General features: G+C 69.1%; 50 protein-coding genes, 1 tRNA gene and 1 pseudogene. 40 read left to right on the top strand and 12 right to left on the bottom strand.

Annotation, left to right across the window (positions count from 1 at the left end):
* The first annotated feature begins 499 nt into the window (after nt 1-499).
* From QQ657_RS50475 to QQ657_RS50455, 5 genes and pseudogenes are all read left to right on the top strand, one after another.
* On the top strand, nt 500-805 hold the full coding sequence (locus QQ657_RS50475; RefSeq protein WP_284749592.1) for a CU044_2847 family protein: 306 nt from the start codon (nt 500-502) through the stop codon (nt 803-805).
* Nucleotides 802-1,662 (top strand): trypsin-like serine peptidase, encoded by an 861-nt coding sequence (locus tag QQ657_RS50470; RefSeq protein ID WP_284749591.1) that lies wholly within the window; start codon nt 802-804, stop codon nt 1,660-1,662. The genes QQ657_RS50475 and QQ657_RS50470 overlap by 4 nt, the downstream gene beginning before the upstream one ends.
* Nucleotides 1,659-3,359, top strand: a pseudogene (locus tag QQ657_RS56865) (effector-associated domain 2-containing protein); the annotation flags it as partial. The gene QQ657_RS50470 and the pseudogene QQ657_RS56865, both read left to right, overlap by 4 nt.
* Nucleotides 3,351-3,980 carry a TetR/AcrR family transcriptional regulator gene (locus QQ657_RS50460; protein ID WP_284749594.1) on the top strand — a complete coding sequence of 210 codons (630 nt, stop codon included), beginning with the start codon at nt 3,351-3,353 and terminating at the stop codon, nt 3,978-3,980. The pseudogene QQ657_RS56865 and the gene QQ657_RS50460, both read left to right, overlap by 9 nt.
* 1,302 nt (nt 3,981-5,282) lie before the next feature.
* Entirely contained in the window at nt 5,283-5,999 is a 717-nt protein-coding gene (locus QQ657_RS50455) for an ImmA/IrrE family metallo-endopeptidase (protein WP_284749590.1), read from the top strand.
* An 11-nt stretch (nt 6,000-6,010) separates the two neighbouring features.
* On the opposite strand, the gene QQ657_RS50450 is transcribed toward QQ657_RS50455, so the two are convergent.
* The 3 genes from QQ657_RS50450 to QQ657_RS50440 all read right to left on the bottom strand — a co-directional run bounded on the left by QQ657_RS50450 (nt 6,011) and on the right by QQ657_RS50440 (nt 10,295).
* Complete coding sequence (locus QQ657_RS50450) at nt 6,011-6,655, bottom strand: PIN domain-containing protein (protein ID WP_284749589.1); 645 nt, start codon at nt 6,653-6,655, stop codon at nt 6,011-6,013.
* Nucleotides 6,656-6,816: 161 nt separating this feature from the next.
* Nucleotides 6,817-8,382: a PD-(D/E)XK nuclease family protein gene (locus QQ657_RS50445; RefSeq protein ID WP_284749588.1), complete on the bottom strand. Its 1,566-nt coding sequence runs from the start codon at nt 8,380-8,382 to the stop codon at nt 6,817-6,819.
* Between the two features lie 716 nt (nt 8,383-9,098).
* Nucleotides 9,099-10,295: a tyrosine-type recombinase/integrase gene (locus QQ657_RS50440; protein WP_284749587.1), complete on the bottom strand. Its 1,197-nt coding sequence runs from the start codon at nt 10,293-10,295 to the stop codon at nt 9,099-9,101.
* Between the two features lie 32 nt (nt 10,296-10,327).
* Between QQ657_RS50440 and QQ657_RS50435 the strand changes: the two genes are divergently transcribed.
* Complete coding sequence (locus QQ657_RS50435) at nt 10,328-10,948, top strand: hypothetical protein (RefSeq protein ID WP_284749586.1); 621 nt, start codon at nt 10,328-10,330, stop codon at nt 10,946-10,948.
* Nucleotides 10,949-11,099: 151 nt separating this feature from the next.
* Here the strand turns inward: QQ657_RS50435 and QQ657_RS50430 are convergent.
* Nucleotides 11,100-11,172, bottom strand: a tRNA-Ala gene (locus QQ657_RS50430).
* A 288-nt stretch (nt 11,173-11,460) separates the two neighbouring features.
* Here QQ657_RS50430 and QQ657_RS50425 point away from each other — a divergent pair.
* The 10 genes from QQ657_RS50425 to QQ657_RS50380 all read left to right on the top strand — a co-directional run bounded on the left by QQ657_RS50425 (nt 11,461) and on the right by QQ657_RS50380 (nt 24,317).
* Nucleotides 11,461-13,656, top strand: a complete 2,196-nt coding sequence (locus QQ657_RS50425) for an RICIN domain-containing protein (RefSeq protein ID WP_284749585.1) — start codon at nt 11,461-11,463, stop codon at nt 13,654-13,656.
* A gap of 150 nt (nt 13,657-13,806) precedes the next feature.
* Entirely contained in the window at nt 13,807-14,376 is a 570-nt protein-coding gene (locus QQ657_RS50420) for an HdeD family acid-resistance protein (protein ID WP_284749584.1), read from the top strand.
* Between the two features lie 13 nt (nt 14,377-14,389).
* On the top strand, nt 14,390-15,316 hold the full coding sequence (locus QQ657_RS50415; RefSeq protein ID WP_284749583.1) for a ribonuclease Z: 927 nt from the start codon (nt 14,390-14,392) through the stop codon (nt 15,314-15,316).
* A gap of 10 nt (nt 15,317-15,326) precedes the next feature.
* Nucleotides 15,327-16,979: a response regulator gene (locus tag QQ657_RS50410; protein WP_284749582.1), complete on the top strand. Its 1,653-nt coding sequence runs from the start codon at nt 15,327-15,329 to the stop codon at nt 16,977-16,979.
* Entirely contained in the window at nt 16,976-18,397 is a 1,422-nt protein-coding gene (locus QQ657_RS50405; RefSeq protein WP_284749581.1) for an ATP-binding protein, read from the top strand. Before QQ657_RS50410 ends, QQ657_RS50405 begins: the two co-directional genes overlap by 4 nt.
* Nucleotides 18,397-19,890 carry a carboxylesterase/lipase family protein gene (locus QQ657_RS50400; protein ID WP_284749580.1) on the top strand — a complete coding sequence of 498 codons (1,494 nt, stop codon included), beginning with the start codon at nt 18,397-18,399 and terminating at the stop codon, nt 19,888-19,890. Before QQ657_RS50405 ends, QQ657_RS50400 begins: the two co-directional genes overlap by 1 nt.
* An 81-nt stretch (nt 19,891-19,971) precedes the next feature.
* Nucleotides 19,972-21,039: a hypothetical protein gene (locus QQ657_RS50395; protein WP_284749579.1), complete on the top strand. Its 1,068-nt coding sequence runs from the start codon at nt 19,972-19,974 to the stop codon at nt 21,037-21,039.
* Between the two features lies 1 nt (nt 21,040).
* On the top strand, nt 21,041-22,156 hold the full coding sequence (locus QQ657_RS50390; RefSeq protein ID WP_284749578.1) for a toxic anion resistance protein: 1,116 nt from the start codon (nt 21,041-21,043) through the stop codon (nt 22,154-22,156).
* Nucleotides 22,153-23,754, top strand: a complete 1,602-nt coding sequence (locus QQ657_RS50385) for a substrate-binding domain-containing protein (RefSeq protein ID WP_284749577.1) — start codon at nt 22,153-22,155, stop codon at nt 23,752-23,754. Before QQ657_RS50390 ends, QQ657_RS50385 begins: the two co-directional genes overlap by 4 nt.
* Nucleotides 23,751-24,317, top strand: a complete 567-nt coding sequence (locus tag QQ657_RS50380; RefSeq protein ID WP_284749576.1) for a hypothetical protein — start codon at nt 23,751-23,753, stop codon at nt 24,315-24,317. Before QQ657_RS50385 ends, QQ657_RS50380 begins: the two co-directional genes overlap by 4 nt.
* Nucleotides 24,318-24,377: 60 nt before the next feature.
* Here the strand turns inward: QQ657_RS50380 and QQ657_RS50375 are convergent, their stop codons facing one another.
* From QQ657_RS50375 to QQ657_RS50365, 3 genes are all read right to left on the bottom strand, one after another.
* Entirely contained in the window at nt 24,378-25,190 is an 813-nt protein-coding gene (locus QQ657_RS50375; RefSeq protein ID WP_284749575.1) for an LmeA family phospholipid-binding protein, read from the bottom strand.
* 180 nt (nt 25,191-25,370) lie between these two features.
* On the bottom strand, nt 25,371-25,625 hold the full coding sequence (locus QQ657_RS50370) for a hypothetical protein (RefSeq protein WP_284749574.1): 255 nt from the start codon (nt 25,623-25,625) through the stop codon (nt 25,371-25,373).
* Between the two features lie 352 nt (nt 25,626-25,977).
* Nucleotides 25,978-26,880: an ornithine cyclodeaminase family protein gene (locus QQ657_RS50365; protein ID WP_284749573.1), complete on the bottom strand. Its 903-nt coding sequence runs from the start codon at nt 26,878-26,880 to the stop codon at nt 25,978-25,980.
* Nucleotides 26,881-26,924: 44 nt separating this feature from the next.
* Here QQ657_RS50365 and QQ657_RS50360 point away from each other — a divergent pair, with 44 nt between their 5' ends.
* The 4 genes from QQ657_RS50360 to QQ657_RS50345 all read left to right on the top strand — a co-directional run bounded on the left by QQ657_RS50360 (nt 26,925) and on the right by QQ657_RS50345 (nt 31,628).
* A complete protein-coding gene (locus QQ657_RS50360; RefSeq protein WP_284749572.1) occupies nt 26,925-27,536 on the top strand; it encodes a pentapeptide repeat-containing protein in 612 nt (203 codons plus the stop codon).
* Nucleotides 27,537-27,566: 30 nt separating this feature from the next.
* Nucleotides 27,567-28,166 (top strand): sulfite oxidase-like oxidoreductase, encoded by a 600-nt coding sequence (locus QQ657_RS50355; RefSeq protein ID WP_284749571.1) that lies wholly within the window; start codon nt 27,567-27,569, stop codon nt 28,164-28,166.
* Nucleotides 28,136-28,879 carry a ferredoxin reductase gene (locus tag QQ657_RS50350; RefSeq protein WP_284749570.1) on the top strand — a complete coding sequence of 248 codons (744 nt, stop codon included), beginning with the start codon at nt 28,136-28,138 and terminating at the stop codon, nt 28,877-28,879. The genes QQ657_RS50355 and QQ657_RS50350 overlap by 31 nt, the downstream gene beginning before the upstream one ends.
* A gap of 115 nt (nt 28,880-28,994) precedes the next feature.
* Nucleotides 28,995-31,628 (top strand): fibronectin type III domain-containing protein, encoded by a 2,634-nt coding sequence (locus tag QQ657_RS50345; protein WP_284749569.1) that lies wholly within the window; start codon nt 28,995-28,997, stop codon nt 31,626-31,628.
* A gap of 12 nt (nt 31,629-31,640) precedes the next feature.
* On the opposite strand, the gene QQ657_RS50340 is transcribed toward QQ657_RS50345, so the two are convergent.
* On the bottom strand, nt 31,641-34,109 hold the full coding sequence (locus tag QQ657_RS50340; protein ID WP_284749568.1) for a helix-turn-helix transcriptional regulator: 2,469 nt from the start codon (nt 34,107-34,109) through the stop codon (nt 31,641-31,643).
* Nucleotides 34,106-35,236, bottom strand: a complete 1,131-nt coding sequence (locus QQ657_RS50335; protein WP_284749567.1) for an Hsp70 family protein — start codon at nt 35,234-35,236, stop codon at nt 34,106-34,108. The genes QQ657_RS50340 and QQ657_RS50335 overlap by 4 nt, the downstream gene beginning before the upstream one ends.
* 302 nt (nt 35,237-35,538) lie before the next feature.
* Between QQ657_RS50335 and QQ657_RS50330 the strand changes: the two genes are divergently transcribed.
* From QQ657_RS50330 to QQ657_RS50320, 3 genes are all read left to right on the top strand, one after another.
* Nucleotides 35,539-36,543, top strand: a complete 1,005-nt coding sequence (locus tag QQ657_RS50330; RefSeq protein ID WP_284749566.1) for an IniB N-terminal domain-containing protein — start codon at nt 35,539-35,541, stop codon at nt 36,541-36,543.
* 101 nt (nt 36,544-36,644) lie between these two features.
* Nucleotides 36,645-38,429 carry a P-loop NTPase family protein gene (locus QQ657_RS50325; protein ID WP_284749565.1) on the top strand — a complete coding sequence of 595 codons (1,785 nt, stop codon included), beginning with the start codon at nt 36,645-36,647 and terminating at the stop codon, nt 38,427-38,429.
* A complete protein-coding gene (locus QQ657_RS50320; RefSeq protein ID WP_284749564.1) occupies nt 38,426-39,628 on the top strand; it encodes a P-loop NTPase family protein in 1,203 nt (400 codons plus the stop codon). Before QQ657_RS50325 ends, QQ657_RS50320 begins: the two co-directional genes overlap by 4 nt.
* Here the strand turns inward: QQ657_RS50320 and QQ657_RS50315 are convergent.
* Nucleotides 39,625-40,011: a RidA family protein gene (locus QQ657_RS50315; protein WP_284749563.1), complete on the bottom strand. Its 387-nt coding sequence runs from the start codon at nt 40,009-40,011 to the stop codon at nt 39,625-39,627. The genes QQ657_RS50320 and QQ657_RS50315 overlap by 4 nt on opposite strands.
* Before the next feature lie 92 nt (nt 40,012-40,103).
* Between QQ657_RS50315 and QQ657_RS50310 the strand changes: the two genes are divergently transcribed.
* From QQ657_RS50310 to QQ657_RS50300, 3 genes are all read left to right on the top strand, one after another.
* Nucleotides 40,104-40,466: a winged helix-turn-helix transcriptional regulator gene (locus QQ657_RS50310; protein WP_284749562.1), complete on the top strand. Its 363-nt coding sequence runs from the start codon at nt 40,104-40,106 to the stop codon at nt 40,464-40,466.
* 122 nt (nt 40,467-40,588) lie between these two features.
* Nucleotides 40,589-42,133 carry an acyl-CoA synthetase gene (locus QQ657_RS50305; RefSeq protein WP_284749561.1) on the top strand — a complete coding sequence of 515 codons (1,545 nt, stop codon included), beginning with the start codon at nt 40,589-40,591 and terminating at the stop codon, nt 42,131-42,133.
* Nucleotides 42,133-42,675 carry a TetR/AcrR family transcriptional regulator gene (locus QQ657_RS50300; protein ID WP_284749560.1) on the top strand — a complete coding sequence of 181 codons (543 nt, stop codon included), beginning with the start codon at nt 42,133-42,135 and terminating at the stop codon, nt 42,673-42,675. The genes QQ657_RS50305 and QQ657_RS50300 overlap by 1 nt, the downstream gene beginning before the upstream one ends.
* A 43-nt stretch (nt 42,676-42,718) precedes the next feature.
* Here the strand turns inward: QQ657_RS50300 and QQ657_RS50295 are convergent, their stop codons facing one another.
* Nucleotides 42,719-43,111: a TIGR03618 family F420-dependent PPOX class oxidoreductase gene (locus QQ657_RS50295; RefSeq protein WP_284749559.1), complete on the bottom strand. Its 393-nt coding sequence runs from the start codon at nt 43,109-43,111 to the stop codon at nt 42,719-42,721.
* 156 nt (nt 43,112-43,267) lie between these two features.
* Between QQ657_RS50295 and QQ657_RS50290 the strand changes: the two genes are divergently transcribed.
* Both QQ657_RS50290 and ybiA read left to right on the top strand, forming a co-directional pair.
* Nucleotides 43,268-44,473 (top strand): family 8 glycosyl hydrolase, encoded by a 1,206-nt coding sequence (locus tag QQ657_RS50290; protein WP_284749558.1) that lies wholly within the window; start codon nt 43,268-43,270, stop codon nt 44,471-44,473.
* The gene (ybiA, locus tag QQ657_RS50285) at nt 44,386-45,021 is read left to right on the top strand and encodes a riboflavin biosynthesis intermediates N-glycosidase (RefSeq protein ID WP_434056862.1); all 636 of its coding nucleotides are present in this window, start codon (nt 44,386-44,388) and stop codon (nt 45,019-45,021) included. The genes QQ657_RS50290 and ybiA overlap by 88 nt, the downstream gene beginning before the upstream one ends.
* Here the strand turns inward: ybiA and QQ657_RS50280 are convergent.
* Nucleotides 44,982-45,968 carry a Gfo/Idh/MocA family protein gene (locus QQ657_RS50280; protein ID WP_284749557.1) on the bottom strand — a complete coding sequence of 329 codons (987 nt, stop codon included), beginning with the start codon at nt 45,966-45,968 and terminating at the stop codon, nt 44,982-44,984. The two genes, ybiA and QQ657_RS50280, sit on opposite strands and share 40 nt — an antisense overlap.
* 96 nt (nt 45,969-46,064) lie before the next feature.
* On the opposite strand from QQ657_RS50280, the gene QQ657_RS50275 reads away from it, so the two are divergent.
* From QQ657_RS50275 to QQ657_RS50220, 12 genes are all read left to right on the top strand, one after another.
* Nucleotides 46,065-47,012, top strand: a complete 948-nt coding sequence (locus QQ657_RS50275) for an ABC transporter substrate-binding protein (protein ID WP_284749556.1) — start codon at nt 46,065-46,067, stop codon at nt 47,010-47,012.
* Nucleotides 46,999-47,877, top strand: a complete 879-nt coding sequence (locus QQ657_RS50270) for an amino acid ABC transporter permease (protein ID WP_284749555.1) — start codon at nt 46,999-47,001, stop codon at nt 47,875-47,877. Before QQ657_RS50275 ends, QQ657_RS50270 begins: the two co-directional genes overlap by 14 nt.
* Nucleotides 47,870-48,637: an amino acid ABC transporter ATP-binding protein gene (locus QQ657_RS50265; RefSeq protein ID WP_284749554.1), complete on the top strand. Its 768-nt coding sequence runs from the start codon at nt 47,870-47,872 to the stop codon at nt 48,635-48,637. Before QQ657_RS50270 ends, QQ657_RS50265 begins: the two co-directional genes overlap by 8 nt.
* Nucleotides 48,634-50,352, top strand: a complete 1,719-nt coding sequence (locus tag QQ657_RS50260; RefSeq protein WP_284749553.1) for an aminotransferase class V-fold PLP-dependent enzyme — start codon at nt 48,634-48,636, stop codon at nt 50,350-50,352. The genes QQ657_RS50265 and QQ657_RS50260 overlap by 4 nt, the downstream gene beginning before the upstream one ends.
* 44 nt (nt 50,353-50,396) lie before the next feature.
* Nucleotides 50,397-50,777: an effector-associated constant component EACC1 gene (locus tag QQ657_RS50255; RefSeq protein WP_284749552.1), complete on the top strand. Its 381-nt coding sequence runs from the start codon at nt 50,397-50,399 to the stop codon at nt 50,775-50,777.
* Between the two features lie 82 nt (nt 50,778-50,859).
* A complete protein-coding gene (locus QQ657_RS50250; RefSeq protein ID WP_284749551.1) occupies nt 50,860-51,465 on the top strand; it encodes a dihydrofolate reductase family protein in 606 nt (201 codons plus the stop codon).
* 233 nt (nt 51,466-51,698) lie between these two features.
* On the top strand, nt 51,699-53,249 hold the full coding sequence (locus QQ657_RS50245; RefSeq protein WP_284749593.1) for an alpha/beta hydrolase: 1,551 nt from the start codon (nt 51,699-51,701) through the stop codon (nt 53,247-53,249).
* A gap of 156 nt (nt 53,250-53,405) precedes the next feature.
* Nucleotides 53,406-54,314, top strand: coding sequence for an ABC transporter ATP-binding protein (locus tag QQ657_RS50240; RefSeq protein ID WP_284749550.1), 909 nt, complete (start codon nt 53,406-53,408; stop codon nt 54,312-54,314).
* Entirely contained in the window at nt 54,311-55,042 is a 732-nt protein-coding gene (locus tag QQ657_RS50235) for an ABC transporter permease (RefSeq protein WP_284749549.1), read from the top strand. The genes QQ657_RS50240 and QQ657_RS50235 overlap by 4 nt, the downstream gene beginning before the upstream one ends.
* 57 nt (nt 55,043-55,099) lie before the next feature.
* Complete coding sequence (locus tag QQ657_RS50230) at nt 55,100-55,723, top strand: hypothetical protein (RefSeq protein ID WP_284749548.1); 624 nt, start codon at nt 55,100-55,102, stop codon at nt 55,721-55,723.
* Entirely contained in the window at nt 55,720-56,031 is a 312-nt protein-coding gene (locus tag QQ657_RS50225; protein ID WP_013223409.1) for a winged helix-turn-helix domain-containing protein, read from the top strand. Before QQ657_RS50230 ends, QQ657_RS50225 begins: the two co-directional genes overlap by 4 nt.
* A gap of 1 nt (nt 56,032) precedes the next feature.
* Nucleotides 56,033-57,343 (top strand): DNA polymerase IV, encoded by a 1,311-nt coding sequence (locus tag QQ657_RS50220; RefSeq protein WP_284749547.1) that lies wholly within the window; start codon nt 56,033-56,035, stop codon nt 57,341-57,343.
* Nucleotides 57,344-57,389: the final 46 nt, after the last annotated feature.

The raw sequence follows: 57,389 nt of genomic DNA, 5'->3' as shown, positions 1-57,389 counted from the left end.
ATCTTCCCGACACCGTCTGGATCAACCGACCCACCGACGACACCAACCAGGAGCCCGAAACGGAAGCCGCCTAACACCCACTGGTCTCACTCACCTTGACAAATTCCGGGTGGGCCATCCGGGCCACCGCAGGGGAGGTCTCAGCGGACCTGGCTCACAGGGCGCTCATTTTGGCGGGCGTCGTGGCGCGAACGTGGCAGATCGCGGGAAACACGTGGACGGCGCAAACAGCGTGGACGGTGCCAGGTCACTTAAGCCACTTCTCGTGCAGACACGCGCAGTCCGATATCATGATGATCAGGGCACGCAGCTTGCGGACATCGGACTGATTCACTCGCTCGGATGGTTAACCGCTCCTGTTGCTGCATCGTACTTGTCATTCAAGTCTGACCGCTGAGGCTCCCGGTCAACCTGAGGAGGCGATCAGTCCGGCGCTGTAACTGTTTCATCTCGAATCGCGACCATACTTGCAACGGTGACAACTTCAGGAGGGACTGCAGTGACGGATTCGTCGATACTGGTGGAGACTGTCGAGGTAGGCGCAGACGGGAACCGCCAGATCTCGGCTCGCCCGAAGACGTCCGAGCTGTTGTCCGAGCGCCGTGAGGACATCGAGGCGGCGGTTGCCGAGGCGGTCGACGTGATGCAGAAGTCGATGGATGACACGGCGACCCGGTCTGGTTGGAAGGTCGCGAAACTGGAAGCGAGCTTCGGCATCAAGCTCAAGGCGGACGCGGGCGTGATCTTGACCCGCGTGGGCGGTGAGGCTTCGTTCGACTTCAAGATCACGGTCGAGCGAACGTGACCGATCTGGCGTGGGCGCGCGTAGCCCGGGATGGCGTGGACCGTGGCGGCGGGGTCTTGCTTGCCCCGAGATTGCTGCTGACCGCTCTGCATTGCGTCGCGGGCGTCGAAATCGGAGACAGCGAGAGCCGTCTACAGGTGTCCGTGGCCGACCGCGTGCCGGTACAGGCCGTGCTGGAGGCAAGAGCTGAGACCGCGGACTTAGCGTTGCTCAAGTTGAGCCACTCGCTCGGCTCGGCGGTCCAGCTTCCGGTGGCAAGCCGGTGTCGTCGAGGTGACAAGTGGTTCGCGCCATCGCGACCAAGTCCGACCGACCCGGAGTTGGCCGGCGACGTTGTCGGGCCTGTCGTCTACGACTGTCAAGCTGGCGGTCGAATTGATGCAGTACAGCTGACGAGCCAGGCCGTGCTCGGCAACTACCAGGGATATTCGGGCGGTCCCGTCTTCACGGCGCCGGAGGACCAGCACAACGTCATCGGCGTACTCATTGAGCAATACCCGGATCGTGTCGACCACGCTCGCGCCACCAACACGTTGTTCGCCGCAGCGATCGAGGGCGCGATGGACCAGTTCGCGTCGTTACAAACTGCGTACCTGCTCCGGCGGCTTTACGACTACGAGGACGCTCGCAACGAAGCAGCGGCGAAGGGCGATGAGAAGCACCGAGTCACGCTCGATCGGGTCAACGCCGCGGAAGATGTCGACGACGTCGATCAGAAGCACATCGCCACGGTACTCGGCTGGCTCGGCACTGCAGGCGCTATCGATCCCGAGGTCAGAGGCCTGCACCAGGCTCTGGTCAACAAGTGGGTTCTGGAGCACGGCGAGGGGTACGACCGGGAGGAACACGCAAAATGAGCGGCGAGCGTGACCTCGACCCGGTTGTATCTGACCTGATCAAGTGCGCCGGAGCGGTCTTGTCGGCGTCGAAGACAGGGTGGACGCCTGCCGCAGCCGAAGCCGAGAAGGCGGTCGGCGTAGTAATCGGTCGACTCTCGAGCGGACGGCTGGAGACCTCACGCGAAGCCGTCGACTCAGTCGTTGCTGCGGCGGTCCTGCTCGATTACGTGCAGATGTCGTCTCTCTCTGATTCGCTGCTGATGTCGTGCAGACCTGCGACGAACGGCGAACCAGCTCACAAGGTCGTGGCGACGGCGCAGGCCGCGATCCACGCTCGCCGTGGCAGCTGGGAGTTCGTGGAAGGTGTGCTTGACCTCGAGGATGTACCCGGACTGGATGACCGCAGCCTGCGAATCGCAGTCGACCTCGCCCTGAGCGCGGTCTACGGGCGCGGTGACGCCAGTAGCAACGACTTGGCGCGCGGCGTTGGTATCGACGCTTTCCGCGATCGGCCGATCCTGTGGTTCACACTCGCGTCAGCGGCGTTCGAGAACGCGATGTTGCACGCCGAAGCAAGACTTGCGGGTCAGCTGCTGCGTCAGATGGAGATCAGCAGTGCCGCAGTCGTCAACGAGATCGGTGCGGATCATCCGTATCTGGGTCTCGTCCTGCTCACCCTTGCTTCCGCAAAGTGCTCGCGTGCGGCGACCGAAGGCAACGTGACCGAGCTGCGGCGCTGCGCTGACATCCTGGCCGTCGCTGTCCAGCGCGCAGCGTCGCAGCTGGGCGACCAGCACCCACACACAGTCGGTGGTCTCGCGAACCTAGCGCACGCGGAGTTCGAGATCGCGCTCGCTTCGAGGGCTGTGGACGACCTGACCCGAAGTGTCGAAGATCTGCGGTTGCTCCGTCAACGAGTCTTCGTGGCACTGGGGCAACGCCATCCGATCGCCGTGGCCGTCGAGATGAACGCTGCGGTCGCGGGTCTGGAAATCGCCCGTATGAGCCGGTCTTCCGCCACCCTCGACGCTGCCGCACGCGAGTTGCGCGCCACAGTGGATCTGGCGACGGAGGTGTTCGGTGCCTTCCACCCTCGCGCCGCAGTCGCAGCCACGAACGCTGCATTGGCGGAGTTCGATCTCGCCAGGAGCCGTCACTCCACGTTCGAGCTCGAGCGTGCGTTGGCGATGTTCGAACGCACTCGGTTGCAGACCGAGAACTCGTTGGGCGCGAATCATGCTGTTGCGGTGGTGATCAAGCGGCAGATTCAGGCGTGTCAGGCGCTCTTGTCGACAGGCCCGCCAGCCGACGACAGGGCCGCGGGAGGTGCGGCGACGATTGTGGAGACTCGTACAGACGAACTGTGGGATGCCGCCGGCGACTACGTCTCTATCCACCAAGCCACTCTGCCGCCGTCGGATTGGACAAGGCGGAGAAAGGCCGACACCGGCTCCGAAGAAAACTTCTTAGCGGCGATCGAGAATACGCTCGCCGCCATTGGGCTCGCTGATGAGAGTGCCTCACGAGACCTGCTGCTCGCTTTAGTCCACGACAACCTTGGCGTGCCGCTTCCACTTCCGGTTTCGAAAGGCGCCACTGGGCGGGAACAGCTGGTCGCTATCGTCGTGGCCTGCTCAAAAGTACCTGGCGGCATGGACGCTCTCGTTCAAGCGGTTAGGATGCTGCGGCCTTCCTCGCCCGAAGAGATGCACCTACGGACCCTGGTAAGTAATCATCAGCTACGGGCCGATGAATACCAGGCCGCCGTTCCCCAGCGGCTGTTGGAGCGCGCGACGAATCTGTTCGCGAAGAAGGGCTTCGACCGCACGTCAGTCCAAGAGATCGCCGAGGCGGCGGGCGTCACCAAGGGTGAGATGTACCACTACTTCGCCTCGAAGGACGACCTGCTCTGCGAGATTTATACGCGGGTGCTGCGGGAGCAGACCCGCCAGCTGGAGAGCGTGGCGTCATCGAGCGCGCCGTTGCGGGAGCGGCTCGCGGCGGCGGCGTCCGACGTGGTGGTGTCGAGCATCGACAACCTGGACGACAACACGATCTTCCTGCGGTCGATGCACCAGTTGTCTCCAGACAAGCAGAAAGCGGTTTGGGCTGAGCGGCGGAAGTACCAAGAGCGCTTCCGGGGGCTGATCGAGGAGGGGCAGCGGTCGGGAGAGTTCCGCACGGACAAGCCAGCCGATGTGGTGGTGGACTTCTTCTTCGGGTCAGTGCAACACCTGGGGTCGTGGTACCGCCACAGCGGCTCGTTGACGGCGCGCCAGATCGGTGATCACTACGCGGACCTGCTGCTCGACGCCCTGCGGCCACCGGCGGGTTAGTGTCAAACCGCGCTACAAACAGTGGACCGACGCATCATCGACGTAGCTAATTCTTACTCTTTGTAATCAAATCGCTTCCGCCGGCCGGGGACGTGTCGGGCGCGATAGTGAGAGCCTGACGTCGGTGTTAGCTCGCCTGCACCGAGTACTCGGCCCCGACCATAGGTGTGCATCCAGGCGATATTTCGGGGAAGCCATTCTCGGTTCCTTGAGTGACACAAGCCTTGCTCATCTAGGAGCAATAGTGCAGGTGCTCGGGGTCGTTCGCCGTCGCCTTCGAGCTCAGATGAGTCGCACCAACACCGGTCTGCGTCCGAGGCCGTTCATGTTCTTCTCGGACGAGGTCGCCACCGGGGCTGTTTTGGACCAGCAAGGAGGTGTGTAGCTGCGAGGCTAGGCGAACTGGCCACCGAGGTGTCTCGCTGAATCGCTCGCAGCATGTTCGCGCCGACTGCCGCAGAAGGGTGGAGGCGCCGGGATTGACGGCTCGCGTCCCGCTGGTGACACGCAGTGCCTGTCGGAACTTGCTGGGTAAACTGCTCTCGGAGCTACCGCAGGCCGCCCGATGGGAGACAGAGGACAGCACACTGGTCGAACGTGTGTTCGACCGGACAGGCTGGTTGTGCTAACCTGGTATAAGCAGGTCAAGAGTGGCGTGTCGAACGGCGGGTCATGCTGAGATGGGAGACATATGGATCAGGGGCGCGCCCAGGTGGCAGCTCGTGATCGAGACGTTCCTTGCGGTGAGCTTGCATCGATCTTGTCGGGCTTGTGGGACAACGGCCTTGACTGCATGCGTGCGCGACACTGTTGCGCCAGCCGATAGCCCGGGAGAATGCCGTGTCACCGACAGGACAGGCCCCGTCGCAGCTGCGCGGTAGCCAGCTGCATGCTGTACTTGACAACGGCGCAGTGCCACTCGGAGAGCTTTATAGCCGTCTCGGACTCGAGTTCGGCGGCGGATGGCTAGCTGATGTTCTGGCTGGCCGACGGGATGCGACTACGGCTGAGTTGGCCCGCCTTTCGGCCCATGCGCAGGTGCCAATGACTGTGCTCGCGGGGGCTGTCCGGCCGGAGCAGAGTGTTGCTGTGGCTCTGCGGGCAGGCTTGCTCGAGTCGCCGACGGCGCTCGAACCAGTACTTCATCGGGCACGCAAATTACTTGAACATTTTCGCCTGTTGGGTTCCTGGTATCCTGCTGTCGTAAACAAGAGGCTCGAGTTCGGTGCGCAAATGTGCAGGTCGCGTTCAGATGATCCTTATGTCAAACGATCTGCTCAGAGGACCGCTCAGTACCTTAGAGTGGTTTCCGAAATAGGTGGCATTCAGCCGGTAGGCGACCTTAGGGAACTTATTGAATCGTTTGGCGTTCCTGTAATTTTTGCGGAAATGCCTGACAGAATTCATGGAATTACTGTACATGAAGACTTTGATGGTATTTGGCGTGGCGTGGTTGTTGTAAACTGCAGAGATAGTTGGACTAGGCAGCGATTTACCCTCGCCCACGAACTCGCTCATATCATCTACCGAGATAGTCAGCCTATTATCATCGATGACGACCAAGAGGTTGATGAGAGCAATCGTGTAGAATTTCGCGCAGAGTGCTTCGCGAGATATTTTCTAGTTCCTGCCGAAGGTCTAAGCAAGTCCTTATTGAACGTCGACGGCGTTGAGTCGGCCGCAATGGTCGCAAATACTATGCTGCACTTTGGTGTAAGCAGACCTGCTGCAATGCGTGCGTTGGCCGAATCGACCCAGATGTCATACGAGTACTTAAATGGTATGGCTGGGGCGGGTTCGGTGCGGGATTTAATGGCGAGGTCTCGGCTCGACGTGGAGTGGTCTACACTCTCTCGGGATCAGCATGACGAGAGTGCTTCACCCTGGCTCCTGGAGTTGGCTCTGGATGCCTATCGAGAGAAGTATGTGCCTGCGCAGCTCGTTGCGGATGTGCTTGGGCGAGGCGATGAGACTGATAGTGTTGAGGCTGATCTAGTCGCACAAGGTTGGGCGCACTGACGCCTTTGGAGCTAGACTTTCCTAAGTGTGGCGCATGCGGCGCATTCATTGGGTGTGGTCGGACACGTTAGTTCAGTTGCGGAAGTAAATGCGGCGGCGTTTGGAATTCCGGACATTCCGGTGGCTCGTTGATATAGATTCCAGGCTGCGTCTGCGGAAATGTGTGATGCGCACACAAGCTCGTGCAATGCGTGGCCGAAGTGGCGTACTTCAATGCCGTGCGCAGATGCCACCGTGCTGGCATCGCCGTCGTTTGTTACGAGCACCACCTGGGTGCCGGATCCAACTTTTTTCTTAGACCATGCGATCGCGGATGCTTCGCCACCGTGTCGATCTGCTGTCCTGGCGGCGTGCGCATTTGCCGTTCGTCCATCGGCAAGGTTGCGAAGTTGATGCATGGCCGTGTCGTAATGAGCCCACATGCTGTCATCGAGTGATGCGATTTCAATCTTGCTGGGAGTGATTAGTCGACGAAGTGCATCGTTGGCCGCCAGCTTCATTAGCTGCTCTTCGGGGGAGGCGGGTCGCCTGGCTCTGTTCTTGATTTCCTCTACGATTACATCAGTGGTATAAAGGCGCCCTTTGAAGTGTTCCGCAAACCAGTGGCAGCCAACCTCGTCCCTTGCTGCCGAGCAGAGCGCACCAGTGTCAAGCATGTAGGCAGCCTCGGGGCGCCCGCGATGTGGCATGGATCGGCTGAACTGAAGTCCACGCGGTGGTCGTACCGTCGCTGGAGGGACGGATCGCCGTCGGGGCATGCTTAAGGGCGACGGACGCGGCCGCTCTCCCCCGGGTTGCATGTAGACGGTACTCCGTTCTAGAACGGCGGAGGGGTTGCGTCCTCCTGGATCAGACCTAGGTTACCGCTTGTCGCCGCCGTATGGGTGTCTCGCTCGGGGCACCATCGTCGAACTGGGCACCAAGCGCAGTGTGGGCCTGGCGAAGTCTTCCAGGTCACGTCATTCGCCCATCTGGTCGTCGCTGCCCGGACTCTCTCTCGCGCTATCATCCCCAAGATTTTGTCCGAAAGTTCATACCGATAGGTGCGCGACTCAGCGGGTGTGATGATTTCAAGGTGTACTTCGCCACGTTCGGCGCTGAACCGTTCAACGAGCCCAGATTCCATGACTGTCAAATTCAATGCGACGGCTAAGTAGCGGTCGCGCGCCGAATCGGCATCTGGGGGTAGTTGATCATTTTGAGTGGTCTTCACCTCGTGAAGGACCAGTGTTGAGTCTTGCAGCAAAATCAGGTCGGGCTTTATGGCGACAATGATGTCGCTGCTTTTGTCGAGGCAGTATTGAGTTTCTTCTACGGAAATCACTTTTGTGTCAGGGTCTGCCAACGGGCAGCTTTCTACATGATTCCTCAGGTATCTATACGCCGCTCGGTAGTCGGCGCGTTCAATAAGGCCTTCCGCGAGGCCCAGGTCTCGATCATCGGGATCCCTTAGATCTGATGGCCGACAAGGGGTATTGCGTTTATGTGCTTCTTTAAGCCAGGTATGTACTGCGATGCCTCTAGTTCTTGCATCGCTGCCTTCGGCATCGGACGGGAGGTGTTCGTCGAGCATGTGCCACTGTGCCGGGCAGTTCTCGTATCTGTCGAGATCGCTTGCTGAAACGGATCGAGTCCAGGCGGCTTGCTGATCTTGTTGGAGAGCTCCTGGAGTTGGAATCAGCGCGTCGCAAGTTGCATAGATCTTACAGTTCGCGCAATCTCGGCCAGGTGTGCGTGTTTTCCCTGTGGCTGCTGAATTGGCGGCATTTCGGCCACGTCCGGCGAAGCGACTATCTATTGCTGCCGCATCTTCGTCGGATACTACTTCGCGCTCCAGGCCGTCTAGCAGTCCGATCTCAACGACATGGACGCGGCTGGCCAAACGGTTTCCTGGAACTTCCCTTGCTACCACGGCGGCAATATCCGCCCACTCAGTATCTTTCGTCTTCGCGCGGCCGAGGCGGAAGCGTCGCACCTCCCGGGTGCCTTCGCTCGTCTCGTAAACAGGACCCCAGACTCCTAGTTCGGCCCGCCCCTGGGGAACTAGGTGCCAGTTGCCAAGATGGACCATGGGTCCGATTTCCGCTTCGCGGGCCTCGTGAAACTCGACGTACTGATCCAGTGCGTGCTCTGCATAAGTATGGTCACCGGGATGGGAGCCATTGAACTTGCGCTTCGCTCGATCGAGGGCGGCAGTGTGAGCTACGCCGGCGGCCTCAAGCCGGTGAATGGCTTCTATGGCATCGGCGACCCGAAATAGTGGTCCTCGGTACGGCGCATGGCGCGGTGCTGGTTCGTACGGCCAGATCCTAGGGTGCGTCTTGAGGGCCAGATGCATCTGACAGTGGCCGAGCGCCGAGTTTTCGGCATCAGATGCCGTCACGCGTACAGCTCTGACGTCACCTTGACAGTCGTTCGGAGGGGTCCAGTTCACCTTTCCCTCACTCGTGCACTGCGTGGCCTGCCGGGTCGCAGCCTGTCACTTTACGCCACGATTATCTCTTTCGGATGTACACGTTCGGGTTGCCACGAGGCGTGATGAGGCGGTGGCATGGAGTTGATTCCAGCGTGGACCTAATTGAATTGATGCCAACAACGCGGCGTCGCTAGCCTCAGCGTCGCTGGTGGCAAGTAGGAGGGCGGTCGTGCACGAGAGACGGGCGACACGGTCGACGGGGCGACTGGTGGGTACGGCCCGTGGATGGTGATCGAGCCGGAGACTCTGCTCCGAACCGGCGCACCGCATCCAACATGCCGGTGTGAGGGCATCTGGATACGTCACGGTGCCAGGGCGTGACGGATGAGCAGATGCGCGCGCAGCTTCGCCGCGCGATGCTGCTGGCAGCGACTCGAAGGCCGCCGCCAGCAGGCCGCCTCCCACGCGTCGGTGTGCGGAGGGAACCTCCTGATCGCCGCCCACGGCGACCTGGGTGTGGCGTCGACAGCCGGACGAGCGAATACCCCGTACGCGGTGTCCGGAAGATGCCGAGTGAACGGTGAACCGATCGATCAGTTCGAGAGAGTTGCGACACGCCACCTGACCATGCCGTTCCATCGAAGATAGGGAGCAGCCCGGCACGTGGAGGTGCACCCGCCTACTTATACGCAGGCGCGCCAGAGCGCGTCTTCGGTGGTGGTCTTGGAGTCGGCGATTGCCTTGTCCCATCGTGCTTGCAGGCTGTCGAGGAGGCGTTGTTCGACTGCGGCGGCGACGTGGGAGTAGGTTTCTTGGACTTTGTCTTGGAGGACGTGGCCGAGGCGGAGGGCTTGGGCGATTTCGGGGATGCCGTCGTCGATCATCCAGGTTTTGTGGCTGTGGCGGAGGCCGTGGAAGGTGAGGCCTGGCTTTGCTGGCTGGAGGCGGATGGCCGGGTTGGCGATGTGGAGGTTGCCGTCGGCGGCGGGGCGGAAGGCTCGGCGGGAGAAGTTGCTGCGTCGGTGCCATTCGAGGTTCGGCGTGACGAAGACTTGGCGGTGGTTGTGGGTGGCTAGGTGCCGGCGCAGGAGTCGGACGAGGAATGGGGGCAGGCTGATGGTGCGTTCGGATTCGTCGGTTTTGAGGTGGCCGAGGTAGAGCGGGCCAGCGCACGGTTCGTGGAGGGCACCCACATCAGGGTCGAGGTCGATGAAGCCGGTGTCGTCGTCGTAGAGCTGGACGCTGCTGCGGTCGAGGCCAGTGAGTTCGCCCCAGCGAGCTCCGGTCCACCCGCCGGTGACGACGAGGACCGCTCCGCCCGGTCCGTACTTGAGGGCGACCTGGTCGGCGACGTGGAGGACCTCGGCTGGCTCGCCCCAGATCTTGCGCGGGGTGCGCTGGGCGCGGCGCCGGCGTCCGCGGCGGCGGGCGACGATGGGGTTGGCGGCGATTAGCTTCTCCGGCACAGCGTCGGAGAGCAAGAGCGAGAAGCATTTGATGATGCTGTCGACCGTGGTCTTCGCGAGCCCGGAGGCGCGCAGTTTCTTCTCCCAGGTGCGGATGCCGAGGTTGGTGAGTTCGGCGAAGGCGGTGTTGCCCCAGCGGGGGAGGATGTGGACTTTGAGGAAGCTGCGGTAGTTCTCTTCGGTGCGTTGGTCGATGTCGAGGGAATCGAGCCAGGCGGGTGCGAATTCGGCGATGGTGGTGCGGCTGTCTTCGGGGTCGATCCAGGTTCCGGTGCGTTGTTCGTGGAGCATCGTGCTGATGTGGTTCTCGGCGGTGTTGGCGTCGGGGAATCCGGAGATGGCGCCTTTGGTGCCGTCGGTGCGGCGGTAGCGGACTCGCCAGGTGTCGTCTCCGGCGGGTTCGGTCCAGGGCACGGTGAACTCCTGCGCTGTGGTGAGGGGGTCGCGTGGTGGTGCGTGTCCAGGACCGCTCCATAGGCGACAGAGAGGAAGCTGATTCGGCGAAGAACCTCGGTATGCGACCGGATCGGGTGCTAGCGCCGAGTTCGACGGCGTCGGCCGGGCCGGCTCAGAGCCTGGTTTCGGTGGCTCGGTCCGCGGCGGCCGGCGGCGACGATGGCGCGGAGGTCCTCGTCGGTGAAGCGCAGGTGTTTGCCGACGAAGGTGCAGGGGATGAGGCGCTGGCCGGCTTTGCGGCGGAGCCACGACTCGCCGATGGTCAGCCGTTCGGCGGCGGCGGCCGGCGTGTAGAGAAGTCGGCCCGTGTCGCCGATGGGGGAGTCGGCGGGCTCGGAGTGTTTCGGTGGCTGGTGCGCTACGGCGTGGGGGTGGCGAAGGAGATCATCGTCGTTCTGCATGGTGGCCTCGAAGTGCGCGACGGGTCTTGGTCGCTGCTAACTCCGCACAGGCGCATCGGAGGAGACAGAAAGATGATGATCTGCGGCCAACCGCATCGAGGCTGGTTCGGGTCGGTGGCAGCGCCTGCGGCCGATGCCGCGGAGGTGGCGGGTCAGAGAACCTTTGGTGATCCACCTGTTCGGGGGACGCTGCTGGGGCCCTTTTGGTGACCCCATTTCGCCGCCCTCCGGCAGGTGCCCCAGTTTTGCCCCAGCTACTCGCCGGTAGCTGAACTTCTTCTGGACGAAACTCAAAGTTCGCCGGTACGAAAAAACCGCCCAACCTGGAACTTCTGTCCCGGTGAGCGGTGTTTCGTCACTGTGGAGCTAAGGGGACTCGAACCCCTGACCCCCTCACTGCCAGTGAGGTGCGCTACCAGCTGCGCCATAGCCCCGAAGCGAAGGTGTACTCCGCATCTCGTGTGTCCATACGTTACACGACCCCCAGGCGACCCCCGCAGAGGGGTGGCTCTACGGAGTCGTCCCGCTCAGTGGGGCGTTGACCTGCACTTTTACACCTTATTTTTAGTCGTGTATTGACTCCCGGTGTGGCCGCCGTTACATTTTCGGCGGTTGTGACGCCGAGGTCCCCGCCCGTTACGCCGCGTCTACCTCCTAGACCGGGCATGCCTCTGCCGTTTCCTGCTCTACGGACGCCGCGAAGTGCGGCAGAGGAGGTTTCGATGAAGACGAGACGGCGGGTGATGGTGCTGTTCTCCGCGGCATCCGCCCTGGTCGCGGGCATGCTGACCACCAGTCAGGCGCAAGCCGCGGTCACTCCGGACGGCTGGTACACCGTGGCCGCCGTCAACAGCGGCAAGTGTGTCGATGCCCGCGCCGCCGGGACCGCCAACGGCACCGCTGTGCAGCAGTACTCCTGCAACCAGACCGCTTCGCAGGAGTGGCAGTTCCAGCCCACGAGCGACGGCTACTTCCGGGTGAACGCGCGCAGCAATCCGGCCGCCGCCTGGGATGTCAGCAATGTCTCCACCGCCGATGGTGGCCTCGTGCAGCTCTGGACCTACTCGAACGGCGCCAACCAGCAGTGGCAGGCCGTCGACGAGGGCAACGGCCGCTACCACTTCGTCAGCCGCAACAGCGGGAAGTGCCTCGACGTCCCCAGCGCCTCCACCGCCGACTCCGTGCAGCTCCAGCAGTACTCCTGCAACGGCACCACCGCCCAGTCGTTCACACTGAACCCCGTGGGTGGCACGACTCCTCCGACTCAAGGCCAGCCGGACCTCGGACCGAACGTGGTGATCTTCGACCCGTCGATGTCGAGCTCCAGCATCCAGAGCCGGCTCAACAGCATCTTCAGCCAGCAGGAACGCAACCAGTTCGGCAGCCAGCGCTACGCCGTCATGTTCAAGCCCGGCACGTACTCCAACGACGTCAACGTCGGCTTCTACACGCAGGTGCTGGGCCTCGGCCTGAGCCCCGACGCCGTGACGATCAACGGCGCCGTGCACGTCGAGGCCGACTGGTTCCCGCCGCAGAACGCGACGCAGAACTTCTGGCGCGGCGCCGAGAACCTGTCCGTCAACCCGACCGGCGGCGCCGACCGCTGGGCCGTCAGCCAGGCCGCGCCCTACCGCCGCATGCACGTCCGCGGCGACCTGCAGCTCGACGACGGCGGCTGGGCCAGCGGCGGCTGGATCTCCGACTCCAAGATCGACGGCCAGGTCCGCTCCGGGTCGCAGCAGCAGTGGATCTCGCGCAACTCGCAGTTCGGCAGCTGGAACGGCTCGAACTGGAACATGGTCTTCGCGGGCGTCCAGGGCGCTCCCTCGAACACGTTCCCGAGCCCGCCCTACACCACGGTCGGCCAGACGCCGGTCGTGCGTGAGAAGCCGTTCCTCTACATCGACAACGCCGGCAACTACCAGGTCTTCGTCCCCGGCGTGAAGACCAACGCGTCCGGCACGAGCTGGGCGAACGGCACCGCGCCCGGTAGCTCGCTCCCGATCGACCAGTTCTACATCGCCAAGCCCGGCGCCACCGCCGCGGACATGAACGCCGCGCTCGCCGCGGGCAAGAACCTGCTGGTCACGCCGGGTGTCTACCACCTCAACCAGGCGCTGCACGTCACCCGGCCGGACACCGTCGTGCTCGGGCTCGGCATCGCCACACTGGTGCCGGACGGCGGCGTCACCGCGATGAACGTCGACGACGTCGACGGCGTCAAGGTCGCCGGCCTGCTCATCGACGCCGGCACGACCAACTCGAACACCCTCATGCAGGTCGGGCCGGCCGGTTCGAGCGCGAACCACGAAGCGGACCCGACGTCGCTGCACGACGTGTTCTTCCGGATCGGCGGCCCGGCCGTCGGCAAGGCGACGAACAGCCTGGTGGTGAACAGCAGCAACGTGATCGGCGACCACATGTGGATCTGGCGCGCCGACCACGCCGACAACGGCAACAACGTCGGCTGGGGCACCAACACCGCCGACACCGGGCTCACCGTCAACGGCAACAACGTGACGATGTACGGCCTGTTCGTCGAGCACTACCAGAAGACGCAGGTCGTCTGGAACGGCAACGGCGGCCGGACGTACTTCTTCCAGAACGAGATGCCCTACGACGTGCCGAACCAGGCGGGCTGGATGAACGGGTCGGCCAAGGGCTACTCCGCCTACAAGGTGGGCCCGAACGTCACCAGCCACGAGGCGTGGGGGCTGGGCAGCTACTGCTACTTCAGCACCAACCCCTCGGTCGCCAGCGCCCACGCCTTCGAGGCGCCGAACACCCCGGGCGTGAAGTTCCACGACATGGTGACCGTGTCGCTCAACTACCAGGGCACCATCACGCACGTCATCAACACCACGGGTGACACGACCCCGACCGGCACCAAGCCGGTCAACCTGGTCAGCTACCCCTGAGCAACCGGCGTGCGCCGTGGTGGCGGCCGCGGCGCACGCCGGTCCTATGTGTCCGGCCACAAAGGACGATGTGGCCCGAACGGGTGGTGAATCGCGCCAACCAGGCGTTTTGCCGCGATACTGGGTGTCCCGACACCCGAGGAGCGGCTCATGACCTCCTTCGCAGCGTTCTCCGTCGTCGAACCCCGCAAGGCGTGGCCGATCGCCGCCGTCCGCGGCGTGTTCGCCGTGCTCTTCGGGCTCTTCGCGCTGATCTGGCCGAGCGCCACGGTGCTCGTGCTGGCGATCCTCTACGGCGTGTACGCGATCGTCGACGGCATCGGCGGCCTGATGCAGGCCTTCCGCCCGGGCGACCCCGGCCACCGCGCCGCCTACGGGATCCTCGGCGCGCTCGGCATCATCGCCGGAATCCTGGTCCTGGTCTGGCCCGGCATCACGGTCCTGCTCCTGGCCCTGCTGGTCGGCCTGTGGGCGATCGTCACCGGCGTCGCGGAGATCGCCGCCGCGATCCGGCTCCGGAAGCAGATCCAGGGCGAGGCGTTCCTCATCGCCGCGGGCGCGCTCTCGGTGATCGCGGGCGTCCTCATCGTGATCAACCCGATCGCCGGCGCGTTCGGCATCGCGCTGCTCGTCGGCATCTACGCGCTGCTGTACGGGATCATGCTGCTGGTGCTGGCCTTCCGGCTGCGCAAACTGGGGGACACCGCCCCCGCCGCGTGAGTAGCGTGCGGGGGTGTCGACCCGCGAACTGGTGGTGCTGGGCACCGCGTCCCAGGTGCCCACGCGCCATCGAAACCAGAACGGCTACTTGCTGAGGTGGGACGGCGAGGGCATCCTCTTCGACCCCGGCGAAGGCACTCAGCGCCAGATGCTGCGGGCGGGCGTCGCCGCCACGGACGTCACGCGGATCTGCGTCACGCACTTCCACGGCGACCACAGCCTCGGCCTGTCCGGGGTGATCCAGCGGCTGTCGCTGGACAAGGTCAAGCACCCCGTCCACGCCCACTTCCCGGCGTCCGGCGCGCACTACTTCGAACGGCTGCGGCACGCGACGGCGTTCTACGAGACCGCTGACCTGCGCGAACACCCGATCACCGAGGACGGGCAGATCGCCACCGGGAAGATCACCCTCGAGGCCCGGCGGCTGAGCCACCCGGTCGAGGCGTTCGGCTACCGGCTGGTCGAGCCGGACGGCCGCACCATGCTCCCCGAGTGGCTGCGCGAACACGGCATCACCGGCCCGGACGTCGGCAAGCTCCAGCGTGACGGCCGGCTCGGGAACGTCAGCCTCGAAGACGTCAGCACCCACCGTCCCGGCCAGCGGTTCGCGTTCGTCATGGACACCCGTCTGTGCGACGGCGTGTACGCCCTGGCCGAACACGCCGACATGCTCGTGATCGAGTCGACCTTCCTCGCCGAGGACACCCACCTCGCCCGCGACTTCGGGCACCTGACCGCCCAGCAGGCGGCGCGCGTCGCCGCCGAGTCCGGCGTCCGGCAGCTCGTGCTGACCCACTTCTCCCAGCGCTACCCCGACTCCACGCGCTTCCTGGACGAAGCGAAAGCCGAGTTCGACGGCGAGATCGTGGTGGCCGAGGACCTGGAGCGGGTCCAGGTCCCGAAACGCCGGTCCTCCCCAGCGGACCACCCGGCGCCGTAGGCTGCATCTCGTGAGCCAGCCGATCCTGATGACCGTCGACGACGATCCCGCCGTGTCCCGCTCGGTCGCCCGTGACCTGCGGCGCCGCTACGGGAAGGACTACCGCGTCATCCGCGCCGACTCCGGCGCGGACGCCCTCGACGCCCTGCGCGAGATCAAGCTGCGCGGCGACGCCGTCGCGGCGATCCTCGCCGACTACCGGATGCCGCAGATGGACGGGATCGCCTTCCTCGAGAAGGCGATGGACCTGTTCCCGCACGCCCGCCGCGCCCTGCTGACCGCCTACGCCGACACCGACGCCGCGATCCAGGCGATCAACGTCGTCGACGTCGACCACTACCTGCTCAAGCCGTGGGACCCGCCGGAGGAGAAGCTCTACCCGGTGATCGACGCGCTGGTCGAGACCTGGAAGGCGGTCGGCGACAAGCCGGTCGAAGAGGTCAAGCTCATCGGCCACCGCTACAACTCGCCGTCGTTCCAGATGCGCGACTTCCTGGCCCGCAACGCCGTGCCGTACCGCTGGTACTCGGTCGACGACGACGAAGGCCGCCGGATCCTGCAGGCCGCGGAGGCCACGGACGCCGACATCCCGGTCGTCGTCACCCCCGACGGCACCGTGCTCAAGAACCCCAGCGGCAGCGAGATCGCCGACGCCGTCGGTTTGTCGACCCGCCCGGCGCAGGAGTTCTACGACCTCGTCGTGATCGGCGGCGGCCCCGCGGGCCTCGGCGCCGCGGTGTACGGCGCGTCCGAGGGCCTGCGCACGGTCCTCGTCGAGAAGAAGGCCACCGGCGGCCAGGCCGGCACGAGTTCGCGCATCGAGAACTACCTCGGCTTCCCCGACGGCGTCTCCGGCGCGCAGCTGACCGACCGGGCGCGGCGCCAGGCGCAGAAGTTCGGCGCCGAGGTGCTGACCGCGCGCGACGTCGTCGGCCTCGAAGCCCGCGGCTCGTCGCGGGTCGTCACCTTCGGCGACGGCAGCGAGATCGCCGCGCACTCGGTGATCCTCGCCAGCGGCGTCACCTACCGGGCCCTGCAGGCCGACGGCATCGAGGAGCTGACCGGCCGCGGCGTCTACTACGGCTCGGCCGCGACCGAGGCGCCCGAGTGCAAGGGTGAGCACGTCTACATCGTCGGCGGCGCGAACTCCGCCGGGCAGGCCGCGGTGTTCTTCTCCCGGCACGCCAGCGACGTCACGATCCTGGTGCGCGGCGAGTCCCTCGAGGCGTCGATGTCGCACTACCTGATCGAGCAGATCGCCGGCATCGAGAACATCCACGTCCGGACGCACACCACGGTCAAGCAGGCCCACGGCGACGAGCACCTCGAGCGGCTCACGCTGTGCGAGAACGGCGTCACCGAGACGGTCGAGAGCGGCCACCTGTTCATCTTCATCGGCGCGGCCCCGCGCACCGACTGGCTCGGCGAGGGCATCCACCGCGACGAGCACGGCTTCGTCTGCACCGGTCCGGACCTGACGGCGAACGGGCAGCGGCCGGCCGGCTGGTCGCTCGACCGTGATCCGCACTACCTCGAGTCGTCCATCCCCGGCGTGTTCGTGGCCGGTGACGTGCGGGCCCAGTCGGTCAAGCGGGTGGCGTCCGCGGTCGGCGAAGGCGCGATGGCCGTGACGCTGGTACACCGGTACCTGGAGGAACAATGAGCGCACTGCCGCGGGAAGAGCTTCGCGGGCTCTTCCTTTTCGAACACCTTTCCGAAGACCAGCTCGACTGGATCGCCGCCAACGCCGTGATCGAGGAGTACGAAGCCGGCTCGACCGTCATCAGCGAGGGCGCCGAGGCGACGTGCTTCTACGTCCTGCTGAACGGCGCGATCCGGATGACGCGGCTGGTCAGCGGCACGGAGGTGGAGACCAACCGGTCCGACCAGCGTGGCGCCTACTTCGGCGCGACGCAGTTCTTCGTGCACCAGGAGAACGAGCACACCTACAACGCCACGGTGCGCGTGCTGTCCGACGTCACGTTCCTGGCGCTGCCGTCGAAGGAGTTCTCCTTCGAGTTCCGCCGGTGGTTCCCGATGGCGACGCACCTCCTGGAAGGCATGTACCTCGGCTGGCGCAACAGCGACACCGTGATCGGCTCGCGCCGCCGGCTCCTGGCGCTGGGCGAACTGTCGGCCGGCCTCACGCACGAGCTGAACAACCCGGCCGCGGCCGCCGTCCGGGCGACGTCCGCCCTGCGCGAACGCGTCGCCGGGATGCGGCACAAGCTCGCGTTCCTCGCCAAGAAGGACATCGACCCGGAGCTGCTCTACCAGCTCATCGACGTCCAGGAACGCCTGGTCAAGCAGGTCGCGCAGGCCGAGAAGCTGTCCGCGATGCAGCAGGCCGACCGCGAGGACGAGATCACCGACTGGTTCGAAGACCGCGGCATCGACCAGGGCTGGGACCTCGCCGACATCTACGTCCGCGCCGGCCTGACCACGGTGGACCTGGACAACGTCCTCGAGCAGGTCGGCGACACGTTCATCGACGGCGCCGTCCGCTGGCTCGCCTACGCCCTCGAGACCGAGATGCTGATGGGCGAGATCGAGGACTCCACCACGCGGATCTCCGCGCTGGTCGGCAAGGCCAAGCAGTACTCCCAGATGGACCGGGCGCCGCACCAGTGGGTCGACGTCCACGACGGCCTCGACTCCACGCTCGTCATGCTCGCGGGCAAGATCGGCCCCGGCGTCCGCGTCGTCAAGGAGTACGACCGCAGCCTGCCGAAGATCCCGGCGTACCCGGCCGAGCTGAACCAGGTCTGGACGAACGTCATCGACAACGCCCTCGGCGCGATGAAGGGCGAGGGCACGCTGACGCTGCGCACGTGGGGCCAGAACGACCAGGTCCGCGTCGAGATCGGCGACACCGGCCCGGGCATCCCGGCGGACATCAAGCAGCGGATCTTCGAGCCGTTCTTCACGACGAAGCCGGTCGGCGAGGGTACCGGGCTCGGCCTGGACATCTCGTGGAAGATCGTCGTCGAGCGGCACCAGGGCGACCTGCGCGTCGAGTCCGAGCCCGGGAACACCCGGTTCGAGATCTGCCTGCCGACGGTCGAGCAGGCCTCGCTCTGATGGCTTCCGTCCCGACGGTCACGACCGAGCTCGGGGCGCTGGTGGGGCTGGCGGGCGACGGCGTCCGCCGGTGGCGCGGGATCCCGTACGCCCGCCCGCCGGTCGGCGAGCTGCGGTGGCGGGCGCCGCGGCCGCCGTCGCTCTCGGGTGGCGTGCACGTCGCGACGGAGTACGGGCCGCACGCGATGCAGTCGCCCGACCCGATGAACCCGGCTGCCGTCTGCGACGAGGACTGCCTGTACCTCAACGTCTGCACGCCGGAAGGGCCCGCTCCCGACGGCGGCCGGCCGGTGCTGTTCTGGCTGCACGGCGGCGGGTACCGCGTCGGGTACGGCGAGCAGCTCGGTGACGGCGAGGAGTTCGCGCGCGCCGGGATCGTCGTCGTCACGATCAACTACCGCCTCGGCTCGCTCGGCTTCCTGCATCTCGCCGGGATCTTCGGGGAGTCCGAAGCGGACGCCGGGGTGTGCGGCCTGCTCGACCAGATCGAGGCCCTGAAGTGGGTGCGCCGCAACATTTCCGCGTTCGGTGGCGATCCGGCGCGGATCACCGTCTACGGCGTCTCGGCGGGCGCGAAGAGCGTCGGGAACCTGATGGGCAGCCCGCTGGGCGCGGGCCTGTTCGCCCAGGCGATCAGCAGCAGCGGCGGGGCGGACCACGTCGCGACGCCGGCGGCAGGCACCGCACTGGCCCGGCGGCTGCTCGACGAGGTCGGCTGCCACGACGTCGAAGCGCTGCGCGCACTGCCGGCCAAGGAGTTCGTCGAGGCGCAGGAACGGATCCTGAGCGGGCTGCAGGCGTTGTGGCTCTGGCGCCCGACACTGCATCCCCGCGCGCTGCCGGAGGTGCCGATCGGGCCGATCCGCCGGGGGAGCGCGGCCGGGATCCCGCTCCTGGTCGGCTGCAACAGCAACGAAGGCAGCACGTACGCGCTGATGCTCGGCGACGACGTCGCCACCGCCCCCGCGAGCGGTGTCCTTTCGGGAATCCTCGGTGGCGAAGGCGCTTCGCAGCTTCTCGAGACGTACCTTCGCCGCGTTCCCGACCTGAAGTCCGCGAAGATCGCCGCGATGGGCGACGAGCGTTACGGCATCCCGACGCAGCGCCTCGCCGACGCGCAGTCCGCGCACGCGCCCGTTTACCGCTACCGCATCGACATCGCCGCGCCCGGCGTGCCCGAGCAGCTCGACGGCGGGCACGGCACCGAGACGACGATGGCGTGGAAGACCCCGCTGCCGCTGTTCGCGCAGGCGTCCGACGTGAACCCGGCCCGCGAGCGCGCGGCGTTGCTGATCCACCGCTGCTGGGTGCGGTTCGTGCACGACGGCGTCGCCGACGCGGACGGCCCGGAATGGCCGCCGTACGGCCCTGAACTGCGCCCGGTGCTGGTTTTCCGGGAAGACACCGATCTGGTGCTCGACCCACGGCCGGACGAGCGAAAGGCCTGGGGCGACACGGAATGGGCGTCCGGGACCTGGTTCCCGGTGACCTGAGACCGTTCCTTCACCCGCTGTTCACTTCGAACCGGCCGCCTCCCGCGTCAAATGAGCGAAGGCGGCTGAGGGGAGTGGCTCGTGAAACGTCGGGTGTCGATCGGACTGGCCGTGGTGCTGCTGCTGGCCGTCGTGGCGGTGATCGTCTGGGGCAACGACTCAGGGCCGGATCTCAAGACCGTGCGTGGCGTCATCGGCTCGGAGAAGCAGGCGTTCTTCACCGACCAGCGCGTCGTCGACGCCTTCGCGCGGCACGGCTTGAAGGTCGAAGTCGACACCGCGGGCTCGCGGCAGATCGCGACGACCGTCGACCTCGGGAAGTACGCGTTCGCGTTCCCGTCGTCCTCGCCCGCGGCGCAGAAGATCCAGCGCGACCGCAAGGTGACGACGGTGTACACGCCGTTCCAGTCGCCGATGGCGATCGCGTCCTTCGAGCCGATCATCGCGCTGCTGAAGGCGAACGGCGTGGTGCACAAGGGCGCCGGCGACTACGACGTCCTCGACATCGCGAAGTACCTCGACCTGGCGAAGACCGGGACGCGCTGGGACCAGCTGCCCGGCAACACCGCCTACCCGGCGCGCAAGAACGTCCTGGTCACGACGACCGACCCGCGTGAGTCGAACTCCGCGGCGATGTACCTGTCGATCGTTTCCTTCGTGGCCAACGGGAACACCGTCGTCAGCACGCCCGACCAGGAGGCGAAGGTGCTGCCGGCGGTGGCGAAGCTGTTCCTCGACCAGGGGTACACGCAGAACAGCACCGAAGGGCCGTTCGAGGACTACCTGTCGGCGGGCATGGGGAAGACGCCGCTGGCCCTGATCTACGAGTCGCAGTTCGTCGACCGGGTGGTGCGCGGCGATGGCTCGATCCGGCCCGACATGCGCATGATCTACACCGCGCCGACGGTCTACTCGAAGCACACGCTCGTCCCGCTCTCGGGTGACGGCGACCAGGTGGGCCGGCTCCTCGCGACCGATCCCGAGCTGGGCAAGCTCGCCGCGACCTTCGGGTTCCGCACCACCAGCCCGCAGCTGTTCGCCGACGTCGCCGCACAGGCCCACGCGCCGGCCGACCTCGTGGACGCCGTCGAGCCGCCTTCGTTCGAAACCCTCGAGCGGTTGCTCGACGCCGTCGGCAAGCAGTACTGACATGGCCGAATTCACGCCCGTGACGGCGGTTTCCCCCGAGCGCGCCGCCGGGCTGGTCACCCTCGGGGACGACACGCGCGCGGAGATCACCGCTCGTGCCGACGGGTTCGCCACGCGGCTGGAAGCACTGAACGTCCGTTCGCCCGAGTTCACCGATCTCCTCGACGAGCTTCTGGCGGTCGGTGAAGCCGACATGCGCGCCGCGGCCGGCGTCGCCGGGGCGATGCTGGACCGCTCCCTGCGCGGCGTGGCTTCCCCACAGGACGGCGTCACGACGAGCCTCGCCGGGCTGCGCCGGACCGTCGCGGAGCTGGACCCGGCCAGACTGCCGCTGACCGGGCGGAAGCTGCTCGGGATGTTCCCGGTGGCGGGCGCCGCGAAGCGGGCTCTCGACCGGTACCACGCTGCGAACGAGCCGGTGAACGCCCTCGTCGTCGACCTGCGCACGCGCCAGGACCGGTTGCGGCGCGACAACTCCGCGATCAAGGGCGAGCGCGAGCGGCTGTGGAAGGTGCTGGGGAAGCTCGCCGAAGCGGCCGCGTTCGCCGAAGCCGTGGACGCTGCCATCGAGCGGCAGGCGTCCGTCTTCGACCTGACCGACCCGCTGCGGGCGCAGGCGTTGCGCGGCGACGTCCTGTACCCGATCCGGCAGCGGCACCAGGACCTGCTCACCCAGCTCGCGGTGAGCGCGCAAGGGTATCTCGCGCTGGACCTGGTACGTCGGACGAACGACGAACTCATCCGCGGGGTCGAGCGGGCGGTGTCGACGACGGTGTCCGCACTGCGTGTCGCGCTGCTCGTGTCGGCCGCACTCGCGGGTCAGCGGGACGTCCTGGACGAGGTGGCGGCACTGCAGTCGACGACCGACGGGCTGATCCGCGCCAACTCCGAGCTGCTGGAAACGCAGTCCGCGGAGATCCGCAGGGCGAGCACCGACCCGGCCGTCGCGACCGAGACGATCCGCGCGTCGTTCGACCGGATCTACGCCTCGATCGACGCGATCGACGGCTTCCGCGCGGACGCCGTCCGCACCATGGCGACCACCGTCGAGTCGCTGTCCGGGGAGCTTCGCCGCGCCGAAGACCACCTGCGGCGCTCGCACGAGGGGGAACTGTGAAGAAGCTCGTTTTGCTGGTTCTCAGCGTGGTGTTGCTGGCCGGCTGTTCCTCCGCGACGTCAGGGGGCCCTGAGCCGGGGACGCTCAGGATCCTCGCGGGCAGTGAGCTGGCGGACCTGCAGCCGGTGCTCGACGAGGCCGAGAAGGCCACCGGAGTCAAGGTCAAGTTCACCTTCACCGGGACTTTGGAGGGTGCCGAAGCGCTGGCGAACGGCAGCGTCGACGGCAAGTACGACGCCGTGTGGTTCTCGTCGAACCGCTACCTCGCCGGGATTCCCGAAGCGGCGAAGCGGCTCGGGAACCAGGTCAAGATCATGAGCTCGCCGGTGGTGCTGGGGCTGGCGTCCTCCGTGGTGCGGCGGCTCGGCTGGGCGGGGAAGCCGGTCAGCTGGGGCGAGATCGCCGCGCAGGCCGGGAAGAAGGCGTTCAGCTACGGGATGACGGACCCGTCGGCGTCGAACTCCGGGTTCTCGGCGCTGGTCGGCGTCGCTTCGGCGTTGGCCGGCGCGGGCAACGCGATCGACGCCCGGCAGATCGCCTCGGTCACTCCGCAGCTGACGCAGTTCTTCAGCGCGCAGGCGCTTTCGGCCGGGTCTTCGGGCTGGCTGTCGGACGCGTACACGCGGCGTGCGACCGGCCAGGACCCTGGCCAGAAGGTCGACGGGCTGATCAACTACGAGTCCGTGCTGCTGTCGGCGAACGCGTCCGGGAAGCTGCCCGAGCCGCTGACGCTCGTCTACCCGAGCGACGGCGTCGTCACGGCGGACTATCCGCTGACCCTGCTGGCGGACGCGGGCTCGGACGCGCGTTCGGCGCACCAGCGGCTTTCGGACTACCTGCGGACTCCCGACGCCCAGAAGCGGATCATGGACACGACGCAGCGACGGCCGGTCGTCCCGGGGGTCGCTTTGGGGCGGCAGTTCGCGGCGCACGACCTCGTCGAGCTGCCGTTCCCGGCGACGCAACAGGCGGTGGATGCCCTGCTGCAGGCCTACTTCGACAAGATCCGCCGCCCCTCGCGGACCTTGTACGTGCTCGACACGTCGGGTTCGATGGAGGGTGACCGGATCGAGGCGCTCCGGACGGCGCTCATCGGGCTGACCGGCGCGGACACCTCACTGACCGGGCGGTTCCGGCGGTTCCGGAGCCGGGAGGAGGTCACGATGCTGCCGTTCAGCACCGTGCCCAAGACCCCGCGGACGTTCACCGTGCCGGAGCAGAACCCGCAGGGCGAGCTGGACAAGATCAAAGCGTTCGCGGAGGGCCTGTCCGCGAACGGCGGGACGGCGATCTACGACAGCCTGTCCGAGGCCTATAACGTGCTGGAACCGCTGGCGGCGCGCGATCCGGACCGGTTCACCTCGATCGTCCTGATGACCGACGGCGAGAACGCGAACGGCTCGTCCCTGGCCGATTTCCAGGCGGCGTTCGGCGGGCTGCCGGCGGCGATGAAGCAGGTGCCGGTGTTCACCGTGCTGTTCGGCGAGGGCAGCGGCGACGAGCTGACCCAGGTCGCCGGCATGTCCGGGGGCAAGGTGTTCGACGCGCGGAAGGTCCAGCTGCCGAGCGTGTTCCAGGAGATCCGCGGGTACCAATGATGCTGCGCTATCTGGGGTCCACGAAGAACCTTCTCGGCTGCGTCGGCGGGCTGGCCGGTGTCGTGCTGTACCTGACCGGAGTGGTCGGGTGGTCCTGGCCGTTCGTCGTGGTGGCGTTGTACCTGGCGGGCGCGCTGCTCGCGCCGGGGGAGAAGGTGCGGCTGGTCCCCGATACCTCTGCCGAGCTGCGCTCTTCGCTGGAAACCCTGGTGCGGCGGGTCTCGTCGCAGGCTTCGCGCATGCCCGCGTCCACTGTGGATACTGTCGGGCGCATCGCCGAAGTGCTGCGGGACCTGCTGTCGCAGCCTGCGCGGCTCGCGGCCGATCCCGATCTGCGGCACGCCGTCGAGCGCCTGGTGCGCACGGATTTGCCGCTGTCGTTGGAGACTTACCTGAACTTGCCGTGGTGGTTCGCGGCCCGGCGGGCCGGTGCCGGCTCGGAACTCGTGACACAGCTGGATTTGCTCGAGGCGGAGGCGCATCGCGTGGCCGAGCGGTTCTACGCGTCCGACGTCGACCGGCAGGCCGATCACACGCGGTATCTGCGGGACCGGGACGGGTGAGTCCGCGGCTCTACCCTTGTGGGTGGTGATGTTCGAACGCGCGTTCGAGTAGCTTGGCTCTCATGGACGCGAACCGAGTTTCGGCAAAGTCAGGGTCACCGCTGCGGTGGTCAACCAGCTCAACAGGTCGGCGAGAGGAATGCGGGAAAGCCGTTCCGGCCACTCTTCGGCAACGGTGTGCAGCACGAGTTCGTCGTGCCGCGGCTCCACCTTGGTCAGCTTTATCCCCGGCGGGAGTTCGGGCAGGGGAAGCACGATGGGCTGGAAGCGCTTCGGCGGGCGGAGCGTGCGCTGTCCGATGTGGAGGGTCCGGGGCACGAGCACGACGGCGTCGTCTTCCACCTGGGCTTCCAAGGTCAGGTGTCCCCAGTGCGGCTTCTTCGCCCAGTGGATCTGGAGCAGCCCGCTTTCCGCCGGGGCGGCCACGATCCCGGGCCGGACCTTCGCCACCCTTTCGCGGAGCACGTCCGCGGAAACGGCGATCCGCAGGTCCACGCGGGCGGGCTTGGCGGAGGGAGTGGGCAATGAGCGGAGGCGGACGTCTTCGGCGAGCACGGTGACCCGGCGCAGCGGAATGCTGCCGCCTTCGGGCTCGGGCCAGTCGACGTCCTCGGCGACGATCCGGACGTCGCCGATGCGGCCGGTGGCCAAGCGGAGGCTGTCGGCCGGGTAGTCGAGTTCGGTGAGGGTCAGGCCGACGTCGCGGCCGTCGACCTTGGCCGTCAGCCGGCGCCCGACGAGCTGCTCGGTGACCGTGCGCACCAAGGCAGCCGGCGTGACCGGGACGTTCGGGAGCAGGGAACGCCCGGCCGCGGCCAGCCCGGCCAGCTCCGGCCACGGCGACCAGCCGTCGAACCACCTGCCGTCGCTCATCCGTCCAGTGTTGCCGAAGGCCGGGTGGCTCGCCCACGGCAGGTCACGCGAAAGCGGTGATTCTCACGCGGCGATAGTGCTGCCCGGTGCCGGATCAGCACCCAGGTGGTGTGCCGCCTGCCGGCACCGGAGGGGGCGGTGACGACAGGCGGCAGTTCGGAGGGCGGTGTCGCCCGCCGGTCACCGGCCCGCGAAGCGGGCGATGATGCCGGTGACGACCAGCCAGAACACCGCGGCCAGGCCGAAGTCGAGGATGACCTGCAGGCTGGCGTTGTCCACGTTGAACAGCCCCGGCCAGAACAACGCGAGAGGGACCGCCAACGACTTGATGAAGATGAAGAATGCGTTGCCGGCATTGGCACCGGCGAGCACCATGATCATGTAAAGGACTTCGATCCCCGCGAAGATCGCGCCGATCGCCGTGATGACCCGCACGGCCGTGTTCCGTCTGGTGGTGGTTCGCCAAGGAGACATGTCCGGAAAATTCCCGGTTTGGGTGACCGCTCAAACGCGCCAACCCCAAGATTGCGCCGTTTGGCGGCCCCCCGTTGCTCTCCGCCGCCCCTCCAGCACAGTCCGATACCCCTCCAATCACGCGCAATGCCCCTCCAGTCACGCGCGATGCCCACCCAGTCACGCGAGTCACGTCCCGAATCACGCGAGTTCCGGCTTCGATCACGCGAGTTCGGTCTGTGATCACGCGAGTTCCGGGGTCGGCCGCCGGTCTCGCACTAGCCGGCGGACTCGTGTCGTCCATCCAGGCACGCGTGTCGTCCGTTCGCGACCGTCACCGCGGTCGCGCGTCACCCAGCAACCGGGCGATGGCCCAGTCCTGCACCGCGAGCCCGACGGACTTGAACACCGTCCGCCCGCTCACCGTCGGCGGCGTGCGCAACGCATTGCCGAGCTCGACCAAGGAGGAACGCTCCACGATCCCACTGTCCACGGCATGGATCACCTCGCCGGCTTCCTCGAGCACGGCGTCGACCTGATCCACCACCACGCACGCGGCCGAACCGAGCAACTCGGCCGGAAGTTCCCGCATGGAAGGCAGATAAGACCCGATCGCGTTGACGTGCACCCGCTCAGGCAGGTCGTCCACCGCGAAGAGAGGAGTCGAAGACGAAGTAGCACAACAAACGATCTCCGCATCGGAGACGGCGTCGGCAGCCGAAGCCGCGACCCGCGTCACGATCTCCGGGAACTCGGCACGCATCCGGTCCGCGAAGCCGTGAGCACGCGACGGATCCCGCCCGAACACCGCCAGCCGGCTCACCGGCCGCACCGCCGCCACCGCCCGCACCTGGTCGGCGGCCTGCGCACCGGTGCCCAGCAGCGCCAAGCGGCCGGCGGAGGCCGGGGCGAGCAGGTCCGTCGCGACGCCGGACGCCGCGCCCGTGCGCAGTGTCGTCACCTCGATCGCGTCGGCGACCACCTGGCCCGCGGCGGTGTTCCACACCAGCGTCCCGAGGATCATCGGCGTGCGGCCGGCGACCAGGCTGAGCGTCTTGACCACCGTCGTCGACGTCGGCGTGTGGCACGCGCTCATCACCAGCGTCGTGCCGCCGCCGAAGGACAACCGTTGCGGCACCACGAAACGGCCGGCGGCGAGGTCGAGGAAGGCCTCCCGCACCGCGTCGACGGCGGCGGTCATCGGTACGGCCGCCCGGACGGCGTGAGCATCGAGCATGCGGGGAACCCTTCGGACTCGGAGACTGCCGCTAGCCTGACGGGGTGCCCGATGCCACGCAAGATCCACCCGTTGAGGACCAGCGGTTCGTCCGCGACGACTGGTACGGGGAGGAGATCACCGGACGGCACTACGTGCGGTGCGAGTTCCACGAGGTCGACTTCTCCGAAGCTCAGACACGGAACTCGGTCTTCACCGACTGCGTGTTCGGCAACGTGCGCTTCAACGCGTCCCGGCACACGGACTCGGCGTTCACCGGCTGCGCCTTCAAGCGGTGCAACTTCTTCGACGCCGAGTTCACCGGGTGCAAGCTCGTCGGCGCGACGTTCAGCGAGTGCGACCTGCGCCCGCTGCGGGTCACCGGCGGCGACTGGTCGTTCGCCGGGCTGGCGGGCGCCGACCTGCGGTCGGTCGCCTTCCACGGGGTGCGCATGCGCGAGGCCGACCTCACCGGGGCGAACTGCGCCGACGCCGTGTTCGCCGACGTCGACCTTTCGGCAGCGACCCTGCATGCCGTCAAGCTGCCGCGCGCCGACCTGCGGGGCAGCGATCTCTCGGCGCTCGATCCGGTGAACGCCGAGCTGGCCGGCGCGATCGTGTCACCCGAACAGGCTGCGGTGCTCGTCACGTCGCTCGGGCTGCGCGTCCGGGCGTAGGCTCGGGCCGACCGGGAAGGGAGGGCCGCGATGGGTGTCGTGACACCGGGGTTCCGCGGCCGGGCTCGCAGCGGCAACCCGCGCCTGCCGCCCGGGCAGTACCTGGCCGAGGACTTCCCCGTGCTGTCGGCCGGCCCGACCCCGCGCGTGCGCACGGAGACGTGGGAGTTCACGGTCACCACCGAGAACGGCGAGAAGCACGCCTGGAGCTGGGCCGAGCTGCTGGCCCTGCCCAGCGAGAAGCCCACAGTGGACATCCACTGCGTCACCCAGTGGTCCAAACTGGACACCCGCTGGCGCGGCGTCGCGGTGGACACCCTGGTCGGCGGGCTCGACACCGCCGCCGACTACGTCATGGTCCACTCCTACGGCGGCTACACCACGAACCTGCCGCTCGCCGACCTGCTCGACGGCCAGGCCTGGATTGCCTACGAGTACGGCGGCAAGCCGCTCACCCCCGAACACGGCGGCCCGGCGCGATTGCTGGTTCCGCACCTGTACTTCTGGAAGTCCGCGAAGTGGGTGCGCGGGCTCGAGCTGAAGACCCGGGACGAGCCCGGCTTCTGGGAGAACGTCGGCTACCACGACTACGGGGATCCATGGCGCGAACAGCGGTATCAGGGCGACTAGCCTGGCGGGTCGCCCGCCTGGCCGAATTCTGCGACGAGACACCGACGGCCCGCACGCTCGTCTTCGACCTGCCCGGCTGGCCGGGACACCTGGCGGGGCAGCACGTCGACGTCCGGCTCACCGCAGCCGACGGCTACCGCGCGCAGCGCAGCTACTCGCTCGCCGCGCCCGCCGACGGTGACCGCGTCGAGCTGACGGTCCAGCGCGTCGCCGACGGCGAGGTGTCCGAGCACCTGGCCGGCCCGTACGCGATCGGTGACCCGGTGGAGATCCGCGGCCCGGTCGGCGGCTGGTTCGTCTGGCGGCCGGCGGATCCGGCACCGGTCCTCCTGATCGCGGGCGGTTCGGGCATCGTCCCGCTGATGGCGATGATCCGCGCCCGCCGGGCAGCGGGCGTCCGCACGCCGTTCAAGCTGATCTACTCGCTGCGCACCCCGGCCGAGCTGTACTACGCCGACGAGCTGCGCACGCCGGTGCCCGGGCTGGACATCACGTACGTGTACACGCGCGAGCTGCCGGAGGGCCGCCCGGGAATCCCTCGACGCCTGGACGTGCCGACGCTCAACACGGCGGGCTGGCCGGCCGAGTTCGGCGCGGAATGCTTCATCTGCGGCCCAACAGGGTTCGTCGAGACGGCGGCGGACATCCTGGTCGCCCTGGGCCACGACCCGCACCGCATCCGCACGGAGAGGTTCGGCCCCAGCCGCGACTGACCGGACGTCGGCGCGGTGGATGAGACCAACCATCCATCCGATGATTAGGTGACACCGCGTCCCGGTGAGAGGGAATTTATCGACATCGCCGCGTAGAGATCCTATGTTTCCTCTCATGCTGACCAAGTGGGGCTCGAAGCGGCGCCGCACCGTGGCGACCGTTCTCCTGGGGGCGGGCGCGCTGCTCGCCACGACCGGCCCGGTGGCGGCCGCGGAGCCGGACTCCGCCGGCCGCGACGTCTACGTCTCGCCGAGCGGCTCCGACCGCGCACCGGGGACCGCGCACCAGCCCGTGCGGACCCTGGACAAGGCACGCGACCTCGTGCGCCAACGGGCGCCGCACCTCACTCGCGACCTCACCGTGCACCTCGCCCCCGGTGTCTTCCGGCTCTCGCAGCCGCTGCTGCTCGACGCCCGGGACTCCGGCGGCAACGGGCATCGCGTCATCTGGCAGGGCAGCGGCGACACCGAACTGAACGGCGGCGTGCGCGTCACCGGCTGGCGGCCGGTTGCGGGACGCCCCGGGTTGTTCGCCGCGGCCGCGCCCGCCGGGCTGGACAACACCCGGCAGCTCTACGTCGACGGTGTCCGTGAACAACGCGCCCGCGACCCGCTGCCGGTGACCGTCAAGGCCACCGGCACCGGGTACACCGCGAGCGCCGACACCCTGGCGCACTGGCGCAACCCGAAGGACATCGAGTTCGTCTACACCGCGGGCGAAGCGCTCTGGAACATCCAGCGCGACGGCCTCGGCCAGTGGACCGAGCCGCGCTGCCCGCTCGCCGCGGCCCAGGGCACGACCATCACGATGGCCCAGCCCTGCTGGGACAACTCGACGAAACGTGTCCTGTTCCCGGACATCCCCGGCCGCAGCGTGAACATGGTCGGCCCGGGCGATCTCACCAACGGCCGGCACCCGACCTACGCGGAAAACGCTTTCGAGCTGCTCGACACCCCCGGCGAGTGGTACCTCGACCGGTCCGCCCACCTCGTCTACTACCTGCCGAAACCGGGGCAGGACCTGCGTCGCGCCGACGTCGAGGTGCCGGTGCTGGAAAAGCTCGTCGACGCACGGGGCACGGCCGATGCGCCGATCCACGACGTCGCCTTCCGCGGGCTGCGGTACTCCTACGCGACGTGGCTGAGGCCGTCGTCGCCCGAGGGCTTCTCCGAAATCCAAGCCGGGTACACGAACACCGGTCCCGACGGCTGGGCCGTCCAAGGTCTCTGCCAGTTCGTGCCCGGCGGCACCTGCCCGTACGCCTCGTGGACGCGCGAACCCGCGAACGTCTCCGTGTCCCACGGGCGGCGCGTGGAATTCAGCGACAGCGTGTTCGCGCACCTCGGTGGCGCCGGCCTCGACCTCGTCGACGGCACCAAGGAATCCGAGGTCCGCGGCGACGTCTTCACCGACATCTCGGGCAACGGTGTCCAGGTCGGCGGCGTAGACAAACCCGTCACGGACACCGACGCCGACGTGGTGCGCGACGTCGTCGTGACCGACAACCACCTCTACGGCCTGCCGCGCGAGTTCCACGGTGGTGTCCCGATCGTCAACGGCTACACCGTGCGGAACACCATCTCCCACAACCAGATCGACCACGTCGGCTACTCGGCGATCTCGGTCGGCTGGGGTGGCTGGCCGGACAAGATCCAGAAGCCGGCGACACCGAACCTGTCGCACGACAACGCCGTGTCGGACAACCTGATCTTCGACTACATGCTCATGCTCGACGACGGTGGCGGCATCTACACCCAGGGCATCACCGGCACTTCCCTCGACGACGGCGAGAAGGTCACCGGCAACGTGGTGCACGACCAGTGGGGGCTCGGCAAGGCCGTCTACACGGACAACGGCAACACGTACGAGACGATCCGCGGCAACGTCCTGTACGGCACGGCGTACTTCAACGTCGGCACGGTCCACGTCGACTACCGCGACGGCTTGGGCAACAACGACCCGACGCTGACCGAAGACAACTACTGGGAGCAGGGCGACCGCGACAAGGTCGACAAGGGCGCGATCACCCGCGGCAACAAGCTGCTCGCCCGTCCGTCCGACGCCCCGGCGGCGATCGTCTCGAACGCGGGCCTCGAACCGGCCTATCGCGGCCTCCTCACGGGCCGGGTCGGCGGAGGGGCGCCGGCCGAAGCGCCGTCGCGGGTCGGCACGTTCGCGGTCTCGGGAAAGCTGTACGCGACGTGGAACCCGACGTACGCGTTCAACAACGCGCCGGTGACGGAGTACGTGGTGACGGCGACGGGCGGCGGCCGCACGAAGTCGGCGACGGTGTCCGCGGCCGAATTCGCGAAGCGCGCGTACGCGGAGGTCCCGGGCCTGACGGACGGCACGGCGTACACGGTGACCGTCGCGGCTCGCAACGCGTACGGCACGAGCGAGCCGTCCTTGGCCGCGGCCCTGGTGACGCCAGGCCCGACGCCGGGAGCGGGGCCGGGCGTCCCGACGAGCGCTCGTGCCCTGCCGAGCGCGACGGCGGCCTCGATCCGCTGGAACCCGCCGGCGGCGACGGGGGACACACCGGTGCTGGCCTACACGATCACGGTGTCCGACGGCCGCACGATCACGGTGGAAGGCCGCGACGCCCTGGTCACGCAGCCGACGATCAAGGGCATGACGAGGGTGGTGGACAACCTGAAGCCGGCGACGGCGTACACGTTCACGGTGGCGGCGGTGACGGCGACGGGAACCGGCCCGGCGGCGACCTTCACCGCGACCACAGCACCTTGATCCTGGACAGCGTCAGGGGGCGTCCGGGCGGGAAAGCAGCTCTCGCAAAGTCGCGAGCAGCTCTCGCCGGTCGGCCGCCCCCAGCTTTCCCCGGATCCGGGCCATGTGGTGCTCCACCGTCTTCCCCGAAATGAACAGCTTCGAACCGGCCTGCTTGTACGTCAGCCCCTCGACGACCAGCCGGGCCACCTCGAGCTCTCGCTCGCTCAGCGCCGCCAACCCCGTCCCGGCCGCTGCGGGCTCCGAGGTTCCCTGCTCCCGGCGGGCCGCCGTTCCCTGGAACTGGCGGGCCGCCTCCAGGAGCTGGACCATCGCCTTGCGGTCGGACGTGCGGATCGCCGCCTGGCCGGCCAGGCGGGCCGCGTCCCAGCGCAGGCCCAGGTCGTGCATCTCGGCCGCCGCCGAGGCGATCGTGTCCGGGGCGAACGTTCCGCCCAGGACCGACAGCCAGCACTGGGCCGCCGTCGCCAGCGCGCTCGGGTAACGGCCGCAGTGGGCGTGCGTCGCCAACGTCGCCAGGTGGGCCTTCGCCGCGTCCGTGTCCTCCAGCGTGATTGCCGCGTGCAGCTCGTGCCACACCAGCGATACCGTCCACAGTGGAGGCTCGCCGAGGCGGGCCAGCAGGGTGTGGGCGCGTTCCAGCTGGCCCGAAATCTTCGCGAACGCGCCCGTGCGGGCCGCCGCGATCGCCAGCTCGCCCAGCGGCAACAGGGTGAACAGGTCCGTCTGCTGCCGCATCGACGCCTGGTAGGCCCGGTGCCACGACCGCTGCAACCCCACCAGATCGCTGGCCCGGCGCGCCAGGCCGAGCTCCAGGGTCGCGAAGAACAGCTCGTCGCGGGCTTCCAGCGTGCGGCCGGCGACGGCGTTGCGGTGTTCGGCCGCCGTCGCGAGGTCGCCCGCCGTCATCGCGACCCAGCCCAGCAGCAGCCGGTGCCGCACGGACAACAGGTCACCGCCGATCCCGCCGTCCAGCGCCCGGGTCAGCACCGGCTCCGCCAGCGCCAGCTCACCCGTGTGGAGCGCGGCGAGTGCGGCCAGAGCCGCCGGGCTGTCGGGCAGCAACGTGCCGCCCAGCGCCGGCTCGAGCATCGCCGCTGCGCCGAGCAGGGTCGACAACGTTTCCGTCGCGCAGCCGGACACTGAATCGGCGATGCCGCGGGCCATCCGGGTGGCCGCGCCGGCGAACAACGTCGGGGCGACGCCGGGCGCCGGGGCGTCAAGCAGCCGCCGGGCGCCATCGAGGTCGCCGGTGCCGACCAGCGCGATCGCCGCGAACGCATCGGCTCCCGCCCAGGTGCCGGCGCCGGCGAGCCCGGTCGCGCCGGGCTGTCCGGCCCCACTGGTGAGCCCGCCGCCGGCGGTCATCGTCTCGGCGCTGCGCGAAGCCCAGTGATACAGCTCCGCACTGCGCGCCAGCTCGCCCCGGTGCGCCAACACGGTCGCCGCGATCGCCGCGCCGGCCGCGCGGGTCTCCGGGTCGGCCGCGCCGAGCATTCCGTCGCCGAGGCGCAATGCCGTATCAAGATCTCCCGACAACGCCGTCGCGCGCGCCCAGCCCGCCGTGACCGCCGAGGACCGGTCGCCCGCCTCCGCCGCCGCTTCGAACAGCCGAGTCGCCAGCCGTGTGTCGGAGGGCAGGGCTTCCGCTGCCGCCGCCGCGAATGCCGCCGCCGCCGATGCGCCCGAACTTCCCGTGCCCAGCAGGGAACGTGCCAGGTCGAGCACCGGGAGGCCGTTCGCCAGTTGCAGCTCGACGAGCCGCTGCACCGTCGTCAGCCTCCGCGCGGGCGGCCCGAAGTCGCGGACCGCGGCCGCGGCCAGTGGCAGCAGTGCGTCGTCCGGGCCGAGCAGGCCGGTCGCGCGGGCGGCGTCGACGATCGAGGGCAGCTGGTCGGGGCCCCGATCCAGCAACGCGCACAGCAGATCCAGGTTGCGCCCCGCCCCGGCTTCGGCCGCGATCAGGTAGCGCAGGACGTCGTCGTCGAGCTCGTCCAGCTCCGGGCGGAAGTCCTCCAACCGCCCGAGCAGCTCGCGCTCGGCCAGCCGCGGCACCCCGCCGCTGCGTGCGTGGAGCTCGGCCGCCGCCGCGGGGTCGGCGGGCGAACCCTTCACCGCCGCGATCAGCTGCGCGACGTCCTCGACGCCCAGGGGCCCGAGCTGCAGCAGCGTCCAGCTCGACGCCACCGCCGCGGGCCGGTGCGCGACGACGATGGGCCCGTCCGCGCCGGTGAGCAGCTCCTCGAGCTGGTCGGGACCCAGCCGGTCGGCGTCGTCGACGAGCAGGGCCTCGACGCCGGCCGCGCGGTAGCGGCGGTCGAGCGCGGCGAGCAGCACGCTCTTGCCGTACCCGCCGGGCGCGACGACGGCCAGCCGCAGGGGGGCGGCCGGATCGGCCGTGACCTGGTCGAGCAGCTGTCGCGCCGCCGGGTGCACCGGGACGGTGCGAAGCGGGGAAACCTGCGAAAGCAGAGTGTTCAACAGTGACCTTCACCGGAGGGGGCGCCGGGGCGGGCGCAGTGGCTCGGGGCGGGGGAGGAGTCGGGGCCGGCGGTGGCTTCGCGGGCGGTGACAGTGATGACGACGGCCGAGATGGCCGCGGCGAACACGAGGACCGCGGCGGCGAGGGGACGGCGCCGCCGGAACAGGTTCATCGGGCTGCTCTTCTCGGGCAGCTCGAACGGCGTGATCTCGACCGGCGGCCGGGGCGGCCGCTCGCCGAGGTCACCGAGCGTGTCCACCTGGGGGAGCAGGGTGGTCTCGACGGCGGGGGGTTCGTGCGGGGCACCGCGATGGTCCGCACGCAGCGCCGCGACGGCGGCCGCGCCGAGGGCGGTGGTCGCCGGCGGAACCGGTCCCGCGAACACCGGGCACGGCGGCCGGGCCGGCAGCGCGTGCGGCGGGACGTCACCGCAGAACACCACACCGGCGAGTCCCTTGGGGGACGTCGACGCCGCGTTCGCCAGGGCGAAGAGCGTGCTGAGCGCGGCGGCCGGGGCCACGCCCTCGGCGCTCGCGGCCGGCTGCCAGCCGCTCGCGCCGGTCGCCGTGGCCAGCGTGACGTTCACGCCGTCGGCGCCGAACTCGCAGACCCCGGCCGCGGTCGCGCCGGGCACGGGGACGGGGAGGTGCGCGCCGAGCGCGGCGATCGAGCCGGGGATCAGCGTGACCGCGGGGAACCCGGCGTCGGCCAGTGCGCGGCGCAGCACGTCACGGCGGTAGCCGCCCCAGTCGCCGGGGTGGGTCAGCACCAGGTGGTGCGGCGCTCCGCCGAACTGGTTCGAGGCGTGCTCGGCGATGCTTTCGACGAGCACGGTGGTCAGCGTCTCGGGCGGGAACGGCTCGCCTTCGACGAGCATCGGCACGTCGTCGCCGATCCGCCGGTGGAAGCCGGTGAGCAGCCGGGACGGGACCCGGGCGCCCGCCTGCGCGGCCGCGTCCCCGGTGAGCAGGTACCCCTCGTCGTCCAGGAACAGCGCGGACGCGGCGGCCGGGGTCCGTTCACCCAGCCAGAGCGGTTCGGGTTCGCCCCAGCCGGGGCCTTGACGGTGGCAGGTCGCGGCGTGGGTCCGCCCTTGTGCCACATCGATCCCGAGGACGTAGGGCAACGGCGCTTCCTCCTCACCTCGCGGGGCCGATCGGGGGCGCGGAATCCCCCTAGGGCTCGGGGCATCCTCACCCAAACGGGTTAGTCAAGCAAGTGGCTGGAGGGATTTAACCCAACTGAGTGCGTCTCGGATGAGCCCCTAACTCCCTAACGATGACATATCGATCCCCTATTGGCTGACTGGCCCGCAACTCGGAGTGATCCCCGATGTGCGTGGGGGGACCGGCTCCCTAACTTGATGACGGAGCGGCGGTCCTTGCGATCGCTGCCGTCCCCCGAACCACCGGACCAGGAGATATCCCCATGGACTCCGTGCAGACGTTGCACGACTTCGCGCTGAACCTGCTCAACGACCCGACCGCGCTCGCGGCCTTCGGGACGGACCCGCAGGGCGCCCTCGCTGCCGCCGGTCTCGGCGACGTCAGCGCCGCCGACGTGCACGAGGTCATCCCGCTGGTGCTCGACTTCGTCCCGGTCGACAGCCTCCCGGCCGTCGGTGGCCTCCCCGCCATCGGCGACCTGTCCTCGGTCGGCCTGTCCTCGGTCGGCACCGACGCCCCCGGCATCCAGGGTGCGATCGACCAGCTCACCGCCCTCACCTCGGGCCTCGGCCTGCCGGCCGTCCCGGAGCTCCCGGGTGTCGGCGACCTCGGCGGCTCGCTGCCGGGCGTGGGCGACCTCGGCCTGCCGGCCGTCCCGGGCGTCGGCTCGCTGCCGGGTGTGAACGACATCACGACCACCGCCGCGGGCGTCACCGCGCTGGCCGGCGACTTCGGCACCGGCGGCGACCTGGGCTCCAGCCTGGACGCCGTGCAGGTCACCGGGAACCTCGTGTACTCGGTCACCGACGCCGACCACAGCGCGGCCGTCGCCACCGTCGAGCAGGCCGCCCACCTCGGCGACGCCGTGACGAACAACGTGTCGTACAACGCCGTCACCCCGGTCTTCGAGGCCACCTCGCAGGTCGGCGACATCAGCGGTGACCTGAACCACACCGTGAGCTCCGTCGTCGGCCAGGTCGGCGACTTCTCCGGCATCCTCCAGGGCGCCGGCAACCTCGACGTCTCGCACGTCACCAGCGAGGTTTCGCACGCGGCCGGCGGCCTCGGCGGCGTCACCAGCGTCGTGACGAACGCCACCGGCATCGACGTCGACCACAACGTGGCCGGCCAGGTCGGCGACATCGCGAGCGGCAACACCTCGGCCGTTCACGACGTGGTCTCCGACGTGTCGGACGTCAGCCACAACGCGCTGGGCAACCTGCACATCGGTGACATCGCGTCGAACGACCTCCACCTCGGGCACTGATCCCCGAACCGGTCACCGGTGCCCGTCCCGCGGTCTGGGTGCAGCCGCGGGACGGGCACCCGGTGTGCGCACGGGGAGTAAACCGGGGACACTCGTCCGCTGTGACCGCACCGGCTTGGCTCGAAGTGCTCAACGAGACGCTGGACGCGTGCCGCACCCACGGCCGCGCAGATCTCGCCGAGCGCCTCCGCAGACGTCGTGACGCCCCCGAGGGGCAGATCCGGCTCGGCGTGCTCGGATTCCCCAAACAGGGCAAGGGATACCTGCTCAACGCGGTGCTGAACGCGCCCGTGTGCGCGGTCGGCGACGCCCCGACCCCCGAGGTCCCCACGGAAATCGGCTACGCCTCCGAACCCGCTGCCACGCTGGTCAGCCGCTCCCTCGAACGGACTCCCGTCGCGGTCGACCGGCTCACCGGTGAGCTCGGCGCCCGGCCCGCCGGGACGCTCAGCCGGGTCGAGGTCGGCGTGCCGCGCGAACTCCTTTCCGCCGGGCTCGTCCTCGTGGACACCCCGCCGGTCGGCGACCCGCGGTCGCCGCGCACCGCCGCCGCGCTCGACCTGCTCGCCGAAGCGGACGCCGTGATCCTCGTCTCCGACGCGACCGCGCCGCTCACCGCCGCCGAGCTCGCGCTGGCCCGGCACGTCCGCACCTGGTGCCCGCACGTCGTGCTGGCGCTCACCAAGATCGACGCTTCCCCGGGGTGGCGCGCGGTCGCCGAACGCAACCGCGGGATGCTCGCCGAGGCGGGGATCGACGCGCCCGTGCTGCCCGTTTCGGCCGTTGTGCGCCAAGCCGCCGCGAAGGCCGGGGACGCCGAGCTGAACGCGCGTTCGGGCTTTCCCGAGCTGCTCACGTGGATCGCCGAGCAGGCCGCGCGGCCGCCGGAGCAGTCCCGCGCCCTGCTCGCCGCCGTCGGCGTGCGGGCCGCGGCCGCGGAGCTCGTGGAGTCGCTGCGCGACCGCGTCGAGGCTGCTGGGCAGGACGCCGGGCTCGGGCAGGCCGCGTTGCTGCAGCGCGCGCAACGCCGTGCCGACGACCTGCGGCGGCGGAACACCCGGTGGCAGAACCTGCTTTCCGACGAGGTCACCGACCTGATGGGCGACGTCGAGTACGACCTGCGCGAGCGGACGCGCAAGATCGTCAACACCATCGACCAGACCTTCGACGAGGGCGACCCGGTGAAGGTCTGGGAAGAGTTCGCGGTCTGGCTGGACGAGGCGCTGACCGAAGCGGTCGAAACGAACTACTCCTGGCTGGCCGAACGAGCGCAGTGGGTCGCGCAGGCGGTCGCGGCGTGCTTCGGCGCCCAGTACGACCACGCACTGCCCGACCTGCCGCTCGACGGTTCGGGCGCCGAAGACCTCGACGACGTCCGGCGGCCCAAGATCGAGAAGTTCAAGATCGGCCACCAGGCCTTCACCGGGCTGCGCGGGTCGTACGGTGGCGTCCTGATGTTCGGCCTGATCACCAGCCTGCCCTGGCTGGGGCTGCAGCTGATCAACCCGATCTCGCTCGGTGCGGGCGCCGCGTTCGCCGTGAAGACGATCCGTGACGAGGGCGGGATGCGGCTGCAGCGGCGCCAGGCCGTGGCCAAGCAGGCCGCGCAACGCCACGTCGACGACGTCTTCCTGCGGTACAGCAAGGAGTTCCGCGACGCGATCCGCGTCGTGCAGCGGCGGCTGCGCGACCACTTCACCGGGCTGGCCGAGGACCTCGCGGACGAGCTGACGCGCGAGCGCGAGACGATCATGGCCGGCACGGCCGAGCGGGAGCGCCGGACCGGGCACATCCGCCGGGAGATCGATCGCCTGGCCGGGCTGCACCAGCGCGCGGGCGAGCTCGGCACGATCGCCGGCCGGAAGCCGAGGGAGCTTTCGGCGTGACGCAAGACGTTCGTGACCTGCTGCACGCCGCGACGGGTCTCTACCGCGACGACCCGCGGGCTTCGGCGCTCCTGCACGACTGCCTGAACCGGCTGGAGCAGCCGCTGCGCGTCGGGTTCACCGGGGCGCCGTCGTCGGGGAAGTCCACGCTCGCCGCCGCGCTGGGCGAGTGGCCGACGCGGGCGCTGCGCGATCTCGTGCTGCTGGACGACCCCGGCCCGGCCGACGACCTCCCCGACGCGACGGTGCGCCTCGTGCGTCACCTCGAACCGGACGAGCTCGCGGCGGCGCACCCGCCGGGCGGCTCGGCGTTCGCGCGGCAGAGCGCGGTCAACTCGGTGCTGGTGCTGGCCCGCGCGGACGAGGTCGGCGCGGGCCGGATCGACGCGCTGCTGACCGCGAAGCAGCTGGCGCGCCGGGCCTGGCGCGAAGACCCGCTGTGCACGGGGTTCCTGGGCGTCATCGCCGTCGCCGGGCAGCTGGCCTACGGCGGCCGCTCCCTGCGCGACGACGAGTTCGACCTCCTGGCGGCCTTCGCCGCGGTGCCGCGCGAAGAACTGGAACGGCACGTGCTTTCGGTGGATTCGTTCACGGATCCGGCGTTCCCGGGCCCGATCCCGGTCGAGACGCGGCGGTCGCTGGTGGTGCGGTTCGGGATGTTCGGCGTCCGCCTGGCGCTGACGCTGATCCGCACCGGCTGCGACGACCCGCTCAAGCTGTCGACCGAGCTGGTCCGCCGCAGCGGTCTCGGCGAACTGCGCGACACCCTCGCCGGGTGCTTCGTGGCGCGCGCCGAGGCGTTGAAGGCCCGCACGGCGGTCATCCGGCTGGAAGCCCTGCTGGCGGCCCAGCCCCGTCCGGGCGGCGATCGGCTGGTGTCCCGGGTGGAGCGTTTCGCGGCGGCCGCGCACGACTTCCGCGAGCTGCGCCTGATCGCCGACATCCGCGGCGGCCGCACGGCGCTGTCCGGCGAGCCGGCGGAGGAGGCGGTCCGGTTGCTGGGCGCCCAGGGCACGGCCCCGGCGGACCGCCTGAACCTGGAGCACGACGCGGACCCGGGCGACATCTACGACGCGGGCCTGGACGCGCTGCGGCGATGGCGGCACGAGGCGGAACGACCGGACCGCCCCCACGCGGAACGCACCGCGGCGCACGTCGTGGTGCGCTCGACCGAGGGCCTGCTGGCGTTGTTCGCCTAGAGCACCGCGGTGACTTCGATCTCGACCAGGTGCTCCGGGACGTCCAGCGCGGCCACGCCGATGAGGCTGGCGGGCGGTTTCGCGGTGGTTCCCAGCTTCGCGCTGCCCCGGGCGATCCCGTCGAGGAGCGCGGGCATCTTGTCCGGCGTCCAGTCGACGACGTAGCAGGTCAGCTTCGCGACGTCGTCGAACGAACCGCCGGCCGCGGCCAGGGCCGCGCCGACGTTGACGTAGCACTGCTCGACCTGCGCGGCGAGGTCGCGTCCGGTCTCCCAGGCGACCTGCCCGGCGACGAACACCAGCTTCGTCCCGGACGCGATCGACACCTGGTGGTACACGTCGATCTCAGGCAGCTCCGGGGGATTCACCAGGGTGACAGCCACTTTTCCTCCGTGGTCTCTTGTGGTTACCCAGGAACCGTAGGAGAGTGTTGGGCGATACGGAAGAAGGCACTTTTCGGTGACGGGGGAACCAGATGGTGACCGAGCAGGACGCGGACCTTTCGCGGGCGGATTCCCTCGCGCGCGAGATCTTCTCGGACGTCGCCAACAAGTGGGCGTTCCTGATCATCGAGACGATCGGCGAGCGCACCCTTCGCTTCAGCGAAGTGCGTGACGCCGTCGAGGGCATCAGCCACAAGATGCTGACCCAGAACCTGCGCATGCTGGAGCGCAACGGGCTCCTGGAGCGCGAGGTGCACCCGACCGTGCCGCCGCGGGTCGAGTACACGCTCACCGAACCGGGGCAGGGGCTTCGCGCGACCGTCGACGCGATGTGCGGCTGGACCCAGCGCTACCTCGGGGACATCGAGGCCGCCCGCTGCCGGTTCGGGGCCTGAGGCGGCAAGAACAAACCGGCCGGCCGCGGGTCCCGGTCATCGCTGTCCGGTATTGACGCTCGGCAGCCCGCGACGCACCATAGAGCGGTCTATGGTCCAGCGTCGGCCGAAGGAGCACCGCCATGCCCGAAGACGTCCGCCCCCGGGTCCGGCTGTTCGGCGAGCTCCTGGCGCACTGGGCGCGGGAACGGGCCGGGGACACCGCGCTGATCTTCGGCGACCGGTCCTGGACCTGGGCGGAGTTCGACGACCGGGTCCGCAGGCTGTCGGGTGCGCTCGCGGGCGCCGGGATCACCCGTGGAGACCGCGTCGCCTTCGTCGACAAGAACCACCCTGCCTGCCTGGAGACGACCTTCGCGGCGGCCGGCGTCGGTGCCGCGAACGCCGTGGTCAACTGGCGGCTCTCCGGCGACGAACTGGCGTACGTGCTCAAGGACGCGGGCGCGAAGGTGGTCTTCGTCGGCGCGGAGCTCGTGCCGGCGCTCGACGCGGTCCGCGACCGGCTGCCCGCGCTGGAGCGCGTGGTCGTCGTCGGCGGGGACCACGACGAGTATGAGCCGTTCCTGGCGAGCGGCGAGCCGCACACCGGGTCCGGGCTCGACGAAGACGACGGTGTCCTGATCATGTACACCAGTGGCACCACCGGATTCCCGAAGGGCGCGGTGCTCACGCACCACAGCGTCATCGCCCACGGCCTCGCCGCGGGCACCGCGTTCCCGATCGGCCCGGGCGACGTCAACCTCGTCGCGATGCCGCTGTTCCACGTCGGCGGCAGCTGCTACGCCGTTTCCGGTTTCCTCTACGGCGAACCGTCGTACCTGACTCGCGAGCCGGACGCGGCATCGTTGTTCGCGGCGCTGCAGGCCGGGATCACGCACGCCTTCCTGGTGCCCGCCGTGGTCGCCGGGATCGCGCAGGCCGGCGAGGCCGCGCTCAAGGCGTTCTCCCGGCTGAAGTACCTCTGCTACGGTGCCTCGCCGATGCCGCTCCCGTTGCTGCGCACGGCGCTCGCGGCCTGGCCGGACGTCCGGTTCGCGCAGGTCTACGGCATGACCGAGCTGTCCGGCGCGGTCACCGCGCTCGACCCGGAGGCGCACCGTGACGCCTCGCACCCCGAGCGGCTGGCGTCGGCGGGCACCGCACTGTCCGGTGTGGACATCCGGATCGTCGACCCGGTCACGGCCGAGGACGCGGCCGTCGGCGAGGTCTGGATCCGCACCGAGCAGCGGATGGCGGGCTACCTCGGCAAGCCGGAGGCGACCGCGGAGACCATTGTGGACGGTTGGGTGCGCACGGGCGACGTCGGCCGCCTCGACGACGGCGGGTTCCTGTTCCTCGAGGACCGCGTCAAGGACATGATCATCACCGGTGGCGAGAACGTCTACTCGCCCGAGGTCGAGCGCGTCGTCGCGGAGTTCCCCGGCGTGGCCGAGGTGGCCGTGATCGGGGTGCCGGACGACCGGTGGGGCGAGCAGGTCAAGGCCGTCGTCGCCGGCGACCAGCTCGACGCCGACAAGCTCATGGAGTTCTGCCGCGAGCGCCTGGCCCACTACAAGTGCCCGCGCAGCGTCGACGTCGTGGAAGCGTTGCCGCGCAACGCGACCGGCAAGATCCTCAAGCGCTCGCTGCGCGAACCGTACTGGCGGGACCGGGACCGGAACGTCTGATGCCCCCGGTGACGCGGCAGGCGTACTTCGCGGCCGCGCTGGACGTGCTGGCGGAACACGGGTTCACCGAGCTGAACGTCGGCAGGCTGTGCCGCGACCTCGGTGTGACGAGCGGGTCGTTCTACCACCACTTCGGCGGCTGGCCGGGCTTCGTGGAGCAGCTCCTGGACCACTGGGAGAACCGGCAGGTGCTCATCCTGCGGAGGTGGAACTTCGGCAGCGGCGGCCCGTCGGCGGACTTCGCCGCGCTGATGGACCTGACGCTCGGGCTGCCCCACGAAGCCGAGGCCGCCATCCGGGCGTGGGCGGCGAACGACGAAACCGTGCGGGCGGCGCAGAAACGCGTCGACTCCGTGCGGCTGCGGTCGGTCGGCCGGGCGGTCAAGGGCATCGTCGGCGACCGCGACCTCGCGCGGACGCTGACGTCCCTGGGCATGGCGATGCTGGTGGGGCACCAGCAGCTGGCATCGGCGGGGGAGCACAGCGAGCTGGCCACCCTGCTGGCCGAGTACGCGCGGCTGGTGCACGCTCGCGCCTCGTGAGTGGGAAACAGGGTTAGAACACTGTTTCTCACTCACGACCTCTTCAGGCGTTGCCGAGGATCCGGCTCACCGCGATCTCCAGGACGACCCGCTGCGGGTTCGGCTTGGGCTGGCGATAACGCGCGGCGTAGCGGTTTTCCGCGTCCCGCACCGAGTCCGGGTCGTCGCGCAGTACCGCGCGTCCCTCCAAAGTGGACCACTTCGGGCCTTCGAGCTGGCAGACCGCGACCGGGACGCCGTCGGCGCCCGCGGCCCGGATCATCTTGGCCTTGACCGACGAGTCGAACGTGATCACGCGGGCGAGCCCGGCGTCGAAGTCGACGGTCACGCCGACCGCGACGACGTGCGGGGTGCCGTCCGGCCGGACCGTCGTCAGGGTGGCCAGGCGGCGCTCGGTCCAGAAGGCGCGGAAGTCCGCGCCGCGGTCGATCTTCATGCGGTCCACGCTAGTCCGTCCGGGTGGCCGGAGGGCCGTGAGACCACTCACGGTCATTGTAAGGAAAGTTTCCTAACAGTCTTGACCTCGTCTTGAACCTTCTGTCACGCTCTGATCGCCGTCGCCGCAGCCAACGATGTCCTTTACGGAGGAGCGATGAAGAGAATCGTCCGGGCGGTGGTGGCCACGGCCGCGCTGGCCGCCGGGCTGCTGAGCGTGCCCGCGACCGCGTCCGCGGCCGGTACTCCCTATGTGCCCGGAACCCTGCGGCCGTCCGTCTCGCAGGCCACGCAGGACCAGGCGCTGCAGAAGTACTACGACTTCTGGAAGAAGAACTTCCTCACCACCAAGTGCGGCAGCGGCACCTACGCGGTGCTGTCGAAGGACGCCGACCACTCCTTCGTCGCCGAGGGTGAGGGCTACGGCCTGACGATCTCGGCGATGATGGCCGACAAGGACACGCAGGCCCGCTCGATCGTCGACGGGATCCTGAAGTTCGTGAAGGCGCACCCGTCGGTCAACAACAAGGACCTGCACGCGGCCGAGCAGGACGCGAACTGCAAGAGCGTCAACGGCAGCGACTCCGCCACCGACGGCGACCTCGAAATCGCGTACGGCCTGCTCGTCGCGGACAAGAAGTGGGGCAGCACGGGCTCGGTCAACTACAAGGCCGAAGCCGTCCGGATCATCAACGCCATCAAGAAGTCCGAGGTCAACGGCACCACGAAGTTCACGCTGCTCGGCGACTGGGGCAACGACGCGGAGTACAAGAACAGCTCACGTTCGTCCGACTGGATGCCGGGGCACCTGCGCGCGTTCGCGGCGGCGACCGGCGACAGCTTCTGGGACCAGGTCCGGACTCGGTCGGAGACGGCGGTGAGCCAGCTGCAGTCGCAGTACGCGCCGAGCACGGGGCTGCTGCCGGACTTCGTGGTCAACACGAACTCGACGCCGAAGCCGGCGCCGGCGGACTTCCTCGAGGGCCCGTACGACGGCAAGTACAGCTGGAACGCCTGCCGCGACCCGTGGCGCCTGGGCGCGGACGCGATCTCGGCCTCGGGTAGCGCGGCGGCCGCGCAGGTCCGCAAGATGAACACGTGGATCAAGTCCGCGACGGGCGGCGACCCGGCGAAGATCCAGAGCGGCTACTCGCTGTCGGGGTCGAAGACGGAGAGCGGCCAGCACCCGTGCTTCACGGCGCCGTTCGCGGTGGCGGCGATGACGGACCCGGGCAGCCAGGCGTGGCTGGACAAGCTGTGGACGGCGGTCTCGACGTGGTCCCCGGACTCGACGGACTACTACGGGACGGGCATCACGGTGCAGGTGCTGCTGATCCTGTCCGGCAACTACGTGGCCGCCTAGTTTCGCTCCATGAGGGGCACCTTCATGGCTCTTATGGCCATGAAGGTGCCCCTCATGGCTGTCGGAAAATGGGGCGCGGGGTGGGGTGCCTCAGCCAGTGGTGGCCGTCGCCGTTCGTGGTCGGCGACGTCCGGTTCGCCACCGCCGAGCACTACATGATGTGGCGCAAGGCGATGCTCTTCGGCGACGAGGAAGTGGCGTCCCAGGTGCTGGCCGCCCGTCACCCCAAGCAGGCCAAGGACCTGGGCCGCCGGGTGCGGCACTTCGACGAAGCCGCCTGGGTCGCCCACCGGCGTGAGATCGTCGTCGCCGGTAACGTCGCGAAGTTCGGGCAGCACCCCGACATCGGGCGCTACCTGACCGGCACCGGTGCGCGCGTGCTCGTCGAGGCGAGCCCGCTCGACCGGGTGTGGGGCATCGGCCTGGCCGCCGACGACCCGGCGATCGAGAAGCCCCGCGGCTGGCGAGGGCTCAACCTGCTCGGCTTCGCCCTCGCCGACGTCCGGGCTCAGCTGGGTTCGCGCAGCGGCAGTCCCGCGGCGCGGTAGATCTCGTCGATCACGGTCATCGTCTCGATCGCGTCGGCCGGCGAGGTCTTCACCGGCTCGCCTCGCAGGACTGCCGCCGCGAACGCGTCCAGCTGGTACGCGTACGTTGCCCGGCGGGGGAACTTCTCCGCGCGCCGCGTGTCGCCGATCCGGACCGTGAACCGGTGGTACGCCTGCGGGGCCAGCGGGTTGAACACGCTGATCGACCCCTTCGAACCGGTCACCTTCGCGCTGATCTTCAAGAAGGAAGACGACCACAGCGAGCACTCCACCCGCCCCGTGTGGCCCGACGGGTAGCGAAGCTCCGCCGTCATCGCCCGGTCGACGCGGGGCGACCGCAGCTTCGCCGACGCCGAAACCACCGAAGGGGTCTCGCCGCCGCCGAACGTCCGGGCCATGTGGACCGCGTAGCAGCCCGCGTCCATCGTCGCGCCGCCCGCCAGGTCGTAGTCGTAGCGGATGTCCGAGAACTTCGGCAGCGGGAAGGACAGGGCCGTCTCCACGCGCTCGAGCGACCCCAGCTCACCCGACGCCACGATCTCCTCGACCCGCAGCGCCAGCGGGTGGTAGCGGTAGTGGAACGCCTCCATCACGACGCGGTCGGAACCCTCGGCCAAGAGAGCGATCTCCCGGGCCTCCGCCGCGTTGGCCGTGAACGGCTTCTCGCACAGCACGTGCTTGCCCGCTTCCAAGGCGGCCCGGGTCCACCGGCCGTGGAGGCCGTTCGGCAGCGGGTTGTAGACCGCGTCGACGTCCGGGTCGGCGAGCAGCGCCTCGTAGGACGAGTGCGCCCGCGGGATGTCGTGCTTGGCCGCAAACGCTTGCGCGCGCTCGAGAGAGCGCGCGGCGACCGCGACGATGTCGACTTCGGAGCTGGTTGAAGCGGGCTTGACCAGGGCAACGGGGGCGATGCGAGCCGCCCCGAGGATGCCGATCCGCAGGCTCATGCGCGAAAGCTAGCACCGTGGGAGATTTCAACAGTCAGTTGACCTCTTCAACAACGAGTTGTACCGTTCCGGCCAGCCGAACAGTGGAGGTCCGTTATGTCCCGTTGTCGTGCCGCACAGGCAGTGCTGCTCGCGAGCCTGGCCGTCCTGGTGACGGCCTGCGGTGGTGGTCCGGACGGCGCGGGCGGGACGTCGCAGGCGGCCGGCGCGCCCGCATCCGGCATCCCGGACACCGCGGCCATCGTCCAAGGCGTGCAGAAGGACGCCCAGCTCAACGCCGCGCTGCCGGCGAACGTCAAGCAGGCGGGCCTGCACCTGGCGTCCAACCTGCAGTCCGCGCCCAACAACTTCTACGCCGCCGACGGCAAGACCCCGATCGGCTACGAGGTCGACCTCGCCAAGGCGATCGCCGCCAAGCTCGGCGTCACCGTGACCCACCAGGACATGGCCTTCGGCTCGCTGATCACCAGCCTCCAGTCCGGCCGCATCGACCTGACCATGGCCGGCATGAACGACACCAAGGCCCGCCAGGCGCAGATCGACTTCGTCGACTACTTCACCTCGGGCATCACGATCATGATCCGCAAGGGCAACCCGGACGGCATCACCGGACCGGACACGCTCTGCGGCAAGAACGTCGCCGTCGTGCAGGGCACCAGCCACCAGAAGTTCGCCGAAGCGCAGAGCACCAAGTGCACGCAGGCCGGCAAGCCCGCGCTGAACGTCACCGCGACCGACAGCGACAACCAGAACCAGAACCAGCTGCGCACCGGCCGCGTCGCGGCGATCCTCAACGACCTCCCGAGCGCCGTCTACATCTCCCGGACCGCCGGCGACGGCAAGTTCTTCGAGGTCGTCCCCGGCGAGCCGATCGAGGGCGGGCCGTACGGCATCGGCGTCAACAAGCAGAACACGCCGCTGCGCGATTCCGTGCAGAAGGCGCTGCAGGCCCTCATCGCCGACGGCACCTACGGCAAGATCCTGCAGGCCTGGGGCGTGGACCAGGGCGCGATCAAGGAGGCCGCGGTCAATGGCGGGTCCTGAACCGCTGCCCATCGTCCGGCTCCGGCACTGGGGACGCTGGGTCGCCGCCGCGATCATCCTGGCCCTGCTGGTGCTGCTGGGCATCGCCCTCGGCAACGCGCAGATCGAGTGGAGCCAGGTCCCGGACTTCGTCTTCTTCAAGGTGATGGCGACCGGCCTGCTCAACACCGTCGTGCTGGCCGTGCTGTCCCAGGGCGTCGCGATCGTGCTCGGCATCGTCATCGCCTTGCTGCGCCGCAGTGCCAACCCGGTCGCGCGGTGGTTCGCCGCCGGCTACATCTGGATCTTCCGCGGGCTTCCGGTGCTGCTGCAGATCCTGCTCTGGTACAACCTGGCGCTGGTCTTTCCGGTCATCGACATCCCGTTCCTCGTCCACGAGCAGACGAACGTGCTGATCAGCGCGTTCACCGCGGCGTTCCTCGGCCTGGCGCTCAATGAAAGCGCGTACATGGCCGAGATCGTCCGCGCCGGGCTGAACAGCGTCGACAGCGGCCAGACCGAGGCGGCGAAGTCGATCGGCATGACGCCGGCCGCGACGCTGCGCCGGGTCGTGCTGCCGCAGGCCATGCGCGTGATCATCCCGCCAACCGGCAACGACTTCATCAACATGCTCAAGGGCACGTCGATGGCGTCGGTGATCGGCGTGACCGAGCTGATCCACGCGGCCAACAACATCTCGTCGAACAATCTGCTGGTGATGGAGACGCTGCTGGCCGCGGCCGTCTGGTACATGGTCGTGGTGACCGTCGCCGGGGTCGGACAGCACTACCTGGAACGCTCGTTCGGGCAGGCTGATCGCGGGCCGCTTTCCCGCGCCGGCAAGGCGTTGCGCGGCGTGCCGCTGGTGAGGAGTGCCCGTGTCTGAGCCGCTGCTGCGCGCCGTCGGCGTCAAGAAGTCCTACGGCCACACCGAAGTTCTCGGCGGCATCGACCTCGAAGTCCACAAGGGACAGGTCGTCTGCCTGCTCGGCCCGTCCGGCGCCGGGAAGAGCACGTTCCTGCGCTGCATCAACCACCTCGAGACGATCGACGCCGGCCAGATCTGGGTCGACGGCGAGCCGATCGGCTACCGGCAGCGCGGCGGCAAGCTCTACGAACTGCGCGAACGCGACGTCGCCCGCCAGCGCCGGGACATCGGCATGGTGTTCCAGCGGTTCAACCTGTTCGCGCACCGGACGGCGCTGGAGAACGTCGTCGAGGGGCCGATCCGGGTACTGGGGCTCAAAGCGGACGAGGCGCGCAAGCAGGGCCTCGAGCTGCTGGACCGCGTCGGGCTCGGGCACCGGGGCGACGCCTACCCGGCGCAGCTGTCCGGCGGGCAGCAGCAGCGCGTCGCGATCGCGCGGTCGCTGGCGATGAAACCGAAGCTGATGCTGTTCGACGAGCCGACGTCGGCGCTCGACCCGGAGCTGGTCGGGGAGGTACTCGAAGTGATGAGTACGTTGGCGGGGGAGGGGATGACGATGGTCGTCGTGACGCACGAGATGAGCTTCGCCGCGGAGGCCGCCGACGAGGTGGTGTTCCTGGCCGACGGCGCCGTCGTCGAGACCGGGCCGCCGTCGGAGGTCTTGAGCGCGCCCAAGCACGAGCGGACCCGGCAGTTCCTGGCGAGGATCCTCGCGTGACGCGGATTTCGCCCCGGTACCTGCTCCAGTTCGACGAGCCCGCCGGCTACCTCGACTTCGCCCGCTTCGGCCCGCCGTCGCACGCGGTGCTCGACACGACGGCCGCGCTGCTCGACCAGGCCACCACGGCCGGTCCGTCCACTGTGGACGAGCTGATGCGGCAGGAGATCCGCGCCAAGGCGGCCGCCGCGCGGCTGTCCGGCTCGGACACTGACCACACCGTGCTGCTGCCCAACACCAGCCTCGGGCTGTTCCAGGCCGCGTTCCACAGCAGCGGTGACGTCCTGGTGTCGGCGGCCGAGTTCCCGGCCAACACCTACCCGTGGGCGCGGGCCGAACAGGCCGGCCGGCTGCGCGTACGCCGTTTGACCGGCGGTTACGTGACTCCCGAGCGTGTCGCCGAAGCGCTGACGCCCGAAATCACGACGGTCAGCGTCAGCGCGGTCGACTTCCGCACCGGCTTCCGGGCCGACCTCGCGGCCCTGCGCGACGTCGTCGGAGACCGGCTCCTGGTCGTCGACGGCATCCAGGGCTTCGGCGTGGTCGAGGAGCCGTGGGAGGTCGCCGACGTCCTGGTCGTCGGCGGGCAGAAGTGGCTGCGCGCGGGCTGGGGGACCGGCTTCGCGGTGCTGTCGGACCGCGCGTTGGAGCGGATGGATCCGGTGCTCTCGGGCTGGACCGGCGCCCGCGACCCGGGCCTGTTCGACGACGAGATCCACCCGCCGGACGCCACCGCCCAGGCCTGGTCCATTTCGAACCTCAGCCCGATCACGTCCGGCGCGTTCGCCGAGGCACTGGAGCTGGTCGAGGACGCCGGTGCCGGTGCCATCGCGGCGCGGATCGCCGAGCGGATCGCGTCCTTCGAGGAGGTGCTGGCGTCCTGCGGCGCCGAGGTCGTCTCGGCTACTGAACGGCGTGCGGGAATCCTCGCGTTCACGCTGCCCGGTCACCCGGCCGAGCAGGTCGGCGCGGCGCTGGCCACCGCCGGGATCGCGGCGACCGTGCGGCCCGAGCACGTCCGGTTGTCGCCGCACGCATCGACGCCGGCCGCCGCGGCGGATCTGCTCCGAGAAGCCTTGGAGACGCTGACGAAGCCGCGCGAACCGCTGGTCGTCCCGGCCGCGGGCGCGACCACGCACGAGGTGCTGACCGCGCTGGTGCCGGCGATCCCGGGCCTCGCGGCGATGCTCGGGCCGGGCAACGAAGTGCTGCTGCACGACCTGACCCGGCTGCCGGACTCGATCGTCGCCATCGCGGGCGACCTGACCGGCCGCAACGTCGGCGGGCCGATGACCGACCTGCTGCTCGGCCTGGTCCGCCGCGGCACGACCCAGGACCTGACGAACTACCGCACGCACGGCCCGGACGGCCGCGCGATCCGGTCGTCGACGCTGTTCCTGCGCGACGCCGACGGGGTCGCGGTCGGCTGCCTGTGCGTCAACAGCGTCGACGCGTCCGCTTCGGCGGGCGGCAACGGCGAGCCGGAGACTTTCCCACCGGACGTCGACAGCCTGCAACGGTTCCTCGTCGACCGCGCGGTGACCAAGGCGGGGATCCCGGTGGACCTGATGAAGAAGCGGCACAAGGCGGCGGTGGTCCGCGAACTCGACGAAGCCGGTTATTTCCTCATCAAGGACGCGGTCGACCACCTGGCCGGGCGCCTCGACGTCACGCGCTACACGATCTACAACTACCTCAACGAGATCCGTGCCTGATCGGGGCCTTGTCCGCGCTCGTTCCGGGGCGCACCATGGCGCGCATGACCGAACCGGACACGCGGCGGGCGGTGCTCCTGCTGGAGCCGGACGCCGAGGCCGACGCCGAGGAGCTCGACCGGCTCGCCCGGCGCCTGCGGGCGGAGCTGGGCGAGCTCGACGTCGACCTGCGGGCGGTGCCGGGTGAGGTGCCGGACGGCGCCAAGGCGGCCGACCCGGTGACGGTCGGCTCGCTGATGGTGGCGTTCAGCGCGGCGGGCGGCGTGTTCCCCGGCCTGGTCGAGACGCTGCGCGAATGGCTGGGGCGGCAGGCGGGCCGCCACAAGATCAAGATGACGATCGACGGCGACACGGTCGAGCTGGAACGGGCGACCACGGCCGAACGGCAGCAGCTGATCGAGGCGTTCGTCCAGCGCCACGGGTGATTTCTCCGGTCTCGGTGTCGAAATGACGGCCTCCTGTCCGACGCGTTGACGACCCGGTCAACGCACCTCGGAAGGAACCACCATGAGCAAGGTGATCGCCGACATCTCGATGTCGCTGGACGGATACGTCACCGCACGCGGCGCGGACGAGGAGCACGGCCTCGGTGTCGGCGGCGAGGCGATCCACGCGTGGGTCCTGGAGCAGCCCCGGTCCCCGGTCGACGAAGCGGTGCTGTCGCGCAGCTTCGAGGAGACCGGCGCGGTGGTGCTGGGCCGGCGGCTCTTCGACGTCGTCGACGGCCCGCACGGCTGGGACGACGGCGTCGGGTACGGCCACGACCAGGACCAGTCGGTCGCGCCACCGTGCTACGTCGTCACCCACCAGGAGCCCGCGCAGGTGCGGCTCGCGTCCCGGTTCCGGTTCGTGACGGGCGGCGTGGCAGCCGCGATCGACGCGGCCCGGAAGGCCGCGGGCGCCAAGGACGTCGTGGTCATGGGCGGCGCGAAGGTGATCGACCAGAGCCTGGCGGAGGGCCTGGTCGACGAGCTCCGCCTCCACCTGTCCCCGCTGGTGCTGGGCGGCGGAACGCGGCTGTTCGACCTGGCCGGCCGCACAACGCTGGTCCAGCGCTCGGTGACCGCGTCACCGCGGGCGACGCACATCACCTACGAGGTCGTCCGGGACTAGACCGGCAGTCCGGCGTCACTCCAAAAAGGACTCCGCGGCCGCCGTCGACCCGGCCGGCCGCGACGCCATCGACCGGCGTATCCGATTTCCGCCTTTCGTAGGGCATTCGCCGTCCCGCAGGCCGTTGCCCTCCCTCGACGGCCCGGTGCGGGTCTAGGGTTCAGCCGCTCGAAACGAACCCGAAAAGGGAGAAAACAGTGAGACGTGCCATTTCTTCCAGGGTGACCGTCGCCGTGGTCGCCGCCGCGGTGGCGTCCGCGCTCGTGGCCGCGCCGGCCGCGTCCGCGGCGCCCGCTCCGGCAGCCGGGACGATCGCCTGGGGGCCGTGTACCGATCCCACGCTCGTCGCCGCCGGCGCCGACTGCGGGTACCTGGGGGTGCCGCTCGACTACTCGAAGCCCCACGGCGAGCAGGTCCAGCTCGCCGTGAGCCGCGTCAAGCACAAGGTCGCCGACGCGCAGTACCAGGGCGTCATGCTGACCAACCCGGGCGGCCCCGGCGGCTCCGGCCTGCTGCTGGCGACGCGCGGTCCGCGCGTGCCCAACCACGCCGGCGACGCCTACGACTGGATCGGCTTCGACCCGCGCGGCGTCGGCGCGAGCAAGCCCGCGCTGAGCTGCGACCCGAACTACATGGACTACGACCGGCCGCAGTACGTGCCGCTCACCCCGCAGCTCGAGAAGACCTGGCTCGCCCGCTCGAAGGGCTACGCCGAGGCCTGCGCGAAGAACAACTCGAAGGCCCTGCTGGAGAACATGAAGACGACCGACACGGTCAAGGACATGGACTCCATCCGCAAGGCGCTCGGTGCGAAGCAGCTGAACTTCTACGGCTACTCCTACGGCACCTACCTCGGCCAGGTGTACGGCTCGCTGTTCCCACAGAACGTCCGCCGGATGGTGCTCGACTCGACCGTCGACCCGCGCGGCGTCTGGTACGGCGACAACCTGAACCAGGACGTCGCGTTCGACAAGAACATCCTCATCTGGTTCGGCTGGCTCGCCCAGCACGACGACGTCTACCACCTCGGCAAGACGCAGTCCGCGGTGCAGCGCGTGGTCAACGAGCAGCTGCTCAAGGCGCAGTTCAACCCGGCGGGCGGCGTGATCGGGCCGGACGAGATCATCGACGTCATCCAGCAGGCTTCGTACTACCAGCTGCGGTGGACACTGCTGGGCGACGCGCTCTCGCGGTTCGTCAACCAGGGCGACTGGCAGAACTGGAAGTCGCTGTTCGAGGCCTTCGGCGGCCGCGGCGACGACAACGGTTACGCGGTCTACCTGGCCGTCCAGTGCTCCGACGTCCAGTGGCCGCAGAGCTGGAACCAGTGGAAGATCGACAACTGGAAGACGTTCACCCAGGCGCCGTACTTCACCTGGCAGAACGCGTGGTTCAACGCGCCGTGCCTGTACTGGCCCGCGAAGGCGGCCAAGCCGACCAAGATCGACGGCAGCGGGGTCAAGAGCGTCCTGATGATCGACGAGACCCTGGACGCGGCGACGCCGTTCCCGGGCAGTCTCGAGGTCCGCAGCCGCTTCCCGGGCGCGTCGCTGATCTCCGAGCCCGGCGGCACGAGTCACGCGATCACCCCGCGCGGCAACGCGTGCGTCGACAACAAGATCGCGGACTACCTGGCGACGGGCGCGCTCCCGGCTCGCAAGCCGGGCCGCACGGCCGACGTCGAGTGCGCGCCGCTGCCCCAGCCGACGCCCCCGGCGCCGACCGCGGCCAAGGCTGACGTCGCAGCCACGCAGGGTCTGGTTGCCGGGCGGTTCACCGGCTGACCTGCATAAACCCTGAGAAACGGGGTGCCGGGCCCAGTGCCCGGCGCCCCGTTTTTCATGTTTCCAGCACCGTGGGCTTTGAAGATGCGCGGACTTTGTGTTACAAAGTGCGTAGCGACTTTGCATTGCAAAGTCCACGAACGAAAGGAGAGCGCCATGACTGGGGGACCGGCGTTCGCGCTCCACGGGCTGACCAAACGGTTCGGCCGGGTCACCGCCGTCGACGGGGTGTCCGTCGAGGTCGCGCACGGCCAGATCGTCGCGCTGCTCGGGCCGAACGGCGCGGGCAAGTCGACCACCGTCGACATGCTGCTCGGGCTGACCAAGCCGGACGCGGGCGAGGTCACCGTCGCCGGGGGCAGCCCGCGCGCCGCTGTCGACCGGGGACTGCTCGGCGCCATGATGCAGAACGGCGCGCTGCTGCCGGACGTCACCGTCGGCGAGATCGTCGGCCTGGTCGTCTCGACGCACGCCCAGCCGTTGCCCGCGGCCGAGGTGATCGCCCGGGCCGGCCTGCAGAACCTCGTGAAGCGCCGCTGCGGCAAGCTCTCCGGCGGCGAACGGCAGCGCGTCCGGTTCGCCCTCGCGCTGGCCGGCAACCCGGACCTGCTCGTCCTCGACGAGCCCACCGCCGCGATGGACGTCGACGGCAGGCGGGCCTTCTGGGCGGCCATCCGGGAGTTCGCCGCCACCGGCCGGACCGTGCTGTTCGCGACGCACTACCTCGCCGAGGCCGAGGACTACGCCGACCGCGTCGTGCTGATGCGCCACGGCGTCGTCGTCGCCGACGGTGCGGTCGCCGAGGTCCGGGCCGCGGTGTCCGGGCGGGTGCTCAAGGCCGTCGTGCCGGGTGCCGGCGAAAGCGACCTGGCGGAGCTGCCGGGCGTCACGACCGTGCAGCTGCGTGCCGGCCGCGCCGAGCTCGCCTGCGCCGACTCCGACGCCGCCATCCGCGCGCTGCTGGCGAAGTACCCGCAGGCCGCCGACATCGAAATCACCGCGCTGGGCCTCGAAGAGGCCTTCTTGGCGCTCACCGCCGACGAGACCGAAGGGGCGGCCGCGTGAACACCACCTACCTGAGCCTGGAGATCAAGCGGATCGTCCGGAGCCCGCAGTTCACGATCTTCACCATCGGCATGCCGGTGGCCATGTTCCTGCTGTTCGGGTCGATCTTCGGCAAGCTCATCGCGCCGAACGGCCTGCCCGCGGACGTCCAGACCATGATCAACCTCGCCGCGTACGGCGCGAGCGGCGGCGCCCTGTTCACCGGGACGCGGGTGGCGCAGGAACGCACCGACGGTTGGCAGCGGCAGCTGCGGCTGACGCCGATGCGCGGCCCCGGCTACCTCGTCGTCAAGGTCATCTCGGCGATGGCGGTCGCGCTGCCGGTGCTCGTGGTGGTGTTCGTCGCGGGCCTGGCGATGGGCGTGCGGATGAGCGCCGCGCAGTGGGGGCTGGTGCTGGTGTCGTTGTGGGTCGGCGTGCTCCCGTTCGCGGTGCTGGGCCTGGCCATCGGCTTGTTCGGCAAGGGCGACACGGTCGGGGCCGTCACCGGCGCGCTGATGATGCCGCTGGGCATGCTCGGCGGCCTGTGGATCCCGCTCTACGTCCTCCCGGACTGGATGGCGACGCTCGCGCACTTCTTCCCGACGTACTGGCTCGGCAGGCTCGGCCTCGAACCCCTGGCCCACGCCGGCGGGCTGGGGCTCGCGGCGCTCGTCCTGGCGGGCTGGCTGGTCGTGCCCGCGCTGGTCGTGGTGCGCCGGTTCCGGCTGGACACGGCCAGGCTGTGAATGCGTGTTAACTTCCGTGCAGTACTGAGGGGTCTGCGCGGGCGGAGGGTGAGACAGGTGAACGACGACGAACCGTTGTCGGCGGAGGAGTCGCTGAACCTGATCGCCCAGCAGTCCCGGCGCAACCGCCGGGAACTGGGCGGGGGCCCCGCGCGCATGCTCGCCGCGTGGGCCCTCGCCTGGCTGCTCGGCTGGGGGTTCACCTACTTCGCGACGCAGACCGCGAGCATTCCCGGCTGGGTCGGCGGGGTGCTCGTCGCGGTGCTGTTCGTCTTCGCGATCACCTACACCGGCTACGTGAGCGCCCGGGCCGGGCGGGGGATCCGCGGCCCGTCCAAGACGGTCGGCGCGATGTACGGCTACAGCTGGGCGCTTTCCTCCATCGGGCTGACCGTCATCGACATCCGGATCACGCAGTTCGGCTCGCTGTCCTCCGATCAGGTGTCCCTGCTGTGGTCGGGCACCTGGCTGCTGCTGACCGGCGTGCTGTACCTCGCCGGCGGCATGCTCTGGCAGGACAAGCTGATGTACGGGCTCGGCGCGTGGATGATCGTCTCCGCCGGGCTCAGCGTGCTGGTCGGGTTCCCGGCCAACTTCCTGGTGCTGGCGATCTGCGGCGGCGGTGGGTTCCTGCTGGGCGCGATCGTCTACTTCGTGCGCGAGAAGTCCGGCCGCCGATGAGCGAACTGCCGCAGCTCGACCCGGTCATCCACGCCCAGGCGCGGCTGCGGGTCACGGTCGCGCTCGCCGGGCTGCACACCGGCGACCAGATCACCTTCCCGCGGCTGCAGCAGCTCCTGGACATGACCGCCGGCAACCTCTCGACGCACCTGCGCAAGCTCGAGGACGCCGAGTACGTCGAGATCACCAAGGCCTACGAACACCGCACACCGGTCACGCTGGTCCGGCTGACCGCGGCCGGGCGCGCGGCGTTCGAGAGCTACACCAAGGCGCTGCACCAGCTGCTGGACGCCACCGGCGGGGACTGACGTGGCCCGCTGGGTCATCCACCTCGACCTCGACGCCTTCTACGCGTCGGCCGAGCAGCTCACCCGCCCGACGCTGGCGGGCCGTCCCGTGCTCGTCGGCGGCACCGGGCCACGCGGCGTCGTCGCGGGCGCGAGCTACGAGTCCCGGGCGTTCGGCATCAAGTCGGCGATGCCGATGGCCCAGGCGCGGCGGCTGCTCCCGGCCAACGGGGTGATCGTGCCGCCGCGGTTCCGCGTCTACGAGCGGCTCAGCCAGGAGGTCTTCGCCGTCGTCACGGCGGTGGCACCGGTGCTGGAGAAGATCTCCCTCGACGAGGCCTTCGCCGAGCCGCCTTCGCTCGTGGGTGCTTCGCTGGCGGCGGTCACGGAGTTCTGTGCGTCGCTGCGGTCCGGGATCCGGTCGGAGACGGGCCTGGTGGCGTCGATCGGCGCGGGCAACGGCAAGCAGATCGCCAAGATCGCCTCGGACGAGGCCAAGCCGGACGGCCTGCTGGTGGTGCCGCAGGGGACCGAACGCGAGTTCCTCGCGCCGCTGCCGGTGCGCGCGCTGTGGGGGATCGGGCCGGTGGCCGAGGGGAAGCTGCGGTTCATCGGCGTCCAGACGCTCGGGCAGCTGGCGGCACTGTCCGAACAGGACGCGGTGGCGACGCTGGGCGGAGTCGTCGGCCGCGACCTGCGGCGCCTGGCGACGGGGTTCGACGACCGTCCGGTGGCCGACCGCGGCGAGACCAAGCAGGTCAGCGCGGAGACGACGTTCGACACCGACATCAAGGACCTGACGACGCTGCGGGCGGAGGTCCGGCGGATCGCGGTGGGGGCACACCAGCGGCTCGTCAAGGCCGAGCGCGTGGCCCGGACGGTGGTGATCAAGCTGCGGCACACGGACATGCACACGGTGACCCGCTCGGAGACGATCTCCGCGCCCACGGACGACCTGGCCGAGCTGGCGGCGGTGGCGGAACGGCTGCTGCTGGACCCGGCGGAGTTCGGCGGGATCCGCCTGGCGGGCGTCGCGTACAGCGGGCTGTCGGTGCCGCACCAGGACGCGCTGTTCTCCCTCGCCGTCCCGGAAACCCCGGCGTCGACGGTGGTCACCGCGGCCGCCCCGGCACCGGCCGCCGCCCCGTCGCAGTGGCGACAGGGCGACGACGTGGTGCACGAGGAGTTCGGCACGGGCTGGGTCCAGGGCGCGGGCCACGGCCGCGTGACGGTCCGCTTCGAGCACCGCACTTCCGGCCCCGGCGTCGCCCGCACCTTCCCCCAGGACGACCCATCCCTGACCCGCGGCGACCCCGGCGACTGCCTGCGCTGACGTGCCGTTAAGGCCACCTTACGGGCGTCAGACGCCCGTAAGGTGG

This window comes from Amycolatopsis ponsaeliensis (assembly GCF_030182635.1).
Lineage (GTDB): Bacteria > Actinomycetota > Actinomycetes > Mycobacteriales > Pseudonocardiaceae > Amycolatopsis > Amycolatopsis ponsaeliensis.
This window is presented reverse-complemented; position numbering and strand designations above follow the sequence as displayed.

Coding starts and splice junctions, on each gene's coding strand:
- QQ657_RS50460 (WP_284749594.1), top strand. CDS start 3,351: ATGCACCTACGGACCCTGGTAAGTAATCATCAGCTACGGGCCGATGAA.
- QQ657_RS50450 (WP_284749589.1), bottom strand. CDS start 6,655: ATGCTTGACACTGGTGCGCTCTGCTCGGCAGCAAGGGACGAGGTTGGC.
- QQ657_RS50425 (WP_284749585.1), top strand. CDS start 11,461: ATGAAGACGAGACGGCGGGTGATGGTGCTGTTCTCCGCGGCATCCGCC.
- QQ657_RS50420 (WP_284749584.1), top strand. CDS start 13,807: ATGACCTCCTTCGCAGCGTTCTCCGTCGTCGAACCCCGCAAGGCGTGG.
- QQ657_RS50405 (WP_284749581.1), top strand. CDS start 16,976: ATGAGCGCACTGCCGCGGGAAGAGCTTCGCGGGCTCTTCCTTTTCGAA.
- QQ657_RS50400 (WP_284749580.1), top strand. CDS start 18,397: ATGGCTTCCGTCCCGACGGTCACGACCGAGCTCGGGGCGCTGGTGGGG.
- QQ657_RS50390 (WP_284749578.1), top strand. CDS start 21,041: ATGGCCGAATTCACGCCCGTGACGGCGGTTTCCCCCGAGCGCGCCGCC.
- QQ657_RS50380 (WP_284749576.1), top strand. CDS start 23,751: ATGATGCTGCGCTATCTGGGGTCCACGAAGAACCTTCTCGGCTGCGTC.
- QQ657_RS50375 (WP_284749575.1), bottom strand. CDS start 25,190: ATGAGCGACGGCAGGTGGTTCGACGGCTGGTCGCCGTGGCCGGAGCTG.
- QQ657_RS50365 (WP_284749573.1), bottom strand. CDS start 26,880: ATGCTCGATGCTCACGCCGTCCGGGCGGCCGTACCGATGACCGCCGCC.
- QQ657_RS50355 (WP_284749571.1), top strand. CDS start 27,567: ATGGGTGTCGTGACACCGGGGTTCCGCGGCCGGGCTCGCAGCGGCAAC.
- QQ657_RS50350 (WP_284749570.1), top strand. CDS start 28,136: ATGGCGCGAACAGCGGTATCAGGGCGACTAGCCTGGCGGGTCGCCCGC.
- QQ657_RS50345 (WP_284749569.1), top strand. CDS start 28,995: ATGCTGACCAAGTGGGGCTCGAAGCGGCGCCGCACCGTGGCGACCGTT.
- QQ657_RS50330 (WP_284749566.1), top strand. CDS start 35,539: ATGGACTCCGTGCAGACGTTGCACGACTTCGCGCTGAACCTGCTCAAC.
- QQ657_RS50310 (WP_284749562.1), top strand. CDS start 40,104: ATGGTGACCGAGCAGGACGCGGACCTTTCGCGGGCGGATTCCCTCGCG.
- QQ657_RS50305 (WP_284749561.1), top strand. CDS start 40,589: ATGCCCGAAGACGTCCGCCCCCGGGTCCGGCTGTTCGGCGAGCTCCTG.
- QQ657_RS50300 (WP_284749560.1), top strand. CDS start 42,133: ATGCCCCCGGTGACGCGGCAGGCGTACTTCGCGGCCGCGCTGGACGTG.
- QQ657_RS50295 (WP_284749559.1), bottom strand. CDS start 43,111: ATGAAGATCGACCGCGGCGCGGACTTCCGCGCCTTCTGGACCGAGCGC.
- QQ657_RS50290 (WP_284749558.1), top strand. CDS start 43,268: ATGAAGAGAATCGTCCGGGCGGTGGTGGCCACGGCCGCGCTGGCCGCC.
- QQ657_RS50280 (WP_284749557.1), bottom strand. CDS start 45,968: ATGAGCCTGCGGATCGGCATCCTCGGGGCGGCTCGCATCGCCCCCGTT.
- QQ657_RS50275 (WP_284749556.1), top strand. CDS start 46,065: ATGTCCCGTTGTCGTGCCGCACAGGCAGTGCTGCTCGCGAGCCTGGCC.
- QQ657_RS50270 (WP_284749555.1), top strand. CDS start 46,999: ATGGCGGGTCCTGAACCGCTGCCCATCGTCCGGCTCCGGCACTGGGGA.
- QQ657_RS50255 (WP_284749552.1), top strand. CDS start 50,397: ATGACCGAACCGGACACGCGGCGGGCGGTGCTCCTGCTGGAGCCGGAC.
- QQ657_RS50250 (WP_284749551.1), top strand. CDS start 50,860: ATGAGCAAGGTGATCGCCGACATCTCGATGTCGCTGGACGGATACGTC.
- QQ657_RS50240 (WP_284749550.1), top strand. CDS start 53,406: ATGACTGGGGGACCGGCGTTCGCGCTCCACGGGCTGACCAAACGGTTC.
- QQ657_RS50225 (WP_013223409.1), top strand. CDS start 55,720: ATGAGCGAACTGCCGCAGCTCGACCCGGTCATCCACGCCCAGGCGCGG.